Source organism: Kitasatospora sp. NPDC024654 (assembly GCF_055559155.1).
The window spans coordinates 1-44,876 of sequence record NZ_JBVHLF010000052.1 but is presented as its reverse complement, the minus strand read 5'-3'; the positions used below and the strand labels follow the sequence as shown (position 1 = coordinate 44,876).

Annotated in this window: 42 protein-coding genes and 4 tRNA genes; 9 read left to right on the top strand and 37 right to left on the bottom strand. The window is 71.9% G+C overall.

The features are described 5' to 3' along the window. Positions 1–127: 127 nt before the first annotated feature. The 9 genes from rplL to ACZ38L_RS26465 form a co-directional block, all read right to left on the bottom strand. Positions 128–511 carry a 50S ribosomal protein L7/L12 gene (rplL, locus tag ACZ38L_RS26505; protein ID WP_465697821.1) on the bottom strand — a complete coding sequence of 128 codons (384 nt, stop codon included), beginning with the start codon at positions 509–511 and terminating at the stop codon, positions 128–130. 109 nt (positions 512–620) lie between these two features. Then, positions 621–1,193 carry a 50S ribosomal protein L10 gene (gene rplJ / locus ACZ38L_RS26500; RefSeq protein ID WP_396555490.1) on the bottom strand — a complete coding sequence of 191 codons (573 nt, stop codon included), beginning with the start codon at positions 1,191–1,193 and terminating at the stop codon, positions 621–623. Between the two features lie 389 nt (positions 1,194–1,582). Beyond that, positions 1,583–2,422 carry an SCO4651 family lipoprotein gene (locus ACZ38L_RS26495; protein WP_465697819.1) on the bottom strand — a complete coding sequence of 280 codons (840 nt, stop codon included), beginning with the start codon at positions 2,420–2,422 and terminating at the stop codon, positions 1,583–1,585. A gap of 71 nt (positions 2,423–2,493) precedes the next feature. Beyond that, entirely contained in the window at positions 2,494–3,339 is an 846-nt protein-coding gene (locus ACZ38L_RS26490; protein ID WP_465697817.1) for an SCO4651 family lipoprotein, read from the bottom strand. Positions 3,340–3,638: 299 nt separating this feature from the next. Continuing rightward, positions 3,639–4,361 carry a 50S ribosomal protein L1 gene (rplA, locus tag ACZ38L_RS26485; protein WP_465697815.1) on the bottom strand — a complete coding sequence of 241 codons (723 nt, stop codon included), beginning with the start codon at positions 4,359–4,361 and terminating at the stop codon, positions 3,639–3,641. A gap of 95 nt (positions 4,362–4,456) precedes the next feature. Continuing rightward, complete coding sequence (gene rplK / locus ACZ38L_RS26480; RefSeq protein WP_396555498.1) at positions 4,457–4,891, bottom strand: 50S ribosomal protein L11; 435 nt, start codon at positions 4,889–4,891, stop codon at positions 4,457–4,459. 157 nt (positions 4,892–5,048) lie between these two features. Further along, positions 5,049–5,951, bottom strand: coding sequence for a transcription termination/antitermination protein NusG (gene nusG, locus ACZ38L_RS26475; protein WP_465697813.1), 903 nt, complete (start codon positions 5,949–5,951; stop codon positions 5,049–5,051). Positions 5,952–6,162: 211 nt separating this feature from the next. Beyond that, positions 6,163–6,516: a preprotein translocase subunit SecE gene (gene secE / locus ACZ38L_RS26470; protein ID WP_465697811.1), complete on the bottom strand. Its 354-nt coding sequence runs from the start codon at positions 6,514–6,516 to the stop codon at positions 6,163–6,165. Positions 6,517–6,668: 152 nt separating this feature from the next. Continuing rightward, positions 6,669–6,741, bottom strand: a tRNA-Trp gene (locus tag ACZ38L_RS26465). Positions 6,742–6,964: 223 nt separating this feature from the next. Between ACZ38L_RS26465 and ACZ38L_RS26460 the strand changes: the two genes are divergently transcribed. Both ACZ38L_RS26460 and ACZ38L_RS26455 read left to right on the top strand, forming a co-directional pair. Beyond that, the gene (locus ACZ38L_RS26460) at positions 6,965–8,203 is read left to right on the top strand and encodes a pyridoxal phosphate-dependent aminotransferase (RefSeq protein ID WP_465697809.1); all 1,239 of its coding nucleotides are present in this window, start codon (positions 6,965–6,967) and stop codon (positions 8,201–8,203) included. Between the two features lie 98 nt (positions 8,204–8,301). Continuing rightward, complete coding sequence (locus ACZ38L_RS26455; protein WP_465697807.1) at positions 8,302–9,333, top strand: adenosine deaminase; 1,032 nt, start codon at positions 8,302–8,304, stop codon at positions 9,331–9,333. 17 nt (positions 9,334–9,350) lie between these two features. On the opposite strand, the gene ACZ38L_RS26450 is transcribed toward ACZ38L_RS26455, so the two are convergent. The 8 genes from ACZ38L_RS26450 to ACZ38L_RS26415 all read right to left on the bottom strand — a co-directional run bounded on the left by ACZ38L_RS26450 (position 9,351) and on the right by ACZ38L_RS26415 (position 14,109). Next, positions 9,351–10,391 (bottom strand): UDP-N-acetylmuramate dehydrogenase, encoded by a 1,041-nt coding sequence (locus ACZ38L_RS26450; RefSeq protein WP_465697805.1) that lies wholly within the window; start codon positions 10,389–10,391, stop codon positions 9,351–9,353. A 74-nt stretch (positions 10,392–10,465) separates the two neighbouring features. After that, on the bottom strand, positions 10,466–11,908 hold the full coding sequence (locus ACZ38L_RS26445) for a DHA2 family efflux MFS transporter permease subunit (protein ID WP_465697803.1): 1,443 nt from the start codon (positions 11,906–11,908) through the stop codon (positions 10,466–10,468). Positions 11,909–12,016: 108 nt separating this feature from the next. Next, positions 12,017–12,565: a TetR/AcrR family transcriptional regulator gene (locus ACZ38L_RS26440; protein ID WP_465697833.1), complete on the bottom strand. Its 549-nt coding sequence runs from the start codon at positions 12,563–12,565 to the stop codon at positions 12,017–12,019. Between the two features lie 104 nt (positions 12,566–12,669). Continuing rightward, positions 12,670–13,092, bottom strand: coding sequence for a MaoC family dehydratase (locus tag ACZ38L_RS26435; protein ID WP_465697801.1), 423 nt, complete (start codon positions 13,090–13,092; stop codon positions 12,670–12,672). Between the two features lie 4 nt (positions 13,093–13,096). Next, on the bottom strand, positions 13,097–13,558 hold the full coding sequence (locus ACZ38L_RS26430; protein ID WP_465697799.1) for an FAS1-like dehydratase domain-containing protein: 462 nt from the start codon (positions 13,556–13,558) through the stop codon (positions 13,097–13,099). A 113-nt stretch (positions 13,559–13,671) separates the two neighbouring features. Then, complete coding sequence (rpmG, locus tag ACZ38L_RS26425; RefSeq protein ID WP_006604855.1) at positions 13,672–13,836, bottom strand: 50S ribosomal protein L33; 165 nt, start codon at positions 13,834–13,836, stop codon at positions 13,672–13,674. An 83-nt stretch (positions 13,837–13,919) separates the two neighbouring features. Continuing rightward, a tRNA-Met gene (locus ACZ38L_RS26420) sits at positions 13,920–13,992 on the bottom strand. A 44-nt stretch (positions 13,993–14,036) separates the two neighbouring features. Further along, positions 14,037–14,109, bottom strand: a tRNA-Thr gene (locus ACZ38L_RS26415). Positions 14,110–14,377: 268 nt separating this feature from the next. On the opposite strand from ACZ38L_RS26415, the gene ACZ38L_RS26410 reads away from it, so the two are divergent. Continuing rightward, positions 14,378–15,733: an amidohydrolase family protein gene (locus tag ACZ38L_RS26410; RefSeq protein WP_465697797.1), complete on the top strand. Its 1,356-nt coding sequence runs from the start codon at positions 14,378–14,380 to the stop codon at positions 15,731–15,733. 6 nt (positions 15,734–15,739) lie between these two features. On the opposite strand, the gene ACZ38L_RS26405 is transcribed toward ACZ38L_RS26410, so the two are convergent. The 13 genes from ACZ38L_RS26405 to ACZ38L_RS26345 form a co-directional block, all read right to left on the bottom strand. Then, on the bottom strand, positions 15,740–17,287 hold the full coding sequence (locus ACZ38L_RS26405) for a hypothetical protein (protein WP_465697795.1): 1,548 nt from the start codon (positions 17,285–17,287) through the stop codon (positions 15,740–15,742). Positions 17,288–17,526: 239 nt separating this feature from the next. Beyond that, positions 17,527–18,210, bottom strand: a complete 684-nt coding sequence (locus ACZ38L_RS26400; RefSeq protein ID WP_465697793.1) for a response regulator — start codon at positions 18,208–18,210, stop codon at positions 17,527–17,529. Positions 18,211–18,253: 43 nt separating this feature from the next. Then, complete coding sequence (locus tag ACZ38L_RS26395) at positions 18,254–20,815, bottom strand: ATP-binding protein (RefSeq protein ID WP_465697791.1); 2,562 nt, start codon at positions 20,813–20,815, stop codon at positions 18,254–18,256. A gap of 109 nt (positions 20,816–20,924) precedes the next feature. After that, positions 20,925–21,563 carry a K(+)-transporting ATPase subunit C gene (gene kdpC, locus ACZ38L_RS26390; RefSeq protein ID WP_465697789.1) on the bottom strand — a complete coding sequence of 213 codons (639 nt, stop codon included), beginning with the start codon at positions 21,561–21,563 and terminating at the stop codon, positions 20,925–20,927. Between the two features lie 19 nt (positions 21,564–21,582). Beyond that, a complete protein-coding gene (gene kdpB / locus ACZ38L_RS26385; protein WP_465697787.1) occupies positions 21,583–23,691 on the bottom strand; it encodes a potassium-transporting ATPase subunit KdpB in 2,109 nt (702 codons plus the stop codon). Further along, positions 23,691–25,352: a potassium-transporting ATPase subunit KdpA gene (kdpA, locus tag ACZ38L_RS26380; protein WP_465697785.1), complete on the bottom strand. Its 1,662-nt coding sequence runs from the start codon at positions 25,350–25,352 to the stop codon at positions 23,691–23,693. The genes kdpB and kdpA overlap by 1 nt, the downstream gene beginning before the upstream one ends. A 1-nt stretch (position 25,353) precedes the next feature. Then, positions 25,354–25,443 carry a K(+)-transporting ATPase subunit F gene (gene kdpF / locus ACZ38L_RS26375; protein ID WP_396555532.1) on the bottom strand — a complete coding sequence of 30 codons (90 nt, stop codon included), beginning with the start codon at positions 25,441–25,443 and terminating at the stop codon, positions 25,354–25,356. Positions 25,444–25,782: 339 nt separating this feature from the next. After that, positions 25,783–27,774 (bottom strand): APC family permease, encoded by a 1,992-nt coding sequence (locus tag ACZ38L_RS26370; RefSeq protein ID WP_465697831.1) that lies wholly within the window; start codon positions 27,772–27,774, stop codon positions 25,783–25,785. A 127-nt stretch (positions 27,775–27,901) separates the two neighbouring features. Continuing rightward, positions 27,902–29,782 carry an APC family permease gene (locus tag ACZ38L_RS26365; protein ID WP_465697783.1) on the bottom strand — a complete coding sequence of 627 codons (1,881 nt, stop codon included), beginning with the start codon at positions 29,780–29,782 and terminating at the stop codon, positions 27,902–27,904. 209 nt (positions 29,783–29,991) lie between these two features. Further along, positions 29,992–30,069 (bottom strand): 50S ribosomal protein bL37, encoded by a 78-nt coding sequence (locus tag ACZ38L_RS26360; protein ID WP_396557314.1) that lies wholly within the window; start codon positions 30,067–30,069, stop codon positions 29,992–29,994. A gap of 62 nt (positions 30,070–30,131) precedes the next feature. Beyond that, entirely contained in the window at positions 30,132–30,956 is an 825-nt protein-coding gene (locus ACZ38L_RS26355; protein ID WP_465697781.1) for an SDR family NAD(P)-dependent oxidoreductase, read from the bottom strand. A gap of 346 nt (positions 30,957–31,302) precedes the next feature. After that, positions 31,303–31,719, bottom strand: a complete 417-nt coding sequence (locus tag ACZ38L_RS26350; protein ID WP_465697779.1) for a hypothetical protein — start codon at positions 31,717–31,719, stop codon at positions 31,303–31,305. A gap of 53 nt (positions 31,720–31,772) precedes the next feature. Further along, positions 31,773–32,291 carry a universal stress protein gene (locus tag ACZ38L_RS26345; protein WP_465697777.1) on the bottom strand — a complete coding sequence of 173 codons (519 nt, stop codon included), beginning with the start codon at positions 32,289–32,291 and terminating at the stop codon, positions 31,773–31,775. A gap of 520 nt (positions 32,292–32,811) precedes the next feature. On the opposite strand from ACZ38L_RS26345, the gene ACZ38L_RS26340 reads away from it, so the two are divergent. Further along, the gene (locus ACZ38L_RS26340; protein WP_465697775.1) at positions 32,812–34,218 is read left to right on the top strand and encodes a hypothetical protein; all 1,407 of its coding nucleotides are present in this window, start codon (positions 32,812–32,814) and stop codon (positions 34,216–34,218) included. Positions 34,219–34,705: 487 nt separating this feature from the next. Here the strand turns inward: ACZ38L_RS26340 and ACZ38L_RS26335 are convergent. Then, positions 34,706–34,786 (bottom strand) — tRNA-Tyr (locus ACZ38L_RS26335). Positions 34,787–34,981: 195 nt separating this feature from the next. On the opposite strand from ACZ38L_RS26335, the gene ACZ38L_RS26330 reads away from it, so the two are divergent. The 4 genes from ACZ38L_RS26330 (at position 34,982) to ACZ38L_RS26315 (ending at position 38,784) form a co-directional block, all read left to right on the top strand. After that, positions 34,982–35,470, top strand: coding sequence for a YajQ family cyclic di-GMP-binding protein (locus ACZ38L_RS26330; RefSeq protein ID WP_465697773.1), 489 nt, complete (start codon positions 34,982–34,984; stop codon positions 35,468–35,470). Between the two features lie 333 nt (positions 35,471–35,803). Further along, positions 35,804–36,985 (top strand): phosphatase PAP2 family protein, encoded by a 1,182-nt coding sequence (locus ACZ38L_RS26325; RefSeq protein ID WP_465697771.1) that lies wholly within the window; start codon positions 35,804–35,806, stop codon positions 36,983–36,985. A gap of 63 nt (positions 36,986–37,048) precedes the next feature. Next, positions 37,049–37,633 carry a G/U mismatch-specific DNA glycosylase gene (gene mug / locus ACZ38L_RS26320; RefSeq protein WP_465697769.1) on the top strand — a complete coding sequence of 195 codons (585 nt, stop codon included), beginning with the start codon at positions 37,049–37,051 and terminating at the stop codon, positions 37,631–37,633. A gap of 146 nt (positions 37,634–37,779) precedes the next feature. Beyond that, positions 37,780–38,784, top strand: coding sequence for an NADP-dependent oxidoreductase (locus tag ACZ38L_RS26315; protein WP_465697767.1), 1,005 nt, complete (start codon positions 37,780–37,782; stop codon positions 38,782–38,784). Between the two features lie 8 nt (positions 38,785–38,792). Here ACZ38L_RS26315 and ACZ38L_RS26310 read toward each other — a convergent pair whose 3' ends face one another. Continuing rightward, complete coding sequence (locus ACZ38L_RS26310) at positions 38,793–39,776, bottom strand: GlxA family transcriptional regulator (RefSeq protein ID WP_465697765.1); 984 nt, start codon at positions 39,774–39,776, stop codon at positions 38,793–38,795. A gap of 94 nt (positions 39,777–39,870) precedes the next feature. On the opposite strand from ACZ38L_RS26310, the gene ACZ38L_RS26305 reads away from it, so the two are divergent. After that, a complete protein-coding gene (locus tag ACZ38L_RS26305) occupies positions 39,871–40,299 on the top strand; it encodes a nuclear transport factor 2 family protein (RefSeq protein ID WP_465697763.1) in 429 nt (142 codons plus the stop codon). 35 nt (positions 40,300–40,334) lie between these two features. Here ACZ38L_RS26305 and ACZ38L_RS26300 read toward each other — a convergent pair whose 3' ends face one another. The 5 genes from ACZ38L_RS26300 to ACZ38L_RS26280 all read right to left on the bottom strand — a co-directional run bounded on the left by ACZ38L_RS26300 (position 40,335) and on the right by ACZ38L_RS26280 (position 44,522). Then, on the bottom strand, positions 40,335–40,562 hold the full coding sequence (locus tag ACZ38L_RS26300; protein ID WP_465697761.1) for an acyl carrier protein: 228 nt from the start codon (positions 40,560–40,562) through the stop codon (positions 40,335–40,337). A 48-nt stretch (positions 40,563–40,610) separates the two neighbouring features. Continuing rightward, positions 40,611–41,630, bottom strand: a complete 1,020-nt coding sequence (locus tag ACZ38L_RS26295) for a beta-ketoacyl-ACP synthase 3 (protein WP_465697759.1) — start codon at positions 41,628–41,630, stop codon at positions 40,611–40,613. Beyond that, positions 41,627–42,640: an AvrD family protein gene (locus ACZ38L_RS26290; protein WP_465697757.1), complete on the bottom strand. Its 1,014-nt coding sequence runs from the start codon at positions 42,638–42,640 to the stop codon at positions 41,627–41,629. The genes ACZ38L_RS26295 and ACZ38L_RS26290 overlap by 4 nt, the downstream gene beginning before the upstream one ends. Beyond that, on the bottom strand, positions 42,637–43,386 hold the full coding sequence (locus ACZ38L_RS26285) for an AAA family ATPase (protein WP_465697755.1): 750 nt from the start codon (positions 43,384–43,386) through the stop codon (positions 42,637–42,639). Before ACZ38L_RS26285 ends, ACZ38L_RS26290 begins: the two co-directional genes overlap by 4 nt. A 251-nt stretch (positions 43,387–43,637) precedes the next feature. Then, positions 43,638–44,522: a helix-turn-helix transcriptional regulator gene (locus ACZ38L_RS26280; protein ID WP_465697753.1), complete on the bottom strand. Its 885-nt coding sequence runs from the start codon at positions 44,520–44,522 to the stop codon at positions 43,638–43,640. Positions 44,523–44,876 lie beyond the last annotated feature (354 nt).

Genomic DNA, 44,876 nt, shown 5'->3' with positions numbered 1-44,876 from the left:
ACCCCCCCCCCCCCCCCCCCCCCCCCCCCCCCCCCCCCCCCCCCCCCCCCACCCCCGCCCCCCCCCCCCCCCCCCCCCCCCCCCCCCCCCCCCCCCCGGCCCGAAGAGCTCCGTCAGGAGCGCTGGGTCACTTGACGGTGACCTTGGCGCCAGCGGCCTCGAGGGCGGCCTTGGCCTTCTCGGCGGCCTCCTTGGCAACCTTCTCCAGGACCGGCTTCGGGGTGCCGTCAACGAGGTCCTTGGCCTCCTTCAGCCCGAGGGAGGTCAGGGCGCGCACCTCCTTGATGACCTGGATCTTCTTGTCGCCGGCGCTCTCGAGGATGACGTCGAACTCGTCCTGCTCCTCAGCGGCCTCGGCCGGGGCGGCCGGGCCACCGACGACGGCGACGGCGGCCGGGGCGGCAGCCTTGACGTCGAACTTCTCCTCGAAGGCCTTGACGAACTCGGAGAGCTCGATGAGGGTCAGCTCGGCGAACTGCTCGAGCAGCTCTTCCTGGGACAGCTTCGCCATGATGGCGTCCTTCCACTAAATCGGCAGGTGCCGGATGTACGGGATGGCGGGCGTACGGGCCCGCTGCGACCGGAGGTACCGGACGCTGAGCGTTCAGGCCGGAGCCTGATTACTCGGCAGCCTCGGTGGTGTCCTCGGCCTCGGCGGGAGCCGGCGTACCGGCACCGCCCTGCTCGACCTTCGCCCGGAGCGCCTCGGCGGTGCGGGCGAACTCCACCAGCGGAGCCTGGAAGGTAGCCGCGGCCTTGGCCATGGACGCCTTCAGACCGCCGGCCAGCTTGGCGAGCAGCACCTCGCGGGACTCGAGGTCCGCGAGCTTCTTGATGTCATCGGCGGACAGCGCCTTGCCATCAAGGACACCGCCCTTGATGATCAGAGCGGGGTTCTCCTTGGCGAAGTCACGCAGAGCCTTCGCCGACTCCACCGGGTCACCGGCGACGAAGGCGACAGCCGTCGGACCCGCGAACAGGTCGTCGAGCTCGTTGATCCCGGCCTCGTTGGCAGCGATCTTGGTCAGCGTGTTCTTCACCACGGCGTACTGGGCGTTCTCGCCCAGCGAGCGACGCAGGGTCTTGATCTGCTTCACCGTGAGACCGCGGTACTCGGTCAGCACGGCCGCGTTGGAGCTGCGGAACTTGTCCGCGATCTCCGCGACGGCAGCGGCCTTGTCGGGCCTTGCCATAGGCTTACGCCTCCTTCCGTGATGTCGAGGTCGGCCGACCTTGGACCAGTCGACCTACTGCGCCTCGGACCGACGGAGAAGGAAGCTCCTGCACAAAACAGTGAGAGCCCCGGTGCGCAGGCGCACGGGGCTCAAGAGAACCTCGACGGTGGCACGGCAAGCCGCGCGGACCGGAAGTCCAAGCTCCAAACACTCCTGCGCGGGCTGCCTGCGACGAGGCGCAGATCCTTCGGCCACCTGTCTCCTTGCGGACACGCGGCGACAACCAGCGGTCTTTGGCTTGGACGACTGTACTCCATCCCGGGAACCTCGACCAAATCACCGCATCACCGGCACCTGGAGCCAGGATCTGCCCGCCGGACCGGTCCTGGTCCTGCCCTGGTCCTGTCCTAGTCCTGGGTGTCGTTCTCGGCCGGGGCCTGGACCGCGAAGGCGCCGCCGTAGTCGCTGTAGTCGACGGTGTGCTCCAGGGTGCCCTGGCTGCCGCTGCCGAGCAGGTGCAGCTGGACCGGCTGGTCCTTGTCGTTCAGCCAGAGGTCCAGGGTCAGGGTGGTCACGCCGCCCTGGGAGAGCGCGCCGGCCAGCGCCTGGGAGCGGGCGGGGGTGAGCAGCGCCTGCTGGGCGGCGGCGTAGTCGGCCACCGTGACGGTGGCCTGGTAGTGCTCGGTACTGGTGTCGCCGACCTTCTCCTCCCCCAGCAGCTGGAGGTCGGGGGCGGCTGCCGCGGCGGTCACCGCGTACAACGGGTTGATCTGGTCGATCAGGGTGGAGAACGGGATCTCCGGGCGGCCGTCCGGGCCTATCGTCTCGTCGGTCTTCTGCCAGTGCTTACCGCCGAGCTTGGCCGCGGTGGCCGCGTCGCCGCCCTGGTAGGCCACCGTGTCCAGGACGATCAGCTGGTCGGTGGCGCCCGGGGTGGTGTGGGTCAGCTGCATCACCGTGCGCGGCGCCCAGAACAGCACCCCGTCCGCGCTGTCCACGTCGGTGGCCGCCGGACCGGCGAACTGGTAGCTGAACTTGGCCCGACGGGCCGACTGCAGCTCCAGCGCGGAGGAGAGCATCACCCCGCGCGGCGAACGGTCGGTGGGCCGGGCCCCGGTGGGGGACGGCGAGGCGGTGGACGGGGAGGGGGACGGGCCGGCCTGGTGCGACGAGCCACCGCAGGCGGCCAGACCGCCGATCAGCCCGGCGGCCACCACCAGCGCCGCCGCCCTCCGCCGTGCTGCCACGTCCGCCTCCTGGTCCCGTTCCGTCCCTTCAGGTTGCCACGCGACCGCTCAGCAGCTCCGGGCGGGCCGGGTCAGCCGCCCAGCGCGCCCACCAGCTTGGCCGCGTCCGCCGGGCTGATCAGGTCGTTCGAGGCCGGCGTGGCGACGCTCACCGCGGTGCCGAAATCGGTGTAGCCGACCGTGAGCACCACGGGGGCCGCCTGGGCGGAGCCGCCGGAGCTGCTCTCCTTCTGCTGGACCAGCTCACCCTTGGCGTCCAGCCAGAAGTCCGTGGTGACGGTCGAGCCGGGCTGCAGCAGGGCGAGCACGGCCTGGCGGTGGGCGGCGTCCAGCGCGGCCAGCCCGTCCACCAGGGTCTGGGCCGGCACCGTGCTCCGGTAGTGCTGGGTCGGCACGCCGTTCACGGTCTCCGCGCCGACCGCGCTGAGCTCGCCGCTCTGGGTGGCGGCGCCGAGCTGGAGGGCCGGGTCGAGCAGCGCGGTCATCGCCTGCAGCTGGGCGCCCTGGCCGCCGGCGGCGGTGGAGAGCTTCAGCCAGTGCTTGCCACCGGTCAGCGCGGCCTGCTGGGCGTCGGCGCCGAGGTAGGGCTGGCCGTCGACCACCCGGACCTGGACCGGCTGGCCGGCCTCCGTCATGGTGACGTCCAGGTCGCCCTGGCCCTGCCAGGAGTACACCCCGTTGCCGTTGTACGGCGCGCCCAGGGTGACCTTGGCACTGCCGAGCTTCTGCATCTGCGCGGCGGCGGCCAGCAGCGCCACCTTCGGGCTGCCGGCGGCGCTCCCGGCGGCCGGAGCAGCGGCGCCGGCCGACGAGGCGGCGGCCGGCGCCGAGCTCTTGGCGCTGCTCCCGCAGGCCGACAGGGCACCCAGCAGCAGCGCGGTGGCGGTAACCGTCGAAGCGATCCGTACAACTCGCACGAACATCCCCTTTTGAGCCGAATTGCTCATCTCGGACGACAGCGGACTCTAGTCGAGAGAACGGACTGCCGGGCGGGGGGATTCGGTTCCCGGGTGCGGGAACGCCGAAGGGCCCGTACCCCGGAAAGGGATACGGGCCCTGACGGTGCTTCAGAACCCTGCGGTTCGGACCAGGTGGATCAGACCGACGCTGTGCCCATGGGCTGGTCCTGCCGCTTCGCTCGCAAGCTCGCTCAGCGTCAGACCGACGCTGAGCTTCCTGACTGGTCCTGCCGCTTCGCTCGCAAGCTCGCTCAGCGTCAGACCGACGCCGGGTCCTCCTCGACGAGGAGGTTGCGGGTGCGGTTCGGGTCCACCTGGATGCCGGGGCCCATGGTGGTGGAGACCGCGGTCTTCTTGATGTAGCGACCCTTGGCGGCGGACGGCTTGGCCCGGAGGACCTCGTCCAGCGCCGCGGCGTAGTTCTCGACCAGCTGCTCGTCGGTGAAGGAGGCCTTACCGATGATGAAGTGCAGGTTCGAGTGCTTGTCGACGCGGAACTCGATCTTGCCGCCCTTGATGTCCGTGACAGCCTTCGCCACGTCCGGGGTGACGGTGCCGGTCTTCGGGTTCGGCATCAGACCACGGGGACCGAGCACGCGGCCCAGGCGGCCGACCTTGCCCATGAGGTCCGGGGTGGCGACGACGGCGTCGAAGTCCAGACGACCCTTGGCCACCTCGTCGATGAGCTCGTCGGAGCCGACGATGTCGGCGCCCGCAGCCTCCGCAGCCGCGGCACGGTCACCGGTCGCGAAGACCAGGACCCGGGCGGTCTTACCGGTACCGTGCGGCAGGTTGACGGTGCTGCGGACCATCTGGTCGGCCTTGCGCGGGTCGACACCCAGGCGCATGGCGACCTCGACGGTCGCGTCGAACTTGGTGGTGGAGGTCTCCCGGGCGAGGCGGATGGCCTCGAGCGGGGCGTACAGGCGGCCGGGCTCGACCTTGGTGTCGGCGGCCTTGAGGGCCTTGCTGCGCTTCACTGCTGCTCCTGATTGCTTGGAGTCGTGGTGTACGGGCCGCGCCGGCCCTACCACGCGGGACTGGCTCGCGTCGGTCCCAGGGATGGGGAAGGAGGTCAGCCCTCGACGGTGATGCCCATGGACCGGGCGGTACCCGCGATGATCTTCTCCGCGGCGTCCAGGTCGTTGGCGTTCAGGTCGGGGAGCTTGGTGGTGGCGATCTCACGGACCTGGGCGCTGGTGAGCTTCGCGACCTTGGTCTTGTGGGGCTCGCCGGAGCCCTTCTCCACACCCGCGGCCTTGAGGATCAGCTTGGCGGCCGGCGGAGTCTTGGTGATGAAGGTGAAGCTGCGGTCCTCGTAGACCGTGATCTCCACCGGCACGACCATGCCACGCTGCGACTCGGTCGCGGCGTTGTAGGCCTTGCAGAACTCCATGATGTTGACGCCGTGCTGACCCAGCGCGGGGCCGACCGGCGGGGCCGGGTTGGCCGCACCGGCGTTGATCTGGAGCTTGATAAGCCCCGTGACCTTCTTCTTCTTGGGAGGCATGTCTCTCCGGGTCCTTCCTTCGATGGGTGTGCGTACGGCTCCGGGGCGACACCCGGCTGTGGGTACACACAGCTGACCAGGCTAACGCGTGCGCGTCGCTGGACCAAAACGGGTTCGGGGTGGAGCCGTGGCCCCACCCCGAACCCGAAGATCTGGACTAGTTCTTCTGGATCTGGTCGAACGACAGCTCGACCGGGGTCTCCCGACCGAAGATCTCGACCAGGCCCTTGACCTTCTTCGAGTCCGGGTTGATCTCGTTGATGGTCGCCTGCAGGGTCGCGAACGGGCCGTCGGTGACGGTGACCGAGTCGCCGACCTCGAAGTCGAGCACCTGGATCTCGACCGGGCGGACCGGCGAGGCCTTGCCGGCCTCCTTCGCGGCGGCCCGCTCGACGTCGGGGGCGAGCATCTTGACGACCTCGTCCAGGGTCAGCGGGTACGGGTCGTAGGCGTTGCCGACGAAGCCGGTGACACCCGGGGTGTTGCGCACCACGCCCCAGGACTCCGGGGTCAGCTCCATGCGGACCAGCACGTAGCCGGGGAGCTTGTTCTGCCGGATGGTCTTGCGGTCGCCGTTCTTGATCTGGACGACCTCCTCCTGCGGCACCTCGGCCTGGAAGATGTAGTCCTCGACGTTGAGCGAGACGGCGCGCTGCTCCAGGTTCTGCTTCACCCGGTTCTCGTAGCCGGCGTAGGTGTGGATCACGTACCACTCGCCGTACATGCCCTTGAGTTCCTCGCGGAACTTGGCGACCGGGTCGGTCTCGACCTCGGCCTCCTCGACGGTGGCCTCGTCAGCGGCCTCGGCGGACTCGGCGACCAGCTCCTCCTCGGTCACCTCGTGCATCGCGGCCTGCTCGGCCGGCAGGCCGGCCTCGGCCTCGTCGGCCGCCTGGACCTCGTCCTCGTCGCTGTCCACGGCGTCGACGATCTGCTCGGCGTCCGCGGTGCGGGCGCCGGCCTCGGCGTCGTCGGCAGCCTCAGCCGCATCCTCGGCGGCGACATCCGCAGCCGCCTCGCGGACGGTCTCGTCGGCGTCGTACAGGGGGGACTCAGACACGGTGGCTGCTTCTTTCCTGGAGGGGTGGAGATGGTACGCGTCCGCGCCGTAACCGCTCGCGCCGGCGACGCGGGCGTGGTGGGTTACGGCTCGACGTCTCAACAGTACCGAGTCAACGGTAGCGGGCTCGTCCGGTCGGCGCCGACAGCGCGACCCGGGCCGTTGGTCCGGCCCGGGTCGCGGGAGGTGCTGCGGCGGCTGTCCGCGCGGATCAGCCGAAGATCAGGAAGGTCAGCTTGGCGAAGCCCGAGTCCAGCCCGGCCACCACGCCGATGATCACGGCCACGAACACGACCACGACGCTGGTGTAGCTCATCAGCTCGCTGCGGGTGGGCCAGACGACCTTGCGGAGTTCCGCGATGATCTGCCGGTAGTACAGCCCGATGCGGGCGAACAGGCCGCGCTTGGCGCGCTTGCCCGACTTCTTGTCGCCACCGCCGGCGCGCTTGCGCTCGCGCCGCGAGAGGGTCTTCTCGGTGCCCTCGGCGACACCGTCCGACGCCGCGCCGGCGCCCTCGTGGTTGCCGCTCTCAGGCGTTGCGGTGGAGCCCGTGGTCTCCGTCACTCGTCCTCACCTGAATCCGGGTCCTGCCGAGTGTCACTGACGTACTCCTGGTGAGTACGGGCGATCCGGCGAAAGGCAGTACTGAACAGGGCCCTCTCTGCATCAAGCCCGCTCGCTCTGGTGGAGCGAACGGGCTGACACGGAAAAAGCAGCAGGGCACGAGGGACTCGAACCCCCAACCACCGGTTTTGGAGACCGGGACTCTACCAATTGAGCTAGTGCCCTACAGCGCCTCGCGGCACTTGAGATGCCCCCAACCTACCCCATCGGTCCCCCTGCGCGGTGAACGCTCGGGTGATGTGGTGCGGCCGGAGCCATCGATCAGTGAGTGTACGGGTTCCTCGGCGTTTGGTCGAACCTCTTCCGGAGCCACCCCTCCGACGGATCCGCAGGTACGGATCGTGAAACCCCGCCGCACGCGCCCTGCGGGTTCTGCGACCATGCAGGTATGAGCGCTTCCTCCTCCGCCCACACTGCCCCCGCCGACCGCCGGGTCTCCGCTCGGATCGGCGCCATCGCGGAGTCCGCGACCCTCGCCGTCGACGCCAAGGCCAAGGCTCTCAAGGCCGCCGGCCGCCCGGTGATCGGCTTCGGCGCCGGCGAGCCGGACTTCCCCACTCCGGACTACATCGTCGCGGCGGCCGTCGAGGCCTGCCAGGACCCGAAGAACCACCGCTACACCCCGGCCGGCGGCCTGCCCGAGCTCAAGGCGGCCATCGCGGCGAAGACGCTGCGCGACTGCGGCTACCAGGTGGACCCCTCGCAGGTGCTGGTGACCAACGGCGGCAAGCAGGCGATCTACGAGGCCTTCGCGGCCATCCTCGACCCGGGCGACGAGGTCATCGTCCCGGCGCCGTACTGGACCACCTACCCGGAGTCGATCCGGCTCGCGGGCGGCGTGCCGGTCGAGGTGGTGGCCGACGAGACCACCAACTACAAGGTCTCGGTGGAGCAGCTGGAGGCCGCCCGGACCGAGCGCACCAAGGTCGTCCTCTTCGTCTCGCCGTCCAACCCGACCGGCTCGGTCTACACCCGGGCCGAGACCGAGGCGATCGGCCGCTGGATCGCCGAGCACGGCCTGTGGGTGCTCACCGACGAGATCTACCAGCACCTGGTCTACGGGGACGCCGAGTTCAGCTCGCTGCCCGCGCTGCTGCCGGAGCTGGCGGACAAGTGCATCGTGGTCAACGGGGTGGCCAAGACCTACGCGATGACCGGCTGGCGGGTCGGCTGGCTGATCGGCCCCAAGGACGTGGTGGCCGCCGCCGCCAACCTCCAGTCACACGCCACCTCGAACGTCAACAACGTGGCGCAGCGGGCGGCACTCGTGGCGGTGAGCGGTGACCTGTCGGCGGTGGACGAGATGAAGGCCGCCTTCGACCGCCGCCGGCGCACCATCGTGCGGATGCTCAACGAGATCGAGGGCGTCTACTGCCCCGAGCCGGAGGGCGCGTTCTACGCCTACCCCTCGGTCAAGGCGCTGCTGGGCAAGGAGATCCGCGGCCGCCGTCCGCAGACCTCGGCCGAGCTGGCGAGCCTGATCCTGGACGAGGCCGAGGTGGCCGTCGTCCCGGGTGAGGCCTTCGGCACCCCGGGCTACCTGCGGCTCTCCTACGCGCTGGGCGACGCCGACCTGGCCGAGGGCGTCGGCCGGATGCAGAAGCTGCTGGGCGAGGCCCGCGACTGATCCCGGCGGTCCCCCGGAACGTGGCGCCCCCTTCACCCCTTCGGGGGACCTGAAGGGGGCGCTTCCCGTTCCGGGGGTGGATGCGGCAGGATCAGCGAATGGACCACCTGTCAGGCTCCCGCGACCTCCGGCAGCTGCCGAAAGCCCATCTGCACCTGCACTTCACCGGCTCGATGCGCCCGGCCACCCTGCTGGAGCTGGCCGAGAAGCACCGGGTCCGACTGCCCGAGGCGCTGAGCTCGGGGCAGCCCCCCAGGCTGCGGGCCACCGACGAGCGGGGCTGGTTCCGCTTCCAGCGCCTCTACGACACCGCGCGCTCGGTGCTGCGGGACGAGCAGGACATCCGCCGGCTGGTCCGGGAGACCGCCGAGGACGAGCTGGCGGACGGCTCGCGCTGGCTGGAGATCCAGGTGGACCCGACCTCCTACGCGCCCCGGCTGGGCGGGCTGATCCCGGCGCTGGAGCTGATCCTGGACGCGGTGCGGGAGGCCTCCGCCGCCACCGGGGTGGGGATCCGGGTGCTGGTCGCGGCGAACCGGATGAAGTCGCCGATGGACGCCCGGACGCTGGCCCGGCTGGCCGTCCGCTACGCCGACCAGGGCGTGGTGGGCTTCGGCCTCTCCAACGACGAGCGGCGCGGGCTGGCCCGCGACTTCGACCGGGCCTTCGCGATCGCCCGGAAGGCCGGGTTGCTGGCCGCCCCGCACGGCGGCGAGCTGGCCGGCCCGGAGTCGGTCCGGGACTGCCTGGACGACCTGGGGGCCGGTCGGATCGGCCACGGCGTGCGGGCCGCCGAGGACCCGCGGCTGCTCCAGCGGCTGGCCGACCGGCAGATCACCTGCGAGGTCTGCCCGGCCTCCAACGTGGCGCTCGGGGTCTACGAGAAGGCCGAGGCGGTGCCGCTGCGGACGCTCTTCGAGGCGGGCGTGCCGCTCGCGCTGGGCGCGGACGACCCGCTGCTCTTCGGCTCCCGGCTGGCCGAGCAGTACGAGCTGGCCCGCCGGGTGCACGGTTTCTCCGACGCCGAACTCGCCGAGCTGGCCCGGCAGTCGGTGCGGGCCACCCGGGCGCCGGAGGAGGCCCGCAAGGAGCTGCTGGCCGAGATCGACGCCTGGCTGGCGGCCGAGTAGCCGGGGCCCGTCCCCTCCTACAGCTCGACGCCGACCAGGACCGGCTCGTTGACCAGCTCGACGCCGAACGATGCCCGGACGCCGTCCCGGATCTCCCGGGCCAGTGCGAGCAGGTCCTCGGTGGTGGCCCGGCCGCGGTTGGTGAGCGCCAGGGTGTGCTTGGTGGAGAGGGTCGCCGGGCCCTTGCCGTAGCCCCTGCCGAAGCCGGAGCGGTCGATCAGCCAGGCGGCGGAGGTCTTGGTGTGACCGTTCGGCGCGGGGTAGGCGGGCGCGGCCAGGTCGCCGAGCCGGGCCAGGAACGCCTGGTACTCGTCCGGGGTGAGGATCGGGTTGGTGAAGAACGAGCCGGCCGACCAGGTGTCGTGGTCGGCCGGGTCCAGCACCATGCCCTTGCCGCCGCGCAGCGCCAGCACGGTCTGGTAGGCGGCCCGCAGCGGCACCCGCTGACCGGCCTCGACGCCGAGGGTCTTGGCCACCTCGGCGTACCGGACCGGGCTGGAGGCGCCGTCGGCCCGCTCCAGGCCGAACCGGACCCGCAGCACCACGTAGCGCTCGGGGGTGGCCTTGAAGCGGCTGTGCCGGTAGGAGAAGGCGCAGTCGGCGTTGCCGAGGGTGACCGTCTCCCCCCGCTCGCGGTCGTAGGCGACCACCTCGGTGATGCTGCCGGCCACCTCCTGGCCGTAGGCGCCCACGTTCTGCACCGGGGTGGCGCCGGCCGAGCCGGGGATGCCGGCCAGGAACTCGATGCCGGCCAGGCCCGCCTCCACCGTGCGGGTCACCGCGTCGGCCCAGACCTCGCCGGCGGCCAGCTCCAGCGCGGTGCCGTCCAGGGTGAAGCCGGTGGTGGCGATCCTCAGCACGGTGCCGTCGAAGCCGGCGTCGCCGATCACCAGGTTGCTGCCGCCGCCGATCACCAGCAGCGGCTCGCCGGCGTCGTCGGCCGCGCGGACGGTGTCGATCACCTCGGCGTCGGTCTCCGCGACGACCAGGCGGCGGGCCGGGCCGCCGAGCCGGAGGGTGGTCAGCGGGGCGAGGGGGGCGTTTTCGAGTACCTGCACGCCCTTAGCGTACGGGGACCGCCGCGACCGACCGCCCGCGGCGGCGGCCGGACGCGGTATCCCCCGGTGGCCGGTCAGGCCTCGACGCGCGCGAGCGGCGCGGGGGCCGGCCCGGCCGGGGCGTCGCCCGTCCGGCGGCGCGGGAGCAACGCGGCGGCGACGGCGGCCACCGCGACCGCCGCGGCGCCGGTGTACAGCGCGGGGACCAGGCCGTCCGTGAAGGTGTGGGCGGTGCCGTAGCCGCCCCGGGCGGAGAAGACCGAGGAGAGCACGGCCACCCCGAGCGCCCCGCCGACCTCGCGCATCGCGTTGTTGGCGCCGGAGGCGATCCCCTGTTCGTGCGGGGCGACGCTGGCCATCACCAGACTGGCGGTGGGCGCGAAGTAGAGCGACATGCCGACCCCGCAGACCACCAGGGTGGGGATCTGGGCGCCGTACGAGGTGCTGTGGTGCGCGATGGTGGCGAACATGGCCAGGCCGAGCGCCTGCAGTGCCAGCCCGGTGACCACGATGGGCCGGCCGCCGATCCGGTCGGAGAGGACGCCGGCGAGCGGCGAGACCAGCAGCGGCATCCCGGTCCAGGGCAGCATCCGCACGCCGGCCTCGGTCGGAGTGGTCCCCAGCACGGTCTGCAGGTACTGGCTGATCAGGAAGATCGAGCCGAACATGCCCAGGAACATCAGCAGGCTGGCGACGTTCACCGCGGTGAAGGAGCGGCCGCGGAAGAGCCGCATGGGCAGCATCGGGTGCGCGGCGCGCAGCTCGTGGCGGACGAAGCCGGCCAGGAAGCCCGCGCCGGCGACCAGGCCGGTGAGCACCGGCGCGCTGGTCCAGCCGTCGGCGTTGCCGCGGACCAGGGCGAAGACCACGCCGAACAGGCCGAGGCTGACCAGCACGGTGCCCGGCACGTCCAGCGCCCGGCCGGCGCCCCGGCTCTCGGTGAGCCGGCGGAGGGCGAACGGGAGCAGCAGCAGGCCGATCGGCACGTTCAGCCAGAAGATCCACTGCCAGGACAGGTGCTGGGTGAGCGCGCCGCCGATCAGCGGGCCGGTGGCGACGGCCAGGCCGTTGACGCCGGACCAGATCCCGAAGGCCGCCCCGCGCCGGGCGGCCGGCACCGCGGTGGTGAGCAGGGTCAGCGTCAGCGGCATCATCACCGCGGCGCCGGCGCCCTGCACGGCCCGGGCGACGATCAGCGCGTTGATGCCCGGGGCGAGCGCGGCGGCGGCCGAGCCCGCGGTGAAGACGGTCAGGCCGGCCAGGAAGAACCGGCGGCGGCCGAACCGGTCGCCGAGCGCGGCGCCGAGCATCAGCAGCACCGCGAAGGTGAGGGTGTAGGCGCTGACGGTCCACTCCAGGTCGGAGAGGCCGCCGCCGAGGTGGGCCCGGATGGACGGCAGGGCGGTGGTGACGACGAGGTTGTCCAGCGAGGCCATGAAGCCGGCCACGCTGGTGATCACCAGGGTCCAGACCGCGGTGCGGCCGAAGCCCGGCGTGCGGTCGGTGCTGTCCCGCATCGGAGGTTTCCCCTTTATTGATAGTTATCAATCAATAACTTCTCTGGGCCGAAAGAAGGGCCCGCTCCCGCGGGCCGCTCTCCGGCTACCCGGTCTTCTCCTCGTCGGCTACTCGGCCTTCTCCTCGTCCCCCTCGTCGTAGGCCGCCCAGACCGGGTGTTCCATCGGGAAGCCCATCGCGACCAGGGCGTTGATCAGCATCCCGTGACCGAAGAACTCGGCGGCGCCGACGTGGTCGCCGCCCATCCGCAGCCGGGCGTTCTCCCAGAGCTCGAACCAGGACGCCCGGACCGCGTCGCCGAGCTCGACGTCACCGCCCGCCTCCGCGCCGGCCACCGCGACCTGCATCTGCATCTGCATCAGCAGCTGGTCACGGTCGGCGATGAACTCCAGGTAGGCCGCACCCATCGCACCCCGCGCCTCGGCGCCGGTCAGCCCTTCCGAGGCCCGGTCGAAGGCCCGCCAGACGTCCTGGCAGCAGCGCCGGCAGGCCTCGATGAAGATCGCCTGCTTGCCGGGGAAGAGCCGGAAGAGGTACGGCTGCGAGACCCCGACCCGGCGGGCGATCGCCTCGGTCGAGGTGCCGTGGTAGCCGCCCCGGGCGAACTCGATCAGCGCCGCGCGGATGACGCTCTCGCGCCGCTCCTCGGCCGTCATCCGGATGCTCGCCCTTGCCACGGCCGCTAAGTTAGTGGCCAATCACTACTTGGTCAAGCGGGAAAAACGGGCGGGCCCGCCCGGGGCCCGCCCGCCGTCTCCGGTCAGGCCAGCTGGACCACCGCGCGGCTCATCCCGAGCACCTTCTGGCCGGCGCTGGTGGCGACCAGGTCCACCCGCACCCGGCGGTCCTCCAGCAGCGCGGCGACCTTGCCGGTGACCTCGATCATCGCGCCCACGCCGTCGTTCGGGACCACCACGGGCTTGGTGAAGCGGCAGCCGTACTCGACCACCGAGGCCGGGTCACCGGTCCAGTCGGTGACCACCCGGATCGCCTCGGCCATGGTGAACATGCCGTGCGCGATGACGTCGGGCAGGCCGACCTCCAGCGCGAACCTCTCGTTCCAGTGGATCGGGTTGAAGTCGCCCGAGGCACCGGCGTACTGGACCAGGGTGGCCCGGGCCACCGGGAAGCTGCCGGCCGGGAGCTCGGTCCCGACCTCGACCTCGTCGAAGCTGACGGCCATCGCGTTACTCCCCCGCCTCATCGGTGGCCGCCCGCGCGACCAGCGTCATCAAGGACGTCACCACGTGCTCGCCGCCGTCGTCCAGCAGCTCGCCGCGGACCGTCAGGACATCGTTGCCCGCCAGCGACTTGATGGCGTCGATCGAGATGACCACGCTCAGGCGGTCGCCGGCGCGGACCGGGCGGGTGTAGGCGAACTTCTGGTCACCGTGCACCACCCGGCTGAAGTCCAGCCCCAGCTCGGGATCCTCGACCACCTGGGCCGCCGCCCGGTAGCTCAGCACGAACGGGAAGGTCGGCGGGGCGATCACGTCCGGGTGGCCGAGGGCCTTGGCCGCCTCCGGGTCCCGGTAGGCCGGGTTGGCGTCACCGATCGCGGCGGCGAACTCGCGGATCTTCTCCCGACCGACCTCGTACGGCTCGGTGGGCGGATACGTCCGCCCGATGAAGGAGGGGTCGAGCGGCATGGACTACTCCTCAGATTCCGTGGTGCGAATACGACTTCAGGCCGCACCCCGACGGGATGCGGCCTGAAGGCGAGGACCTGGTGCTCACACAGGCCCGGTGACTCCCTGCGGGGTCAGCGGGTCTCGCGGTGGGCGGTGTGCGAGTTGCAGCGGGGGCAGTGCTTCTTCATCTCAAGACGGTCCGGGTCGTTGCGCCGGTTCTTCTTGGTGATGTAGTTCCGCTCCTTGCACTCCACGCAGGCCAGCGTGATCTTCGGGCGGACGTCGGTGGCAGCCACGGGAGTGCCTTCCTTGGACAATGGGTGATGACACGACAAGAGTAGCCGATCGGGAGTACGACCTCCCGATCGACTACGCGGGGTAGCGGTGACCGGACTTGAACCGGTGACACAGCGATTATGAGCCGCTTGCTCTACCAACTGAGCTACACCGCTTTGGATGATCGAGAACCCAGCGAAGTGGGAATCCCGCTCACCAGAGCCCCCATGCGGAATCGAACCGCAGACCTTCTCCTTACCATGGAGACGCTCTACCGACTGAGCTATAGGGGCGAACCGGTCGAACGAGGAAGACATTACACGGTTCCGGCCCAGAGATGAAATCCGTATCCGGGCCGGAAGATCGCAGGTCCGAGGGCCGCACGGGCGGGCGGAGCGAGGCCGGGCGTTCGGCCGACCGGCGACTCGCGCGAGCCTCCCGGCTCCGTACCCGCGCGGACCATAGGCTCGACCGCCAGTGATCGCTCTGCCCCGACCGTTCCGGCCCGCTGGACGGGGGCGGCAGGGCGACGGGCGCAGCAGGACTGGGAGGAGCCGGCCGATGAGCGCGGACAGCGCACCCGCCGACGGACCAGAACCCGGCCCGACCGGCCCCGGTGACCCGCCCTCGCCGCCGCACGCCGGCCCGGAGGGGCCGCTCAGCCACGGGCCGGTGCTGCTGCTGGCTGGCGCCCGGCTGGTCGACGGGCGCCTGGTGGACGTCCGGATCAGCGGCACCCGGATCCAGGCGGTCGGCACCGCCGGCAGCCTCGGCCCGCTGCCGCAGGCCGCGCTGCCCTGCGGCAGTGCGACGGTGACCGGTGCCCGGATCGACCTCACCGGCTACCTGCTGCTGCCCGCCCCGGCCGAACCGCACGCGCACCACGACAGCGCCTTCTCCGCCACCGTGCCGCCGCCCACCGCGCTGCCGGCCGCGCCGCCCACGACGCCGGCCGCCACCCCGGGCGATCCGGAGACCCCGGCGGAGCTGGTTCGCCGGGTCACCGAGGCCGCGCTCACCTCGCTCGGCTACGGCGCCACCGCGCAGCGCACCCACGTCCGGATCGGCGACGTGCACGGGCTGCGCCGGCTGGAGGCCGTGCTCACCGCCCGGCAGGCGCTGCGCGGGCTGGCCGAGCTGCAGGTGGTGGCCGTCCCGCGGCTGCTGACCGGGGTCGCCGGCGCGGACGGCCGGGCCCGGCTGCGCGAGGCGCTCCGGCTCGGCGCGGACGCGATCGGCGGCTGCCCCGAGCTGGACCCGGACCCGGTCGGCTACGTGCAGACGCTGGCCGGCGCGGCGCTGGACTTCGACTGCCCGGTCGATCTGCACACCCGGGCCGCCGACCAGGCCCAACTGGCCAGGATCACAGCGGTGTTGGCACCACTGCGGCCGCGGGTGGCGTTCGCGCCGTGCGACCGACTGACGCCCGGCGGGGCAACCGTTCTGCGGACGGCCGGAGTTCGGGTGGTCTGCCTGCCGCAGAACGGCTCCTGCTGCGGGGTGGACGGCCAGCCCGAGGGCTTGAGCCCCATACTGGTGAAGGAGTTGATGGGTGGTCAGATCGCCCTGGCGGCCGGCAGCGGGGCGCTGCGCGACCTGGCCAACCCGGTCGGCCGGGCGGACCCGCTGGAGGCCGCCTACCTGCTGGCGGCGGGCGGCGGGCTGGGCACGGTGGCCGCGTACGAGGCGGTGAGCAACCAGGCCCGGCTGGTGATGGGCCTGCCGCCGGTCCGGGTGGACGCCGGGTTCCCGGCCGAGCTGCTCGCGGTGCGCGGGGACAGCCTGGCCGGGGCGCTGGCCGGCGGGCACAGCCGGCTGGTGGTGCACAGCGGCCGGGTGGTCTCCCGGACCAGCGCGGTACGGGAGTTCGCGGACACCGTGGCGCTCGCCCTGCCCCGGCAGAGCGGGCACCGCTGAACCGGCTCAGCGGTACTCGCGCAGCCGGGGGCGGACCCCGAGGACGCTCAGGCCGACCACGAGCAGCAGCAGGACCCCGCCGAGCACCGTGGTGCCGGTGCCCAGGTCGCTGTCGGCGGCCGAGACTGCCTGGTCGAAGGCGTGCTGGTTGATCCCGATCACGTTGTCGAAGGCGTTGCTCAGCACCGTGAAGTCGCCGTCCGACTGGCCGGGCGCGGTGCCGGTGTCGAAGGCGATGGCGTCCGACAGCTCCCCCTCGGCCTGGAGCGAGCGGATCTTCCGGTCGTCCGCCTGGTAGGTCTGGAACGAGGTCAACACCTTGTCCGCGGCGGCCTGTTCGCCGGGGAAGGTGATGTTGCGCAGCTCGTCGCCGAGGTAGCCGCCGAACCCGACCTTGGCCGGATCGGCCAGCACGGCGGCGGCCAGCGGGGCGAGTCGGCCGTCGTAGCTGTCCAGGGTCGCGCCGTCGATCTGGACGATCGACTGGGTCTTGTCGAAGAAGCTCTGCTGGTAGGCGGCGGCCCGGGAGGGGTCGGTGAGGTAGCGGCTCTCGTCGGCGTTGCTGTCGTAGGCCACCGCCTTGGCCCGGCTGAGCGCGATCACCGAGTCGTAGGCGTTGCTCTTGGCCACCACCAGGTGCTGGTCGGCGCCGGAGGCCAGCGACAGCAGGTAGACCAGGCCGGCCGCGGTGAGCACGGTGGCCAGCGCGAGCGGCGGGTTGACCACCCGGCGGAACCGGACCGCCAGCGTGCGCTGCAGGGCGAGCGGCGCCGTCAGCGCGAGCAGGCCGACGATCAGCAACCACCACCAGCCGGAGCCGAGTGCGGCCCGCTGGGAACGGTAACTCCCGTCCACGACGGCCGCGTTGCTGTTGGCCACCTGGTCGGCGGCGGGCAGCAGCCGCTGCCGGAGCAGGTCGGTGGCCTGCTGGTAGTCGGCCAGCGCGTCGGCCGGCGGCTTGCCGGGCTGCGCCTTGGCCGTGCTCTCCTCCAGGTCGGAGCGGGCCACCAGGGCCTCGTACTGGCCCAGCGCGCCCAGCACGGCGGCGACCGCCTGCTGCCCGGAGGGGTCGTTGGCGCTGGCCTCGGCGGCCTGCTGGAGGTCCTGGTCGGCCTGGGCCCGGCGCTGCTGGTAGGTGTTCTCGACCGCCTGGCGCTCGGTGGAGTCGGCCGGGGTGGCGCCGACCAGCAGCAGGTTGGCCGCCTGGGCGTCCAGGTCGCTGAGCGCGAAGTAGAGGTCGGAGGCCCGCTCGGCCTGCGGCGCGGCCCGGTGGCCGATGGTGTCGATGCTGTCCCGGGCGCCGCCCAGGACGGTGCCGGCGACGGCCGCCAGGGCCAGCAGACCGGCCAGGCTGAGGCCGGTGAGCGCGCGGACCCGGCGCGGGGTGGTCCAGTAGGCGTCGGTGAGCAGCCGGTTCCTGGTCCGGCCCGGGGCCGCGGCGGAGGGACCGGTGCGGGGATCGCGCGGCGCGGGAGCCGTCCCGGCCGTACCCGAGCCCGTCTCCGCCGACAGGCTCTCCCCCGGTACGACCGTCGCTCCTGCTCCCGCTGCCATGGCCGCGCGTCCCCTCCCCATCACCTGGCCGCCGGTCGGGACGGGCCCCGGTCGGGGTCCGCCGTGTCCGGCGCGGTCCAGCTCCTGACCCGGTATGGGACCGGGCTCCCCCACGGAGCGGAGCGGAACCGTTTCCTCACGACTGACGCTAGGCCCGAGGCGATCGATTCTGCTCCGTCCTGACGCCCCCTTGGCGCCGCGAGCACCGGTCTTGACGCACCCTTAGCGCCCGTGGGGCCCTAAGGCTCGTAGCGGTAGCCGATGCCGGGTTCGGTGATCAGGTGCCGGGGTCGGGCCGGGTCCCGTTCCAGCTTGCGGCGCAGGCCGGCGAAGTAGACCCGCAGGTAGTTGCCGCGCTCCTCGTGGTCCGGCCCCCAGACCGTGCGGAGGATCTGCCGACCGGGCAGCAGCCGGCCCGGGTTGCTGAGCAGCATGGTCAGGATCCGCCACTCGGTCGGGGTGAGCCTCAGCTGGCCCTCACCGCCGTCGGCGCGCACCACCGTGCAGGCCGCCAGGTCGATCAGGTGGTCGCCCAGCACGGCCCGGGTGCCGGGCGCGGGGGCGGCCGGGCGGCGCAGCACCGCGCGCAGCCGGGCGAACAGCTCGTCCATCAGGAAGGGCTTGGTGACGTAGTCGTCGGCGCCGGCGTCCAGCGCCTGGATCTTGTCGTCGGCGCCGCTGCGGCCGGAGAGCACGATGATCGGCACCGGCAGCCGGCTGCGCAGCCGGTGGATCACCTCGACGCCGTCCAGGTCCGGCAGGCCCAGGTCGAGCAGCACGGCGTCCGGCCTGGTCCGCTCGGCCGAGTCCAGCGCCGCGCTTCCGGTGTCGGCGGTGGCCACGTCGTACTTGCGGGCCCGCAGGTTGATCCGCAGCGCGCGCAGCAGCTGCGGCTCGTCGTCCACCACCAGGATGTGGCTCATGCCGGCACCTCGAACGGCCGGCGGCGCGGGTCGGTCGGCTGGTTCACAGGGTCCCCTCCTCGGCTACCGGCAGGGTGAGCAGCATCGTGGTGCCACCCCCGGGGGTGTCCTCGACCTCCAGGGTGCCGCCCATCGCCTCGGCCAGGCCGCGGGAGAGCGCGAGGCCCAGGCCCACGCCGCTGGTGTTGTCGGTGTCGCCGAGCCGCTGGAAGGGCAGGAACACCCGGTCGCGGTCGGTGGGCGGAATGCCGGGACCGCGGTCGGCGATCCGGATCTGCACCTGGTCCTGGTGCGCGCTGGCGGTGACCAGCACGGGCGCGCCCGGCGCGTTGTGCCGCAGCGCGTTGGTGATCACGTTGGCCAGCACCCGCTCCAGCAGCGGCGGGTCGGCCAGCACCGCGGGCACGTGGTCCAGGTCGAGCGGCTGCACCGGGACCTGCGGGTCGGGCAGTGAGTCGAGCGCCCGCGGCAGCACCTCCTCCAGGTGCACCGCGGCCAGGTTGAGGGTGAGCGCGCCGGCCTGCAGCCGGCTCATGTCGAGCAGGTTGTCCACCAGCCGGTTCAGCTTGACCAGCGACTCGTCCGCGGTGGCCAGCAGCTCGGCCTGGTCCTCGGGCGAGAACTCGACGTCCGGGCTGCGCAGCGAGCCGACCGAGGCCAGCGCCGCGGCCAGCGGGGTGCGCAGGTCGTGGCTGACGGCGGCGAGCAGCGCGGTGCGCATCCGGTCCGCCGCCTTGATCGGCTCGACCTCGGCGGCCACCGCGGCCAGCCGGTCGCGCTCCAGCGCGGCGGCGACGTGCGCGGCGAAGGCGGTCAGCACCCGCTGCTCGTCGGCCGGCAGCCGACGGCCGGCCAGGATCAGCAGCGCGTCCGAACCGACCGGTACCTCGGTGGTGTCCCGCTCGGCGGCCTGCTCGCCCGAGCCGTCGCTGCGGGCGATCACCTCGCCGGTGGCGCGGGAGAGCAGGGCCACCGAGTCCAGGCCGAAGGTGGTCCGGGAGTGCTCCAGCAGGGTCGGGATGGCCGAGCCGCTGCCTCCGCTGCCCTCCCGGGCGCGCAGCACGCTGCCGGCCAGCGTGCTGAGCGTCTCGGCCTCGGCGGTGGCCCGGGCCGCCCGGCTGGTCTGCCGGCCGGCCCGGTCCACCACGGTGGAGACGGTGAGCGCGACCGCCGCGAAGACCAGCAGCGCTATCCAGTTGTTGGTCTCGCCGATGGTGAAGGTGTGCACCGGCGGGATGAAGTAGTAGTTCAGCAGCAGCGAGGCGACCAGCGAGGCCACCAGCGCGGAGACCGCGCCACCGAGCAACGCGACCGCCACCACTCCGAGTTGGAAGAGCAGTGCGTCGGTGGTCAGGTTGACCGTGTGGTGCAGCTGGGAGAGCAGCGCGGTCAGTGCGAAGGGCAGCAGCAGGCCGGAGCCGAAGCCGGCCACGGTCCGCCGCCGCGAGTGCCGGCGACCCAGCGAGGGCAGCCGGCCACGCCTGGTGAACTCGTGGGTGACCATGTGGACGTCGATGTCCTCGGACTGGTCGACGGTGGTCTCGCCGATGCCCGGGCCGGTCAGGAAGCGGTTGACCCGGCCGCGCCGACTGGTGCCGAGCACCAGCTGGGTGGCGTCGTTGGCGCGGGCGAAGGCGAGCAGCGCGCTCGGGATGTCGTCCCCGACCACCACGTGGTAGCTGCCTCCCAGGGTCTCCACCAGCTGGCGCTGGGTGGCCAGCGCCGCCGGTGAGGCACCGGCCAGCCCGTCGCTGCGGGTGACGTGCACCGCCAGCAGCCGGTTGTCGCCCTGGCCGCCGATCGTGCGGTCGGCGATCCGGGCGGCGCGGCGGATCAGGGTCTCCCCCTCCGGCCCGCCGGTGAGCGCGACCACGACCCGTTCGCTGGTCTCCCAGACCCGGTCGATGCGGTGGGTGGACCGGTACTCGCGCAGCCCTTCGTCGACCCGCCCGGCCACCCAGAGCAGGGCGAGCTCGCGCAGCGCGGTCAGGTTGCCGACCCGGAAGTAGTTGGTGAGCGCGGCGTCCACCTTCTCGGCCTTGTAGACGTTGCCATGGGCCATCCGGCGCCGGAGCGCCTGCGGAGCCATGTCGACGAGTTCGATCTGGTCGGCCCGGCGCACCACCTCGTCCGGCACGGTCTCCCGCTGCGGGATCCCGGTGATCTTCTGGACGACGTCGTTCAGGCTCTCCAGGTGCTGGATGTTCACGGTGGTGATCACGTCGATGCCGGCGGCGAGCAGTTCCTCGATGTCCTGCCAGCGCTTGGCGTTGCGGCCGCCGGGGATGTTGGTGTGCGGCAGCTCGTCGACCAGCGCCACGGACGGCCGGCGGGCGAGCACCGCGTCCAGGTCCATCTCGCGGAACTCGGTCTCCCGGTAGATCCGGTGCAGCGCCGGGACGATCTCCAGGCCGTCCAGCATGGCCGCGGTGTGCTTGCGCCCGTGGCACTCGATCCAGCCCACCACCACGTCCGCCCCGCGTTCCTGTCTGCGACGGGCCTCGTCCAGCATCCGGTAGGTCTTGCCGACACCGGGGGCCGAACCGAGGTACACCCGTAGCCGGCCGCGCCGTGCCGAGGCGCCGGGGCCGAGATCGCGAGCCATGGAGGTCTCTTTCACACAGGATGGGCGGAAACGTGGGCGGGCCGGCCCGGGCGCTCGGGGAGATCATCCCCGGGCCCGGGCCGGCCGCTTCACTCGATCTGACGAAGCGTCATTTCGTCTCGCTGAGTGCCTTGTTGAGCAGGAGGACGTTCACCCCGGGGTCGCCGAGGAAGCCGAGCGAGCGGCTCTCGGTGTACTTGTCGACCAGCTTGGCGACCACGTCGGTGGGCAGGTCACGGGCCTTGGCGACCCGGTTGATCTGCTCCTTGGCGTAGGCGACCGAGATGTCCGGGTCCAGACCGGAACCCGAGGAGGTGATCGCGTCGGCCGGCACGGTGGCCGGGTCGACGCCGTCGAACTGGGCGACGGCCTGACGGGCGTCCTGGACCGACTTCAGCAGCTTGTCGCTGTTCGGGCCCAGGTTGGTGGGGCCCGACGCCGTCGGGTCGTAGCCGGTACCGGCCGCCGAGGGGCGCGGCTGGAACCACTTCGGGTCCGGCTGGGCCTGCTCGTTGGGGTCGTTCGGGTTCTTCTTCGGCAGGTTGAAGTTCTGGCCCAGCAGGCTGGACCCGATCTCCTGGCCGCTCGCGTTCTTGACGATCGAACCGTTCGCCTTCTGGCTGAAGGCGACCTGGCTGATCCCGGTGACCAGCAGCGGGTAGGCGACACCGCAGATCACGGTCATCACCAGCAGCATCCGCAGCGCGGTGAAGTGGGTGCGAACGGAGGTGGGCAGGGGCTTGGGCATGATGGCTTTCCTCCGTCTCTCAGCGCAGGCCGGGAATGAACTGGACGACCAGGTCGATCGCCTTGATCCCGATGAACGGCACGATCAGACCACCGAAACCGTAGATCCCGATGTTCCGCCGCAGCAACGAACTCGCGTCCGATGGCCGGTACTTCACCCCACGCAGGGCGAGCGGGATCAGGCCGATGATGACCAGGGCGTTGAAGATGATCGCCGAGGTGATCGCGGACTTCGGGCTGTGCAGCGCCATGATGTTCAGGTGCCCCAGGCCCGGGTACACGCTGGCGAACATGGCCGGGATGATCGCGAAGTACTTCGCGACGTCGTTGGCGATCGAGAAGGTGGTGAGCGCGCCACGCGTGATGAGCAGCTGCTTGCCGATCTCGACGATCTCGATCAGCTTGGTGGGGTTGGAGTCCAGGTCCACCATGTTGCCGGCCTCCTTGGCCGCCATGGTGCCGGTGTTCATCGCCACGCCCACGTCCGCCTGGGCCAGCGCGGGAGCGTCGTTGGTGCCGTCACCGGTCATGGCGACCAGCTTGCCACCTTCCTGCTCCTTCTTGATCAACGCCATCTTGTCCTCGGGCGTCGCCTCGGCCAGGAAGTCGTCCACCCCGGCCTCGTCCGCGATCGCCTTGGCGGTCAGCGGGTTGTCACCCGTGATCATGATGGTCTTGATACCCATCCGGCGCAGCTCGTCGAAGCGCTCCTTCATGCCCTCCTTGACGACGTCCTTCAGGTAGATGACGCCCAGGGCCCGGGGGGCGGCGCTGCCTCTGCGCTCGGCGACCACCAGGGGGGTGCCGCCGGCGCCGGAGATCCGGTCCACCAGCTCGGTGATGTCGCCGCCGACCGTGCCGCCGTTCTCGGTGACCCAGTTGGCGACCGAACCGGCCGCGCCCTTGCGGACCTGGTGCAGACCGTCGGCCTCGTCCAGGTCGACACCCGACATCCGGGTCTGCGCGGTGAACGGGACCCAGGTCGCGTGCGTCAACTCACCCTGGACGCGGGCCCGCAGACCGTACTCGGTCTTCGCCAGCACCACGATCGAGCGGCCCTCCGGCGTCTCGTCCGCGAGGGAGGAGAGCTGGGCGGCGTTCGCCAGGTCGTCGGTGTTCACGCCCCGGGCCGGCAGGAACTCGGCGGCCTGCCGGTTGCCCAGCGTGATGGTGCCGGTCTTGTCCAGCAGCAGGGTGTTGACGTCACCGGCCGCCTCGACCGCGCGGCCCGACATGGCGAGCACGTTGCGCTGCACCAGGCGGTCCATGCCGGCGATGCCGATCGCGGAGAGCAGCGCGCCGATGGTGGTCGGGATCAGCGCCACGATCAGCGCGACCAGCACGATCAGCGTCTGCGGCGCCCCCGCGAAGGAGGCCATCGGCTGCAGGGTGACCACCGCGACCAGGAAGACGATGGTCAGCGAGGCCAGCAGGATGTTGAGCGCGATCTCGTTCGGCGTCTTCTGCCGGGCCGCGCCCTCGACCAGCGCGATCATCCGGTCGATGAACGACTTGCCGGGCTCGGAGGCGATCTTCACCACGATCCGGTCGGAGAGCACCTTGGTGCCACCGGTCACCGCGCTGCGGTCACCACCCGACTCGCGGATGACGGGAGCGGACTCACCGGTGATCGCCGACTCGTCCACGGAGGCGACGCCCTCGACGACGTCACCGTCACCGGGGATGATCTCGCCGGCCTCGACCACCACGTGGTCGCCGAGCGCCAGCTCGGTACCGGCCACCGACTCCTCGGCCTGCGAGGCGGGCCAGTTGACCAGCCGCCGGGCCATCGTGTCGGTCTTGGTGCGGCGCAGCGTGTCGGCCTGCGCCTTGCCGCGGCCCTCGGCGACGGCCTCGGCCAGGTTGGCGAAGACCGTGGTCAGCCAGAGCCAGACGGTGATCGCCCAGGCGAACACCGAGGGGTGCGCGATCGCGGAGACGGTGGTGACCACCGAACCGACCTCGACCACGAACATGACCGGGTTCTTGACCATGACCCGCGGGTCGAGCTTCTTGACCGCGTCGGGGACCGCCGCGAGGAGGACCTTGGGGTCGAGCAGGTTGCTGGAGGCCCGGTGCGGGACCACTTCCTCCTGCTGCGGGGGAACGGTGAGAGTGGGGGTGGACATCAGTGCAGACCCTCCGCGAGCGGCCCGAGGGCCAGGGCAGGGAAGTAGGTGAGGCCGACGACGATCAGGACGACGCCCGACAGCAGGCCCACGAACAGCGGCTTGTGGGTGGGCAGGGTGCCCGGGGTGGCGGGGACCGGCTGCTGCTGGGCGAGCGAGCCGGCCAGCGCCAGCACGAAGACCATCGGCAGGAACCGGCCCAGGACCATCGCCAGGCCGAGCGCGGTGTCGTACCACGGCGTGTTCACCGTGAGACCGCCGAACGCCGAACCGTTGTTGTTCGCCGCCGAGGTGAACGCGTACAGCACCTCGGAGAAGCCGTGCGCACCGGAGTTGAGCATCTGTGCCCGCTCACCGGGCAGCGCGATCGCGACACCAGCACCGATCAGCACGATCGCCGGCGTGGTCAGGATGTAGAGGGAGGCGAACTTCATCTCCCGGCCGCCGAGCTTCTTGCCCAGGTACTCCGGGGTGCGCCCGACCATCAGACCGGCCACGAAGACCGCCACGATCGCCAGGATCAGCATCCCGTACAGGCCCGAGCCGGTGCCGCCGGGGGCGATCTCGCCGAGCATCATGTCGAAGATCGTCACGCCGCCACCGCCGGGGGTGAGCGAGTCGTGCGCGGCGTCCACCGCACCGGTCGAGGTCAGCGTCGTCGAGGAGGCGAACAGGCTGGAGGCCCAGAGGCCGAAGCGGACCTCCTTGCCCTCCATCGCCCCACCGGCCGCCTTCAGCGCCACACCGGTGGGGTGCGTCTCGAAGAACGTCAGCGCCGCGGCCGAGGCGGCCCAGAAGAGCCCCATCACGGAGACGATCGCGTAGCCCTGACGGTGGTCGCCGACCATCTTGCCGAAGGTACGCGGCAGCGAGAACGAGATCACCAGCAGCAGGAAGATCTCCAGCCAGTTGGTGAACCCGGTCGGGTTCTCGAAGGGGTGCGCCGAGTTGGCGTTGAAGAAGCCACCACCGTTGGTGCCCAGCTCCTTGATCGCCTCCTGGGAGGCCACCGGACCGCCCGGGATCGACTGGGTGTCCCCGGCCAGCGTGGTCACCTGGTGGAACCCGTGCAGGTTCTCGATCGCGCCGTTGGCCACCAGGACCAGCGCGAAGACGATCGACAGCGGCAGCAGCAGGCGCAGCACGATCCGGGTCAGGTCCACCCAGAAGTTGCCCACCCGGTCCGTCTTGGAGCGGGTGAAGCCCCGGATCAGGGTCGCCACCACGGCGATGCCGACGGCGGCCGAGATGAAGTTCTGCACCGCCAGGCCGGCCATCTGCACCAGGTGGCCCAGCGTCGACTCGCCACCGTAGTCCTGCCAGTTGGTGTTGGTCACGAACGAGATCGCGGTGTTCCACGCGCTGTGCGGAGCCATCCCCTTGAAACCGAGGCTCAGCATCAGCTTGTCCTGCAGCCGCAGGAAGGCGTAGAGGAAGACGACCGAGACCGCCGAGAAGGCCAGCACCGAGCGCAGGTAGCTCGGCCAGCGCTGGTCGGCGTCGCCGTCGACCCCGATCACCTTGTACAGACCGCGCTCCACCTTCAGGTGCTTGGCGGTGGTGAGGAGCTTGGCGATGTAGTCGCCAAGAGGGCGGTAACACAGGGCCAGCGCGCCCACCAGGGCAAGGGCCTGCAACCAACCCGCGAGAGTGGAGCTCATGTCAGAACTTCTCCGGGTAGATCAGCGCCACGACGAGGTAGCCGATGAGCGCGACGGCGATGACGAGACCTGCGATGTTCTCGACGCTCACAGCTTCTCCACCCCCCGGGCGATCAGAGCGAGGACGGCGAACACGACAACCGTGAGGCCGACGAAGACGAAGTCGAGCATGGGCTCCACCAAGGTGGTTGGGACCTGGCCGTGTACCTCCACGCGGGGCTTCACGACACCGGCGGCAGGCCGGCCCCAGTAGCAAACCGTCCGGATCCGGGCCGCAGAAGGTTCTTGACGCCCTCCATACGGGCTCCGTTCGATTGTTGACGGCCCTCATACGGTCCCGTTCGGCGCGGTCACGGGGGGATAACACGGCGATAACGCACTCGGCCCCGGACGATCGCGTCGTCCGGGGCCGGTGCGGGCGGGTACTCGCTCAGCCCTGCTTGCCGGTGCGGATCGGCTCCCGTTCGGGGCCGGCGGGCTCGCCGCGGCGGACCGCCCCGGGGGCGCGGCGGGCCGGGTGGTCGGCACGGGGGGCCGAGGAGAGCTGCCAGGGCACGCTGATCACCATCACGCCGGGGGTGAAGAGCAGCCGGCTCTTCAGCCAGAGCGCCGACTGGTTGTGCAGCAGGTGCTCCCACCAGCGGCCGACCACGTACTCGGGGATGAAGACGGCGACCACGTCGCGCGGGCTGTCGCGTTTGACCGAACGGACGTAGCCGACCACCGGCTTGGTGATCTCCCGGTACGGCGAGTCCAGCACCTTGAGCGGCACCCGGACGTCGTAGTCCGACCACTTCTGCTTGAGCTCGTCCATCGACTCCTTCTCCACCGCCACGGTGACCGCCTCCAGGGTGTCCGGCCGGAACGCCTCGGCGTAGCCCAGCGCCCGCAGGGTCGGCTTGTGCAGCGTGGAGACCAGCACGATGCCGTGCACCTTGGACGGGTGGACCGACTCGGCCTTCGGGTCCACCACCGCCAGCTCGTCGGCGACCGCGTCGTAGTGCCGCCGGATCCCGCGCATCATCACCCAGAGCACCACCGCGGCCAGCACGGCGAGCCAGGCGCCCTGGGTGAACTTGGTGATCAGCACGATTACCAGCACCAGCGCGGTGACGACCGCGCCGAAGCCGTTGATCACCCGGGAGCGCTGGGCGGCGTGCCGCACGGCCGGGTCGGTCTCGGTCGCCAGCGTCTCGTTCCAGTGCCGGACCATGCCGATCTGGGAGAGCGTGAAGGAGGTGAAGACGCCCAGGATGTAGAGGTGGATCAGGTTGGTGACGTTGGCTCCGTACAGCCAGAGCAGGCCGGCGTTGACCACGGCCAGCGCGATGATCCCGTTGGAGAAGGCCAGCCGGTCGCCGCGGGTGTGCAGCTGCCGGGGCAGGTAGCGGTGCTGGGCGAGGATCGAGGCGAGCAGCGGGAACCCGTTGAACGCGGTGTTCGCCGCCAGGATCAGGACCAGCGCGGTGGCCGCCTGGATGTAGAAGAAGAGCGGGCTGTGGTCACCGCCGAAGATCGACGAGGCCAGCTGGGCGATCACGGTCGGCTGCGAGGCGGTGTGGCAGTCGCCCGGGAAGCCCACCAGCTGGCAGGTGTCGTTGGTCTTGTGGACCTTGGCGACCAGCGACAGCACGGTGATCCCGGCGAACATCACCACGGCGGTCAGGCCCATCACCGTCATCGTGGTGGCGGCGTTGCGCGACTTGGGCTTGCGGAAGGCCGGCACCCCGTTGGAGATCGCCTCGACCCCGGTCAGCGCGGTGCAGCCGGAGGCGAAGGCGCGCAGGGCCAGCAGGACGAGGGCGGCCCCGGCCAGGGTGTTGGCGTGGTCCTCCGGGGTGATCGGGTACTTGGCGCTGGCGGCCACCGGCGGGTGCCCGAGCGCCGCCTGGACCAGACCGGTGATCACCATCAGCAGGATGCCGAAGATGAAGAGGTAGGTCGGGGCGGCGAAGGCCTTGCCGGACTCCCGGACCCCGCGCAGGTTCATCGCGGCCAGCAGCACCACGAACCCGATCGCCATCCCCACCCGGGCGCCGCCGATGCTGGGGAACGCCGAGATGATGTTGTCCACCCCGGAGGCCACCGAGACCGCCACCGTCATCACGTAGTCGACCAGCAGCGCGGCGGCCACCACCAGGCCGGCCCGCGGGCCGAGGTTGCTGCTCACCACCTCGTAGGAGCCGCCGCCGTCCGGATAGGCGTACACGACCTGGCGGTAGGACATCACCACCACCGCCATCAGCACGACCACGCCGAGCCCGATCCACGGGGTCAGGTGGAGGAACGCGGTGCCACCGATGGTGAGCACCAGGAGGATCTCCTCGGTGGCGTAGGCCACCGAGGAGAGCGGGTCGGACGCGAAGATCGGCAGGGCCAGGCGCTTGGGGAGCAGGGTCTCGCCCAGCTCCTCGCTGCGCATGGCCCGGCCGATGACGAGGCGCTTGAGAGCGGCGGGGACGTTGAACACAAGCGGAGCGTAAGCGTCCGGACCGCTTGGGTAATGGCAGACGCGCGGGGGCCGGCCGCCGGGGAGGCCCGGCACGCCACTACATCCGCAGCCGCAGTCGGCAGACCACCGCGTCGGTGCCACGGCGCAGCGCCCGGTCGATCAGCGCGCCGCGCTGGTTCTGCAGCGCCCGCTGCCAGAGCCGGACCGGCTCGACCTCCGGGATCAGCACGGTGATCCGGTCGTACGCGTGCTCGGCGCCGAGCTCGTTGACGAAGCCCACCAGCGGCCGGCCGAGCCGCCGGTGCGCGTCCGGCACCCGGACCAGCGGCACACCGGGCTGCCAGAGGTCCCAGTCGCGCAGCAGCGCGTCGGTGGCCTGCTGGTCCTCGGCGTCCGGCTCGGTGTGCACGACGGTCACCGCCAGCACCTCGTCGCCGAGCGAGACGGCCGCCGAGAGCGCGTCCCGGGTCATCCGGGAGATCCCCATCACCGGCACCACCACCAGCGAGCGCTGCCGGGTCACCGGGCCGGGGATCCGGCCCAGCTCCAGCCGCTCGCCGATCCGCGCGTACGCCCGGTGCACCGCCTCGAAGAGCAGCACCAGCAGCGGCAGTGCGACCACGATCCCCCAGGCGCCCTCGGTGAACTTGGTGCCGGTGACCACCAGGGTCGCGACCCCGGTCAGCACCGCGCCGAAGCCGTTCAGCAGGGCCTTCCCCCGCCAGCCGGCCGCCCGGGTCAGGTACCAGTGCTTCACCATGCCGACCTGGCAGATCGTGAAGCCGACGAAGACGCCGATCGAGAAGAGCGGCACCAGGCTGTTGACGTCGCCGCCCGAGCCGACCAGCAGCACCGCCGAGGCCAGCGCCAGGAAGAGCACGCCGTGCCGGTGCACCTGGTGGTCGGCGCGCAGCGCGAAGACGTGCGGCAGGTGGTTGTCGCGGGCCAGCAGCCGCATCAGCACCGGCAGCCCGCCGAAGGAGGTGTTGGCCGCCAGCGCGAGCAGGACCACCGTGGCGAACTGCACCAGGTAGAAGCCGAAGCCGTGGCCGAGCGAGGCGTCCGCCAGCTGGGCGAGCAGGGTCACCCCCTCCACCGGCCGGAGGTGGAAACGGCCGATCAGCACCGCCAGTCCGATCAGCATCACGCCGAGCAGCGCGCCCAGCGCGAGCTCGGTGTGCTGGGCCCGCTTGACCCGCGGCGCGCGGAACGACGGCACGGCGTTGGCCACCGCCTCCACCCCGGTCAGCGCCGAGCAGCCGGAGGCGAAGGCCTTGAGCAGCAGCAGCGCGCCCACGCTCGTCGCGTTGCCGGCCAGCACCGAGGCGTGGCCGGCGGCGGCCGCCGTGCTGGCCGGCGCCGAGCGGAACAGGCCGACCACGATGATCGCCATGATCGACAGCACGAAGACAGCGGTGGGTGCCATGAACCAGCGGGCCGACTCGGCGATGCCGCGCAGGTTGACCACGGTGACCACGACCAGCACGGCCAGGCAGAGCCAGACCCGGTCGGCGTAGAGGCCGGGGAACGCCGAGGTCAGCGCGGCCACCCCGGCCGTGACGGAGACCGCGACGTTCAGGATGTAGTCGATCACCAGCGAGGCGGCGGCGGTGAGCGCGGTGCGCCGGCCGAGGTGGGTCTTGGCCACCGCGTACGAGCCGCCGCCGTCCGGGAAGGCCGCGATCACCTGACGGTAGGAGGCGGTCAGCACCGCCAGCAGCAGGGCGATCGCGGCGGTGACCGGGAGGGCGAAGCCGAGGCCGTAGGCGCCGGCCGCGGCGAGCACCAGCACGATCGACTCCGGACCGTACGCCACCGAGGCCATCGCGTCGAGGGAGAGGGCGGCCAGGCCGCCCAGCGCGGTGAGCTTGTCGCGGTCGCGCTCGTGCCCGGGACGGGCGGCCGGGCGCTCGGCGGGGCCGGCCGCGGGGCCCGCGGTGAGGACGTGGCCGGTGGCTTCGTCGGGGGTGGGTGGCATCGGGCGGACCTCCGCGCTCGGGTACGCGTGGAATCGTCTCCGCGGCTCCGGGACCGCCGTCCGCTCGATACGCGTTCGATACACCGGACCGGGGTTCCTTGACGGTGCTCTGACGCCGGCCCGCCGGCCCGCGCGGTGCGTTTGGTGAAGCCCCCGGCGCCGGTGGCACTCGGCGCCGGGGGCGCTCCGGGGCGCTCCCGCGGGAGCGTTCAGCGGCCGCCCGCGCGGCGGCCGTGGTTGGCCTTCTTCCGCCGGCGGTCCTTCTTCTTGCGGGCCCGCTTGGACATCGGCTCTCCTCCTCGTTCGGTGTTCCGTGTTCCCCGTTCGGACTTCAGTGCCGTCAGCCCGCTCAGGCCCGGGTCTCCAGCAGGTCGGCGAGCTTGGCCAGCCGGCGCTGCGAGCGCTCCTCCTGCACGATCTGCGCGGTCGGCGCGATGTCACCGCCGTCGTAGTACGCACCGTTGGTGAGCGGGAAGCGCGGGTCGCAGAGCCGGACCACGGCCGCCGCGCCCTCGGCCGGCGGTGCGCCGACCCGTCCGTACAGCGGCAGCAGCGCGGTGTCGCACAGGCCCGGGTTGACGCTGACCGCGGTCACCCCGGATCCCTCGGGCGCCATGTCGCGGGTGGCCATGGTGAGCGCGAGCTGTGACTGCGCGTAGGCGGCGACCCGGGAGTACTTGCGCACCCGGTTGGGGTCGTTCCAGTTCATCGCGGCGGTGCGGTGCAGCGAGGAGGAGACGTTGACGATCCGGGCCGCGCCGGCCGCGGCGAGCGGCGCCCGCAGCAGCTTCGCCAGCAGGTGCGCGGCGAGGAAGTTGACCTGGAACGAGATCTCGTTGCCGTCGTCGGTCAACGTGCACCGCTCGGGCGCCATCACCGCGGCGTTGTTGACGAGCAGGTCGAGCGCCGGGAACGCCTCGGCGACCGCGGCGGCCAGCCCGGCCACCTCGGAGAGCCGCGCGAAGTCGGCGGCCAGCAGGTGGAACCGGTCCTCCGGCAGGCCGGTCGCGACGAGCCGGGCGACGGCGTCCACGCCCTCCCGCTCGGTCCGGGCGTGCACGACGACGGTGGCGCCCGCCTCGGCCAGCAGCCGGGCGGTCTCCCAGCCGATCCCCGAGGAGGCACCGGTGACCAGGGCGACCCGGGTGGGCAGGGCAGGGGAAGAGACGGACATCGAACCCATCCAAGGGTGAAGTGGTTTGACGCGGGCCGGAGTTGACACCGGACCGCCGAAGGGTGCCGCGCGTTCGACGCGGACGCGGTCGTACCGGATCCGGCCGCTGCGGACAACTCAGCGATCTGACACGGAAGTTGGTCGCGCGAGCTGATCAGCGTGACCGCGCGGGCTGATCAGCGGGCGACCTCGGTCAGCGCGCGCAGGCCGGACAGCGCCCGCGGATGCGGCGGGCGGTCATGATGGCGGGCGACGCGGAACATGCCTTCCATCCAAGGACATTGCGGGCGGCCGGACAAGTCCGACTCGCCGCCCCTGACAGAACCCTGACGCCGACCTCGCCCCCTCACCCGGCCCAGGGCCAGTGGCCGGCCCGGATCCGGCGGCGCGGCAGCGCGGCCGGGAGCGCGGCCAGCAGTGCCGCGCCCGTCAACAGGCCCATGCGCAACGGCTCGACGCCGTGCCCGGCCCAGCCGAGCGTGGCGTGGCGGTGCGCCGCGAACCCGTTGAAGAAGAGCCAGCCGATCCCGCCGATCACCGACGCCGCCCAGGGACGGGAGAGCGCGCCGAGCGCGCCGCAGAGCACGGCGTACCCACCCAGCGCGAACCAGCCGGCGTTCAACTCCCGCACCGCGGCCAGCGCGAAGGCCAGCACGATGGATCCGGCCAGGGCCAGCGCGCCGCACATCGGGACGGCCAACCGGTCCACCGCGGGCCGGTAGCGGCGCGCACCGGGACGCGCGGGCGCCGAGTAGAGGCGCATCGGTGTGGCGGGGCCGCGGGCGGGACGGGCCGAGGGGTCCATCGGCGGCCGGCTCAGCGGCTCGGGACCGGTTCGAGCGGCAGGTGCCAGGTGTTGCGCCGCTGGACCTCGGCCAACTCCCGTTGCAGCGCGAGCCGTGGCACGGTCAGCACCGGGCAGCCGGCCCGGCGCACGCAGTAGGAGGTCACCGACGGGCGGAGCAGCCGGCACAACGGGCCGGGGCGGCCCGCGCCGACCACCAGCAGGTCGTCCGACCGGTCGGCGGCCCCCACCAACACCACGCCCGGCTCGCCGCGAACCGCCACGCACTCCAGCGGGACACCCGGGTCGCCGGTCGGGAACGCCTCCGTCACCGCGGCCAGCATCCGCTCGACGGCCGCGTCGCGGCAGGCCGAGACCAGCGGTGGGCAGGGCGAGCGGCGGAAGCTGTACTCGCCGCCCGGCGGGACCCAGGCGAGCACGGCCAGCAGCGCGGCGTCCGTCCGGCGGGCCTCGGCCACAGCCCGGTGCAGCGCCGCGAGGCTCCCCAGCGAACCGCTCACACCGACGACGATCCGCCGCTGCTCGGGCATGGCCGCCCTCCTCCTGGTCGCTCTGGACGCGATGCCTCCAGCAAACCGGGGAACCGCGGGCGGTGAAGCTCCCTTGACGCTTCCCTGACGGCCACGGCGGCCTTCCGAACGCCGCTCTGACGGCGACTGGAAGCAGGAATCGTAGGGGCGGGGCGAGCCGGAAGTCCCGGCGGGCGCCGGTTGGGAAGACGATCAGCTCGGATGGACCCAGCGGGGAGGCTGCGCACCGTCGGCCCCGCCCCGCGACCACTCTCCTGCCATGGATACGCATGTGCAAGCTATGCGCAATAGTCGCCGCGACCTCCCGGGCACCGCCGAGGAGCAGACGGGGCATCAGGTCCCGCCGGATGGGCTGTTACACGGCGGTGACGGTTCCAGGATGGTAGGCGAACCATTCCTCTGACAAGATCTTCACATCGCAGCCGCCGAGTCCCACGAACGAGCAGCGGGCCGCCCCGCGCTCACTCGCAGCGAACCGACTCCGCGCTCATCCGCAACGAATTTCCGGGGGGAAATCACCATGCTCGCACGCCCGTTCGCCCGTCGCTCCCGCCTGCTGGCCGCCACCGCGCTCGTCCTCGCCACCGGCACCGCCGCGCTCGCACCCGCGACCGCCTTCGCCGCCACCCCGGCCCCCGGTGCTCCCGCGCAGAGCGACGCCAAGCCCCTGGTCGCCCAGCTGTCGGCGCCCTCGTCGGTGACCCCGCTGACCCGCGGCGGCGGCACCGAGTCCCTGACGCTGACCGTCACCAACAACTCCGACCAGGCGCAGCCGTTCAACCCGTCGATCGCCGCCACGCCGGTGGGCCCCTCCGCAAGTGGACTGGACTGGATCAACTTCGACGCCAAGGCGATCTCCGCGCCGGCCACCTGGGGCCAGTCGAACTGGCGGAACGACGGGTTCCACGGCTACGTCGTGCCCGACCACCGCATGATCTCGGTGCCCTTCATGGTGCCGGCCCACGAGACCTACAGCTGGTCGGTCTCCTTCGGTGTGACGGCCGCCCTCCCCTCGGATGACACCGCCCTCAAGCTCAGCCTGGCGAACGACGTGGACGACAGCACCAACGGTGACCCCGTGACACTGCCGATCGGCTCCTCCACCGGTGCGCTCGTCCAGAGCTTCTCGAACTTCTCGGGCACCGTCTCGTACCAGAAGCCGTTCGAGACGGACCTCATCCTGACCAACAACGGCTCGGACATCGACTCGGCGATCAACCCCACGCTCCGCTTCGGCGACACGAAGCCGGGCGGGGCCACCTTCGGCCTGGAGGTGTGGCAGGACGACGAGTGGGTCTCGGTCCCGGGCTCGGGCACCTGCTGGCAGCTGCCCCCGGTGACCGCCGGTCTCGCCAAGGGCGCGAGCCACCAGTACAAGCTGCGGCTCTCGCTCACCAGCTTCACCGGGCCGGGCGTCACCTTGCTCGACTGGCTCAGCCTCGCCCCGGACACCAACCAGGGCCCGGTGGACGTCACCGTGAAGGCCTTGCTGACCGTGGACGGCACTCCCCTCTCCTCCTCCGGCGGCCAGACCGGGCAGCCGGGCCCGACCTCGCCGACCACCACGACCGCGACCGGCACGGCCGGCACGGCCCCGACCGGCTCGACCGGCCCGACCGGCCCGACCGGCACGACCGGCAACCCCGTCACCCCGGTCTCGGACACCTCCGCCACGACCCCGGCCCCCGTGGCCACCGCCGGCCCGACCCAGACCTCCGCCGCGCCGGTCGCTCCGGCGTCGGACTCCTCCTCGGCCCCGACCACCACCACGCTCGCCAGCGACACCACCACGCCCGCCGCCGCCAGCCTCGCCTACACCGGCGCCGGTGACACCCCCGCCCTGTTCGGCGCGGGTGGAGCCCTCGTCGCACTCGGCGCCGGCGCGGTCCTCTACGCCCAGCGCCGGCGGGCGAAGGCGCAGGGCTGACCGGCGGCGCGAGCACGAAGGCCCGATGCTGTCGATCCGGGGCGTGAGTTGATCCGGGCATCCGGGCGTGGGTGACGGCGGTCCCCGAGACCAGATCGTGGTCTCGGGGACCGCCGTTGCCGCGTGGGGAGGGTGTCGATGCCGATGCGGCCGATCGCCCCGGGAGAAGAAGACCTCGTTCCCCGAAGGCAGTTGGCGATCCGGACCCGGGACGGGTCGGGCCCGTTCCGCTCCGACGGGAAGCACGCGGACCTGTTCCCGACGCGGGGGAAGCCGGCCTGGTCGCCGGGTCGGCCGGCAGGCGGTACCGCCCCGGACCGACGGCCCGCGCCAAGTGCCCGGACGGCGCCATGAAGGCGGTGAACGGGCGGTTCGCCGAGGCGCCCGGCGAGCGGGAGCGAGTCCGGCACCCGCCCGGAACCCGGAGCACCCAACAGAACGGCCCCTGATCCGCGTTTCCGCAGATCAGGGGCCGTTCTCTATCCTGTGGCTGGTGCAGGGTTCGAACCTGCGTAGCTTGCGCGACAGATTTACAGTCTGCTCCCTTTGGCCGCTCGGGCAACCAGCCAGGATTGGTGTCTCCCGGGGGCCTTGCCCCGTTCGACTCGGTAAACGATACCTGATGAGTGGGGGTGCTCCGCCACTCGATTGGTCACGCGATGATCAAGACGCTCGGGTCGGGTGGGGCTGGATAGGCTGGGGCCGTGACCTGCCCCGCCCGTGCGGGGCCCATGCCGCCGACACCACAAGGAGACCACCACAGATGGCCGACTCCAGTTTCGACATCGTCTCGAAGGTCGAGAAGCAGGAGGTCGACAACGCGATCAACCAGACCTCCCGCGAGATCGCCACCCGCTACGACTTCAAGAACGTCGGGGCCACCATCGGCTGGACCGGCGACAAGATCGAGATGAAGGCCGACGGCGAGGAGCGGGTCAAGGCCATCCTCGACATCCTCCAGTCCAAGCTGATCGCCCGGAAGGTCTCGCTGAAGGCGCTGGACGCCGGCGAGCCGCAGCTGTCCGGCAAGGAGTACAAGATCTTCGCGACCATCAAGGAGGGCATCTCCCAGGAGAACGCCAAGAAGGTCTCGAAGATCATCCGCGACGAGGGCCCGAAGGGCGTCAAGGCGCAGATCCAGGGCGACGAGCTGCGGGTGTCCTCGAAGAGCCGCGACGACCTGCAGGCCGTGCAGGCGCTGCTCAAGGGCAAGGACCTGGATTTCGCCGTCCAGTTCGTGAACTACCGGTGAACCGGGATTGAACTTCTGACGGTCGGCTACCCCGGTCGGCGTAGCGACCAGGGTGACGCCGACGGCCGGCCGGGGAGCGTTCCTGGGCAAGGGCGGCACGGAGGGCGTCGCGGTCGCGGCGCCCTCGCCCGCTGTGGCGGGCCGGCCGGCCACGGCGTTTCCTGAGAATTGCATGTGCCGCTCCGCCGGGCCCGCCGCAGGGCAACGGTCCCTGGGCCGGCCAAGTCGGTCGGTGCGCGAAAAACGGGTCTGCCGTACTCAGTGATTCTTAAAGAATCCACTGCTACGTTGACCCGGCTCGCCCCACCTGACCTCGTGAAGGGGACGCCACCGGTGACCAGCCTGTTCCGCTCCGCTCGCCAGTCGGCCGCCTCGATCCGGCCGGAGCCGCTGCGTGCCGCCGAGCCCGCCGCCGCGGGGTGGAGAGCCCGACTGGCCTACGCCCGCCAGAAGGCCCAGTACCTGCGGATGCTGGCCTGGCCGGTCTACTTCTACTCGCTCTGGCGGTACATCGCCGACAACGGCCTGCCGTACCAGAACGACGTGGTCTTCCTCTGGCTGATCGGCGCACTGAGCGCCGCCGCCGTGCACAGCGGCCGGCGGTTCGGCTGGCTGCGGGTGCTGCGCGACTGGATACCGGTGATGGCGGCGGTCTGGGCGTACTCGCTGCTGCGCGGGTACGGCGCGCACACGCCGTGGGCCGTGCACTGGGCGCCGCAGCTGGCCTTCGACCGCGCGGTCGGCTTCGGACAGGTGTGGACCGTACGGCTGCAGCACTGGCTGTACACCCCCGGCCACCCGCACTGGTACGACTACGTGGTCACCACGGTCTACATGTCGCACTTCTTCACCGTCTTCGTGGTGATGGCGGTGCTCTGGCGCCGGCGGCACGACCGTTTCACCCGGCTGGTGGCGCTCTACCTGGCGCTGACCTTCGCCGGGTTCGCGACGTACATCCTCTACCCGGCCGACCCGCCGTGGCTGACCAGCCAGGCCGGGCACATCCCGGCCGTCACCCGGGTCGTCTCGGACGTGCTGACGCAGAGCGGGCTGCCGCGGGCCGGATCGATCTTCGAGAACGGCAGCCAGTTCGACAACGACGTGGCCGCGATGCCCTCGCTGCACGCCGCTTACCCGATGATGCTGGCGCTCTTCTTCTGGCCCACCGCCGGACGGAAGCTGCGGGTGCTGCTGGTCGCGTATCCGCTGGCGATGGCGTTCAGCCTGGTGTACGGCGCCGAGCACTTCGTGATCGACATCCTGATGGGCTGGCTGTACGCCACGGTGATCGTCCTCGGGCTGAACCGGCTGCTGGACCGCCGGGCCGCCCGCAAGGCCGCGAAGGCGGCGGTGGACGGAGGGGAGGGCGACGGCCGGCGGGAGGAGCTGCGACAGCTGGCCCACGGAACGGCCGCGCGGACGGCGACGGAACACGAGGCCGGACACGAGGACGAGGGCGGGGATGACGAGCCCGCGGAGCTGTTGAACGAACGTGAGCTGCTGAAACGGCGCTGAGCGGCCCCTGGGGAGTTGGGCACCCCCTGGGGCCGTGGCGGGGCGGGCGGGCAGACTGGACGCGTGCCCACTTCTCCTCGCCCCACCGCCGAACAGCTCGCCGCCGCCCAGGACGTCACCATCCCCGACGTCTCCGCCCCTGGCCTGCGGGTGCTGTTCTGCGGCATCAACCCCGGTCTGTGGTCCGGCGCCACCGGCCACCACTTCGCCCGCCCGGGCAACCGCTTCTGGCCGGCGCTGCACCGCTCCGGCTTCACCCCGGCCCAGCTGCGGCCCGAGCAGCAGCAGGAACTGCTCGGCCTGCGGCTGGGCATCACCAACGTGGTCGCCCGGGCCAGCGCCAAGGCCGACGAGCTGACCCGGGACGAGCTGCGCGAGGGCGGCGCCGAGCTGGCCGAACGGGTGACCCGGCTGCGGCCACGGGCGCTGGCGGTGCTCGGGATCGGCGCCTACCGGACGGCGTTCGGCCGGCCGCGCGCGACGATCGGGCGGCAGCCGGCCGACCAGCTCCCGGACGAGCTGGGCGGCGGGGCGGGCGGTACCGAGGTCTGGGTGCTGCCCAACCCGAGCGGGCTCAACGCGCACTACAGCCTGGACGCACTGGCCGAGCGGTTCCGCGAGCTGCGCGAGGCGCTGCCGGCCGAGTAGGCGAGTTCCATGAACGGGATTCATGGAAGGGCGCCAGCCATCGACGCGGACCCCTGCTTCCGCCTCCGCCGCGCTCCTACGGTGATCACACCGGCCACACCGAGCGTGCGACCGCCGTCCCGTCCCAGGAGTCCCAGGAGTCCGCGATGTCCCGTTCGTTCCAGGCTGTCCACCAGGTGTCCCGCCCCACCGGCATGCCCACCCCCGACAACTTCGCCTTCGTCGAGGGCACCCTGCCGGCCCCGGCGCCCGGGCAGGCGCTGGTGGAGAACGTCTACCTCTCGGTCGACCCATACATGCGGGAGGCGATGAACGAGGGCGGGTGGGAGCTGAACGCCCCACTGGAGGGCCGTTCGATCGGACGGGTCGTCGAGTCCCGGGCGCCCGGCCTGGCGGTCGGCGACCTGGTCCGCCACCGGCACGCCTGGCGCACCCACGCCCTGGTGACCGCCGACGAGGTGCGGGTGGTGCCGAACCGCCCGGGCGTGCCGCTCAGCGCCTACCTGAGCGTGCTCGGCGGCACCGGCCTCAGCGCGTACGTCGGCCTGACCCGGGTGCTCCGGCTGCAGCCCGGCGAGAGCGTCTTCATCTCGGCGGCGGCCGGCGGGGTCGGCAGCGCCGCGGGCCAGCTCGCCCGGCTGCTCGGCGCGGGGCGGGTCATCGGCAGCGCGGGCTCGCCGGCCAAGGTGCAGCACCTGACCGAACGGCTCGGCTTCGACGCCGCGTTCGACTACCACGACGGCCCGGTCGGTGAACTCCTGCGCCGGGCGGCCCCGGAGGGGATCGACACCTACCTCGACAACGTCGGCGGCGAGCATCTGGCGGGCGCCATCGACGTGTTGCGCCCGTACGGCCGGATCGCCTGGTGCGGCGCGGTCGGCCAGTACAACAGCAGCGAGCCGCCCGCCGCACCGCGCAACCTCTACGACGTGGTCTCCAAGAGCCTGCGCCTGGAGGGCTTCCTGGTCGCCAACCACCGTGGGGTGCAGGGCGAGTTGGAGGAGTTCCTGGTGCCGCACCTGCTCGCCGGGCGGGTGCTGGCGGACGAGACCGTGGTGCGGGGCTTCGACCAGGTGGTGAACGCCTTCCTCGGGATGCTCGGTGGCGCCAACACCGGCAAGATGATCGTCCAGGTCGGCGATCCGTCCTGAACTACCGTCTACCGCACGTGAGTTCCGCGAAAACGGGCCGCGTAGCCGGACGGCGGGACGCCGAGGTGGCGCAGGAAGACCCGGCGCAGCGTCTCGTCGCTGCCGAACCCCGACCGCCGAGCCGCGCCGGCCACCGTCTCACCGCCCTCCAGGAGCCCACGGGCGGCCTCCAGTCGGACCAGCTCGACGTAGCCGGCCGGCGTGCTGTCCAGTTGGGCCCGGAACAGCCGGGTGAGTTGACGGACACTCAGACCGGCCAGGGCGGCCAGCGCGGTGGTCGAGTGGTCGGCGGCCGGGTCGGCGAGGACGGCGTCCAGCACGGCGCGCAGCGCGTCGTGCCGCGGCCGCGGGGTGCGCGCCGGGACCGAGAACTGCGACTGCCCGCCCGGCCGTTGCATGAAGACCACCAGGTCACGGGCGACCTCACGGGCCGCCTCGGGGCCGCGGTCCTCCTCGACCAGGGCCAGCGCCAGGTCGATCCCCGCGGTGACGCCGGCCGAGGTCAGCACCCGGCCGTCGCGGACGTAGATGGCGTCCGGCTCGACGGTGATCCGGGGGTAGCGCCGGCGCAGCGCGGCCGCGTGCCGCCAGTGCGTGGTGGCCCGGCGGCCGTCCAGCAGACCGGCCTCGGCCAGCACGAAGGCGCCGGTGCAGACCGAGGCCACCCGGCGCGCGGAGCCGGCCAGCGCGACCGCGGCGGCCAGCACCTCGCCGGCGGCGAGGCCGGTCAGGCCGTCCGGCAGGGTCGGCGCACCGGGGATCAGCACGGTGTCCGCCCGAACCGCGAAGGCGTCGGCGGTCACCGCCAGGACAGTGCCGGTCGCGGCGGTGACCGGGCCCCCGCCGGGCGAGCAGAGCACCACCTGGTACCCGCCGGCGGTGTCGAACACCTCCAGCGGCGCGGCGACGTCCAGCAGCCGGACCCCGTCGTAGCCGAGGACCGCGATCAACGGTCGCCGCCGGGCGGGTGGTGGGCTCTGCCTGTTGGTCATCCTTCGAGGATAGGCCGCGGCGATGGCCGGATCTGTGGGCGTGCCGTCCATCCGGTCATGGCCGGGCGACCGGCCGCGCTGCGAGAGTCGAGCCATGACAGAGCGACCGACCGAACGACCGCCCCTCCCCCCGTTCACCGAGGCCACCGCCCGCCAGAAGGTGCGGGCCGCGGAGGAGGCCTGGAACAGCCGCGACCCCGAACGGGTCGCCCTCGCCTACACCGAGGACTCCGAGTGGCGCAACCGCGACCTCTTCCTGCACGGCCGGGCGGAGATCGTCGCGTTCCTGCGCGCCAAGTGGCAGCGCGAACTCGACTACCGGCTGCGCAAGGAGCTGTGGTCGTGCACCGGCAACCGGATCTCGGTCCGCTTCGAGTACGAGTGGCACGACGCGCCCGGGCAGTGGTGGCGCAGCTACGGCAACGAGCAGTGGGAGTTCGACGAGCACGGCCTGATGCGCCGCCGCTACGCCAGCATCAACGACCTGGCGATCGACCCCGCCGACCGCCGGCTCCTCGACTGACCGAGGAGCCCGGCGGCCGGGTGGCGGGCGGCGCGTCAGTGGCCGACCTCCAGCAGCGCGGCCACGGCGTCCGCACTGCCCGCCTCCAGGAGGTCGTCCTCGGGGATGCGCACGCCGTACTCGCTCTCCAGGATCACGGAGAGTTCGAGCATCACCAGGGAGTCGAGTTCGATCTCGAAGAAGCCGGTCGAGGAGGTGATGGCCTCGTCCATCGAGAACCTCTCCGCCAGGATTCCGACGATGCGGTCGGCAACAGCACTCATGATCTCTTCGCCTTTCGATGACGGTCGAGTGGTGTCCACACCGGCCGGCTACCGGTCGCCGAGCACTCCGGCGACCTTGATGTCCGGCCAACTCACGGCGGCGGAGCCCCAGTTCAGCCCGGCGCCGAAGGCGGTCAACAGCACCCGGTCACCGGTGCCGAGCGTTCCGCGGGCCGCCGCGTCGGTCAGGGCCAACGGGATCGACGCGGCCGAGGTGTTGCCGACCCGGTCGAGGTGGACCAGCACCCGCTCGCGGTCGACCGCCAGCAGCTCGGCGACCGTCTGGAGGATCCGGACGTTCGCCTGGTGCCCGACGAACCGGTCCACGCTCGCCGCCTCCCAGCCGACCCGCCGGAGCAGCCGGGCCGAGGAGGCGCTCATGTGCTTCACCGCGTGGGTGAAGATGTCCTTGCCGCGCAGGAGGAGCAGGCTGTCCTCGTCCCGTGGCGGCTCCCGGTGCGAGCGCTGCCGGGAGCCGCCGGCCGCGAGCAGCCCCAACTCCCTGAACCGGCCGTCGCCACCGAGGTCGAAGCCCTGGAAGGCGCCCGGCTCGGCCGGGTCACCGGCCCTGAGCACGGCGGCGCCGGCGCCGTCGCCGAAGATGACCGCCGAGGCGCGGTCCTCGTGGTTCAGCCGGGTGGACCAGATGTCCGCCCCGATCACCAGCACCCGCTCCGCCGTGCCGGCAGCGATCGCCCCCGCCGCGTTGGCCAGGCCGTAGACGAAGCCCGCACAGGCCGCCGAGAGGTCGTAGGCCCACGGGGTGCCCACGCCGAGCCTGGTCGCGATCTCGGGTGCGGTGGCGGGCATCGGCTGGTCGGGCGTGCTGGTCGCCAGGATCACCAGGTCGACCGCGTCGGCTCCGGCCGACTCCAGCGCCCGTTCCCCGGCCGCCACCGCGAGGTCGCCGGTCACCGTGCCGGGGTCGGCCCAGTGGCGCTGGTGGATCCCGGTCCGGGTGCGGATCCAGGCGTCGTCGCCGCCGACCAGCTCGGCGAGCTCGGCGTTGGAGACGATCCGCGGCGGCACCATGCCGCCGATCCCCTGCAGTACGGCGGCGCGGGTCACGACGCACCGCCGGGCAACCGGTGGGTCGCCGAGCACCGGAAGCCCAGGTGCTCGAACTCACCGACGACGTCGACGGTCCGCCAGGTCTCACCGCTCCGGGTGGTGAGCAGCCGCGGCTCGGCCAGCCGGACCGCGAGTTCGGCACAGCGCACCGGCCGGTACGGATCGCCGACCTCCAGGACGGCCTGTCGCATCCAGAGCGTGTCGCTCTCGGCCCGGCTGACCGAGTCCAGCCCGTAGAGCAGGATCTGGCCCAGCTGGATCCCGGCGACGAAGGCGTCGAGGATCGAGGTCGCGCCGTGGCTGTAGCTCTCCAGGCCCTGGACCGGCAGGCCCGCGGGCGCCGAGGAGCGGGTGCTGACCAGCGCGGTCGCCCGGCGGGCGGCCAGGTCCACCCGGAGGTCCTCGACGAGCTGCGTCTTGGTGCGGTGCGCGGCGGCGAAGGGCCGCAGCCTGGCCGGGCCGAGCAGCGCGTCGGGATGGTGGTGGTGGGCCGGTGCCACGGTGGGCACGGCCGGGCGCGGCGGGTGCTCGACCTCGCACCGCACCCGCAGCGCGCCCACCCGGCAGTGCACCAGCGTGGTCCGCTCGGTCTGCGGCGTGGCCGCCACGTGGACCTGGAAGTCGGCCAGCTCCTTCTCGACCGGGTTCGTCCCGGCCTGGATCCGAACCCGTCTCAGGCGGAGTTCGCCGCGCTGCCGCAGGTCCAGCCCCAGCGTGTGGGTCAGGTGGAGCTCGGCCATCTCGCCCGCGATCAGCAGCACGTCGACGCTGCTGAGGTGCGGAACCCGGTCGGCGTCGCCCTTCCGGGACCAGTCCTGCGGGTAGCCGACCGACGCCCGGGCGCTGCCGGTGCCCCCGCCGTCCGGCGCCGGCGTCAACCGGATGTCCGTCAGGCGCTGTTCGGCCCGCCGGTAGCCACCGCCGAAGAAGCGGCGCTCGCCGGGTCCCAGGTAGTCGTCCACCGTGGCCCGGTGCAATACCTCGGACGTTGCTGTGGTGCCGGTCATCTCACTCCCCGTGTGTGGTAGCTGGACTTCTCCGCCGGTCGGTCGGGGCGGATCCGCTCGGTCTCGAGCCGCAGGTCCTGCCGGTCGTAGTCGGCCCGCGCCCGCCGGACCGCCTCGGCCGTCGGGATGAGCCGCGGCAGGTCGAACAGCTCGGTGATGCGCTCCAGGCGCTGCTCGACCGGGCCGCCGACGACGTGGTACGGCACGCCCAGTTCGTCGAGGGTGCGCAGCAGCAGCTCGTCGCAGCGCCGGCGGAACCGCGCGTTCATCGGGCGGTGGCCGTCGGCGACGATCGGCAGCTCGTCGCGCAGGTGCACGAAGGAGTCGTAGGTCCGCGCGACGTGCTGCTTGAACGCGACGCCGTACTGGATCATCACCTGCTCGAAGAAGTCCGTCTCCGGTGTCCGGGGCACCGCTTCGCCCTCCGCCAGGTGGGCCGTGGCGGTCGGGTTGATGCCCTCCGACACCCGCAGGGTCCCGTAGGTCCATTCCTGCAGGGAGGACCCGTCGGACACGAACCCGTCACCGAGCAGGCGCTCGTGCACCGCGCGCTCGACGTGACGTCGCATCACCAACTGGAGGAACTCCGGCCAGGTGCACTCCGCCAGCGGCTTCCCCGGCACCGCTTCGGGGAGGATCTCCCGCATCGTCCTGGCGACCGCCCGCGGCAGACCCGTCAGGTGCGAAAGCGCCAGCACCGTAAGGGTCTTGCCGGAGGAGTACGTACCCGAGACTGACAACCTCACCTTCGCACCCTCATTCCGGGTGGTCGGACGGCAGCGTGTCGAGTGGTCCCGGCATCCGCGCCGAGCGGGCCGGTCCCGCCGCCGTCTCCGACGTTAGTTCGCGCTCACCCGGGGACGGCAGTGTCGGATCATGGTGGTGCCAGGACCACCAGGCACCGGGGGCCGACGACCGGACGGACGGAACGGGGGCGGGCGACGCACCTGGCGTCACCCGCCCCCACGAAGAGGAACGGCCCTGATCCGTCGAGGAGTCATGCCGCCCGATCGTCCGCCCGATCGAACCGCCGCGTCTCGAACTGCCGCATGACGAGCTTGAGTTTGGTCGCCGTCGCGGTCTCCTGGTCCGGCGCGTAGAGGTGGAGCCGGAGGTCGGGGGCCTCGGTGAGCTCCAGGGAGGTGTGCTCGAAGGTCATCCGGCCGAACCTGGGGTGCTCGACGACCCTGCTCTCCCGGGGGGCCAGGCTGATTTCGTGCCGCTGCCAGAGCCTTTCGAAAATCGGGCTCCCGGCGCGCAGCCGGCGGGCCAGCTCGGTGAAACCACGGTCCTCCGGATAACGCGCGGCCTGCGCCCGGAAGAAACCGATCAACTCGCTGGCGACGGCCTCGGCGTCCGGAAATCTGGTCCGCCACTCGTCGTCCAGGAAGAAGCGGACCACCTCGTTGACGTTCCCGTCGGCCAGCCCGAACACCTCGCCGGCCGCGCTGTTGAACACCGGGATGTTGCCGTAACGGTCGACCAGTTTCGCCGGGAACGGCATCCAGCGGTCGACGATGCGCTGGAGCCTGGGCGGGACCCGACCGGCGTCGGCGCCCCGGGGCAGCGGCGAGTGGAGCCCCGCCAGCCGGTGCAGGTGGGCGCGTTCCGGCTCGTCCAGCCGCAGTGCCCGGCTCACCGCGTCCAGCACGCTCGGCGAGACCTTGATGTCCCGGCCCTGTTCGAGCCACGTGTACCAGGACACCCCGATACCCGCGAGCACCGCCACCTCCTCGCGCCGGAGGCCGGGTGTGCGGCGCAGACCGACCGAGGACAGGCCGACCTCCTCCGGCTTGAGCGCGGCACGTCTACTTCGCAGAAAGTCCCGAAGTTCCGCCCGCCTGGTGCGCGAGGAACTCCACCCGCTCGAAACGTTTCCCATGGCATTCAGTCTAGCCTCGGCACTTTCCGGGGAAACCAGAGCGCGAATATCTACCGAGAAGTAGAAATATACCCGGGAGTCATTGGGACGGGCTCGGCGCGGTACCACCGAGTTGCCCGGCCGAACTGCCGGACCGGTTTTCCCCGACCCGTCACCGCAGGTCATCCCTGAAGGGGTGGGGCTGGTCAAGTCCCGCGGGGGGTTGCTTTTCGGGTGGTTCCGGCCGGTTGAGGGCAAGCGTGAGCGAGGCGTCCCGTGGTGAGGTCGGGCGCCGGGCTCACGACGATGCCGATGCCGGAAGTGCTCGGTAACGGGGGGTGGCTCCTGGATGGGGTGGGCGTGGTGTGGGAGTGC

What these genes read in the sequence shown, in the direction of transcription:
- rplL (WP_465697821.1), bottom strand. Translation starts at nt 511, where the DNA reads ATGGCGAAGCTGTCCCAGGAAGAGCTGCTCGAGCAGTTCGCCGAGCTG.
- rplJ (WP_396555490.1), bottom strand. Translation starts at nt 1,193, where the DNA reads ATGGCAAGGCCCGACAAGGCCGCTGCCGTCGCGGAGATCGCGGACAAG.
- rplK (WP_396555498.1), bottom strand. Translation starts at nt 4,891, where the DNA reads ATGCCTCCCAAGAAGAAGAAGGTCACGGGGCTTATCAAGCTCCAGATC.
- ACZ38L_RS26460 (WP_465697809.1), top strand. Translation starts at nt 6,965, where the DNA reads ATGAGCGCTTCCTCCTCCGCCCACACTGCCCCCGCCGACCGCCGGGTC.
- ACZ38L_RS26455 (WP_465697807.1), top strand. Translation starts at nt 8,302, where the DNA reads ATGGACCACCTGTCAGGCTCCCGCGACCTCCGGCAGCTGCCGAAAGCC.
- ACZ38L_RS26445 (WP_465697803.1), bottom strand. Translation starts at nt 11,908, where the DNA reads ATGCGGGACAGCACCGACCGCACGCCGGGCTTCGGCCGCACCGCGGTC.
- ACZ38L_RS26440 (WP_465697833.1), bottom strand. Translation starts at nt 12,565, where the DNA reads ATGACGGCCGAGGAGCGGCGCGAGAGCGTCATCCGCGCGGCGCTGATC.
- ACZ38L_RS26435 (WP_465697801.1), bottom strand. Translation starts at nt 13,092, where the DNA reads ATGGCCGTCAGCTTCGACGAGGTCGAGGTCGGGACCGAGCTCCCGGCC.
- ACZ38L_RS26430 (WP_465697799.1), bottom strand. Translation starts at nt 13,558, where the DNA reads ATGCCGCTCGACCCCTCCTTCATCGGGCGGACGTATCCGCCCACCGAG.
- ACZ38L_RS26410 (WP_465697797.1), top strand. Translation starts at nt 14,378, where the DNA reads ATGAGCGCGGACAGCGCACCCGCCGACGGACCAGAACCCGGCCCGACC.
- ACZ38L_RS26405 (WP_465697795.1), bottom strand. Translation starts at nt 17,287, where the DNA reads ATGGCAGCGGGAGCAGGAGCGACGGTCGTACCGGGGGAGAGCCTGTCG.
- ACZ38L_RS26400 (WP_465697793.1), bottom strand. Translation starts at nt 18,210, where the DNA reads ATGAGCCACATCCTGGTGGTGGACGACGAGCCGCAGCTGCTGCGCGCG.
- ACZ38L_RS26395 (WP_465697791.1), bottom strand. Translation starts at nt 20,815, where the DNA reads ATGGCTCGCGATCTCGGCCCCGGCGCCTCGGCACGGCGCGGCCGGCTA.
- kdpC (WP_465697789.1), bottom strand. Translation starts at nt 21,563, where the DNA reads ATGCCCAAGCCCCTGCCCACCTCCGTTCGCACCCACTTCACCGCGCTG.
- kdpB (WP_465697787.1), bottom strand. Translation starts at nt 23,691, where the DNA reads ATGTCCACCCCCACTCTCACCGTTCCCCCGCAGCAGGAGGAAGTGGTC.
- kdpA (WP_465697785.1), bottom strand. Translation starts at nt 25,352, where the DNA reads ATGAGCTCCACTCTCGCGGGTTGGTTGCAGGCCCTTGCCCTGGTGGGC.
- ACZ38L_RS26370 (WP_465697831.1), bottom strand. Translation starts at nt 27,774, where the DNA reads ATGCGCAGCGAGGAGCTGGGCGAGACCCTGCTCCCCAAGCGCCTGGCC.
- ACZ38L_RS26365 (WP_465697783.1), bottom strand. Translation starts at nt 29,782, where the DNA reads ATGCCACCCACCCCCGACGAAGCCACCGGCCACGTCCTCACCGCGGGC.
- ACZ38L_RS26360 (WP_396557314.1), bottom strand. Translation starts at nt 30,069, where the DNA reads ATGTCCAAGCGGGCCCGCAAGAAGAAGGACCGCCGGCGGAAGAAGGCC.
- ACZ38L_RS26355 (WP_465697781.1), bottom strand. Translation starts at nt 30,956, where the DNA reads ATGTCCGTCTCTTCCCCTGCCCTGCCCACCCGGGTCGCCCTGGTCACC.
- ACZ38L_RS26350 (WP_465697779.1), bottom strand. Translation starts at nt 31,719, where the DNA reads ATGCGCCTCTACTCGGCGCCCGCGCGTCCCGGTGCGCGCCGCTACCGG.
- ACZ38L_RS26345 (WP_465697777.1), bottom strand. Translation starts at nt 32,291, where the DNA reads ATGCCCGAGCAGCGGCGGATCGTCGTCGGTGTGAGCGGTTCGCTGGGG.
- ACZ38L_RS26340 (WP_465697775.1), top strand. Translation starts at nt 32,812, where the DNA reads ATGCTCGCACGCCCGTTCGCCCGTCGCTCCCGCCTGCTGGCCGCCACC.
- ACZ38L_RS26330 (WP_465697773.1), top strand. Translation starts at nt 34,982, where the DNA reads ATGGCCGACTCCAGTTTCGACATCGTCTCGAAGGTCGAGAAGCAGGAG.
- ACZ38L_RS26315 (WP_465697767.1), top strand. Translation starts at nt 37,780, where the DNA reads ATGTCCCGTTCGTTCCAGGCTGTCCACCAGGTGTCCCGCCCCACCGGC.
- ACZ38L_RS26310 (WP_465697765.1), bottom strand. Translation starts at nt 39,776, where the DNA reads ATGACCAACAGGCAGAGCCCACCACCCGCCCGGCGGCGACCGTTGATC.
- ACZ38L_RS26305 (WP_465697763.1), top strand. Translation starts at nt 39,871, where the DNA reads ATGACAGAGCGACCGACCGAACGACCGCCCCTCCCCCCGTTCACCGAG.
- ACZ38L_RS26300 (WP_465697761.1), bottom strand. Translation starts at nt 40,562, where the DNA reads ATGAGTGCTGTTGCCGACCGCATCGTCGGAATCCTGGCGGAGAGGTTC.
- ACZ38L_RS26290 (WP_465697757.1), bottom strand. Translation starts at nt 42,640, where the DNA reads ATGACCGGCACCACAGCAACGTCCGAGGTATTGCACCGGGCCACGGTG.
- ACZ38L_RS26280 (WP_465697753.1), bottom strand. Translation starts at nt 44,522, where the DNA reads ATGGGAAACGTTTCGAGCGGGTGGAGTTCCTCGCGCACCAGGCGGGCG.